This is a genomic window from Tepidibacillus infernus (genome assembly GCF_048898065.1).
In the GTDB taxonomy this organism is placed as follows: Bacteria; Bacillota; Bacilli; order Tepidibacillales; family Tepidibacillaceae; genus Tepidibacillus_B; species Tepidibacillus_B infernus.
Map to the genome: position 1 here is coordinate 224597 of NZ_JBLWFI010000001.1, position 57671 is coordinate 282267.

The following is a 57671-nucleotide window of genomic DNA, read 5'->3' on the forward strand; positions in this document are numbered from 1 at the left end:
GTATTGTTGTCCATTTATGGCCGGAGCATCCGGGAGATCGGCATGTTTTGAAATAAAATTAATGACATCCATTCTGAAGCCGTCAATCCCTTTATCCAGCCACCATTTCATCATCTTATATATTTCATCGCGTACTTTGGGATTTTCCCAGTTCAAGTCAGGCTGTTTTTTGCTAAATAAATGGAGATAATATTCCTCTGTGTTTTCATCATACTCCCAAGTTGAACCGCTGAAAAAGGATTCCCAGTTGTTTGGTTCCTTTCCGTCTTTCCCTTTTCTCCAAATGTAATAGTCCCTATAGGGGTTATCTTTGGATTGGCGGGATTGAAGAAACCACGGATGCTGATCAGAAGTATGATTGACAACAAGATCCATGATCAGTCTGATTCCTCTTTTATGCATTTCGGCAAGAAGCTCTTCCCAATCCTCTAAAGTTCCAAATTCGTCCATGATCTCATAATATTCGCTTATATCGTAGCCGTTGTCATCATTGGGCGACTTATAAACGGGAGAAAGCCAGATCACATCCACTCCGAGTTCCTTCAGATAATCCAGTTTTGCTTGAATCCCTTTTAAATCACCGACGCCGTCTCCGTTAGAGTCCATGAAACTTCTCAGATAAATTTGGTAAACAACACTTTTCTTCCACCATTGGTTTTCCATCAGATCATACCCCTCAATCCGTAAATTAACGTTAAGAAAAAACTGGTTATAATACAAAACCAGTTTTTTCTTTAATCTATTCAATAATTTTTATCCCATTTATTATTTCTTTAAATTATCCCAAGCTGTTTGCAAGTCGTTTAAGAATTGATCCTTCGACTTTTGCCCGCCGACATAAGCTTGCATAATTGAACCAAATTCATTGATGACTCCGTCAGGGTATTTAAACCAGTTCCAAGAAAGAGTCTTGTTTTCATTGGAATATTTAATAATATCATCGGCAAGAGCTCCTAAACCGGTAGCTTCTATGTTATCAAAGGCAGGGATAAATTTAAACTTCTGAACGATGTAGGATTTTCCGACATCGGAGCTTACCATCCAATTTAAGAATTTCTTCGCTTCTTCCTTGTTAGGTGAATTTTTATTAACTACCCAGTTGTTTGGAACACCTACCGGAAGTTTATCCATCGCTTCAGCATCATTATTGATTGGAATTGGCAAGAAACCCATATTAATATTCGGATTAATTTCCAATATCATATTGGTTGTCCAGTTACCTTGTTGCATCATCGCTGTTTGACCGCTGGCGAATTGAGTAACCTGAGTATTGTAATCGGTTGTTAACGGATTTTTATTGCCGTATTTTATTGTTAAATCAAAAAGGTTCATAAATTCTTCGAATTTTTCATTGCCCGGGATTTTGGCTGTTCCGCTGTTCAGGCCTTGAATAAATTCATCAGGATTCGGTTGTTGTGCAAACGGAATATTCAGCAAATGAATACCCAATACCCACCATTCGCCATAGCCGACGGAAAAAGGTGTAATACCTGCATCGTTTAGTTTTTTTGCAGCTGCTTCTAACTCATCCAACGTTTTAGGTAAGTTTGTAATGCCTGCTTTGGCAAATAAATCTTTATTGTAGATAAATCCGTATCCCTCTAGATTCAAAGGCTGACCATAAATCTTTCCGTCAATAGTCATAGGAACTTTTGCAGATGGATAAACATGGCTGACCCAAGGTTGATCAGATAAATCTTCTAATTTATTTAACCATGTTTGAGCCTCGGCAAATCCGCCGTTATTAAATATATCAGGCTCATTTCCTGATGCAAACTGTGCTTTTAATGCAGCACCGTAATCAGCGCCGCCGCCTACAGTCTGAACATTGACCTTAACATTGGGGTTTTCTTTTTCATATTCCTTTGCTAATTGTTCCAGATCCTCCGCAATTTCAACCTTGAATTGGAAGATGCTTAAGGTAATGTTTTCCTTTTCAGCTGGTTGTGCCGGTGTTGTGCTGCTGTTGGCTTGATCGGCTTCGGTTTTTGCCGGTGCTTCAGTGGTTGTCGAACAAGCAGATAAAGATAATAGCATGATGATAGAAATAATAAGAGTGACTACAGTAAGCCTTTTCATTTTTATATCCATTCCTTTCGCTTCGCTCAAGGCACAAAACGTAATGAAATAGTTGTGCTTTGGGCGAAATTTTTATTATTCTAAACTCATAGGGATACCAGTGAACTACAAATCACGTGGAGGTGAGTGGGTTGCTCCAATTATGGAGTGACCGCATTTTTATATGTGTAGATTGCCTTTCCAAGCACAAATAAGTGTGACTTCGAGCACGCAGACTTATCTTTGTATAAACATTACTCGTTTATTGCTGGGCAATCAGTCAATGCTGGCTATCCCTATACACCTCAGAAAGGAGTTTTTCCTATGGCTTTAAAAATTGTTTATCCAATTTGTTGTGGAATTGATGTCCACAAAACCTTTGTTGTTGCCTGTATTGCTTCAACAGATAAAGGGGTTACCACTTACAAACGCCATCGCTTTTCGACTTTCACCAAAGGTTTGAAAGAGCTGTCAAAATGGCTTTGTCAAAATAACTGTAAGGATGTCTGTATGGAATCTACCGGGAAATACTGGATTCCCGTGTTTAATGTACTTGAAGATTCCTGCAATATCACTCTGGCACATCCTAAATACGTCAAGGCGATACGCGGCAAAAAGACGGACAAAAAGGATGCCAAATGGATTGCCGATTTATTTAAGCATGACCTTGTAGCTGGAAGCTTTATGCCTCCACTTGCGATCAGACAGCTTCGTGACCTTATGCGTTATCGTTTTAAACTGACTAACTTTATGTCCAGTGAGAAGAACCGTCTTCAAAACAGTTTAACCGTGTCTAACATTCAGCTTGGAAATGTTGTTTCGGATACCTTCGGCAAAAGCTCCATGAACATCATTGACAAGCTCCTTAAAAATCCTCTGGATACCTCTTTTGATTTAGAACCTTTAATCCATGGCTCCATGAAGGACAAACTTCCTGAACTGGAACTCGCCATTGACGGATTTATTACTCCAGAACAAGCAGAAAAATTAAAGGTGATTAAACAGCACTATGAAGACCTTGAATCCCGTAAAGCTGACCTTGAAACCATAATTCTTGCTCTTGCCGAGTCCTACTCAGAAGAAATTAACTTAATCTTAACTGTTCCGTCCTTTAAAAATATCTTTTCCGCCATTGCCGTGGTTTCGGAAATCGGTGCAAACATGGACGTGTTCCCAACAGCTAAGCATTTATGTTCCTGGGCAGGACTGACTCCCACCAATAATGAGAGTGCCGGCAAGGAAAAGTCAGTAAGAATTTCGAGAGCTGGCTGCTACATAAAGCCTCTTTTGGTACAGTGTGCGACTGCGGTAGTCAAAAGTGAAAAACATCCCGAAATTCGAAACCGCTATTTAAGGCTTAAAAAACGTCGTGGTCACAAACGAGCGATTATTGCGATAGCACGAATGCTTTTAACAGCGATATACCATATTCTCAAAAAGAAAGAACCCTATAATCCTGAATTGTACAAAAAATCCGATGTACTTCCAGTAAACCGTGAGATCACAGTAGAACAAGCAATTCTACTAGCTAAAAGTCAAGGTTTTCGAGTGATGGCAGTTACAACTACTTAAAGTTTTATTAACCAAATATTTCTAATAAAGTCATCGATCGATGGCTTGTTTGCTATGCCTTTTTTTATAGAATACTACTTCAAGTAATCATTTCAGACTTGACCCCCTAAAATAATCAATTTTTTTCAACCTCATTATATAAAGCATGCATCACTTCTAACACGTAAGATATTGTTCAAATAAGTGGAAAATATTGATGATTCTTTATTTGATTGACCCTGCCGTTATCCCTTTAATAATATGACGTTGCAAAAAGAAGAAAAAGATAAGAAGGGGAATAATCCCTAAAATTAAGGCTGCCAATGCCAAGTCCCACTGCTTCGTATATTGGCCGAAGAAGAAAAACGTAGCTAACGGGATAGTTCTTAAGTTTTGCTCTTGAAGCACTAATAAAGGCAACAGAAAGTCATTCCAAATCCATAAACTGTTTAAAATCACGATTGTAACGGTAATCGGTTTTAAAAGCGGAAATACGATTCGCCAAAACACACAAAACGAAGAACATCCGTCAACAATGGCGGCCTCTTCAATTTCACGGGGGATTGCTTTAATAAATCCGTGATAAAGAAAAATAGAGAACCCTGCTCCAAGTCCAAGATACATGATCACAATACCCGGGATACTGTTTAACAACCCTAACTGACTGGTCACCCGAACCAACGGAATCATGATGGACTGAAAGGGAATCACCATAGCCGAAATAAATAAAATAAAGATGATTTTGCTGATTTTATTTGGGGATCTGACCAAACGATAAGCAGCCATTGAATTAAAAATTACGATTACCAGGTTACTAAACACCGTAATTAAAAGAGAGTTTAGAAATACCTTTGGATATTGAAGACGTTTCCATGCTTCCGCATAATTATTCCATTGAAATTCTTTAGGCCATGCAGCCGTGTTTAACAGAATCTCTGAAAAACTTTTTAATGAATTAATAATAATAAAATAAAAGGGGATTAAAAAGATTAACCCTAATAAAATCGTTAAAATCTCCAGAAGAAAAGTTCGCTTTGTATATCTCTGTTCCATTAAGCTTCAATCTCCTTCTTCTTGGTATATAGAACTTGTATAGTTGTGATTGTAGCCACAATGATAAAAAACAGGAACGCTTTGGCGGCACCTAATCCATAACGATTGTTGACAAAGGCTTCCGTATAGATATTGATTGCCAGAGATTCTGTCGATTTAAACGGTCCCCCGTTTGTTAACGAGAAATTGAGATCAAAGATTTTAAATGACCAGGCAATTGTTAAAAATAAACAAATGGTAATCGCCGGCCTGATTAAAGGTAAAATAATATATCTTAATAAGTTCCAACCGCTTGCTCCGTCAATTCGAGCCGCTTCGATCACTTCATTAGGTATATTCAATAAGGATGCAATATAGATCACCATGATGTATCCGGCACCTTGCCATACGCTTACGATCACAATCCCCCAAAAAGCGGTTTTTGCATCACCTAACCAGGGTAATTGAAAAAAAGATAAACCTGTGATCTGTCCTATTGATGCAAAACCTTTAACAAAAATAAATTGCCAGATAAATCCTAATAGAAGACCGGAAATTAAATTGGGTACGAAGAAGACCGTTCGCAAGATATTTTTTGTTTTAAGCATCTGAGTTAATGCCAATGCTAACAAGAACCCTAACAGGTTGGTTAAAAATACGGATGCCAATGTCAATTTGAGCGTAAATAAGAAAGAATTTCTAACTTGCAAATCATTTTTAAAGATTTGGATAAAATTATCCAGTCCCACCCATTCAATTGTGCCTGACACCCCGTTCCAATTCGTAAAGGAATAGTACATCCCTAAAACAAATGGAATTAATACGATAACGCTAAATACCAAAAATGCTGGACCTACAAAAGAAATATAGGTTAAGGCTTGTTTAAATTTTATTTTGTTAAACACAAGGGTACACCTCCTTACTTTATTTTAGAAATTAAAATTTTAAAGAAACACAGAATAAATTGTTCACTAAGGTGGAAAATATTGATCGCAAATTTTTCCACCTATTTGTTCAATATTGTCTGTGTTTATAAACCTCAATATTGTCTGTGTTTATAAACCATGGAAAAAATTATAATTACGCTAAACTATTTATAGATTTGTATATTACATTTTGGCTCCGTCGTTCGTTGCCTTCTATGATTAAAAGAATATGAGAGAAGACAACTCTCGAAAGTCGCTTTCATGCAATATACAAATCCCTATCGTTTCATGAAATCTTCCTTAATTCTAGAGTATGGAGGGATGTAAATGTCAGTTTGTAGAGTAAAGAAAATTGCTGGTCGAACAGTTACTCTTATGTTAGCTTTATTGCTTTTGTTTTCTGTAGTCATTGAAACTGCTTACGCCAGAGATAGTGCAGTTACACGGGAGGGTTCAGGTCCGATGTATTGGATTGGTTATGAGTATCCGTTTACTACGGATACGGCATTAACAGAATCGCGCTGGCAAGCAAACATTGACTGGATCGCTGACAATTTTAAATCTTACGGCTACGAAATGGTCAGCACGGACGGCTGGATTGAAGGGTCAACGTTAACTAATGAAAATGGCTATATACTTAGTTATAATGACTCGTGGACACATGACTGGCAATATTAGGTAAATTATGTTGAGCAAAAAGGTTTGAAAATGGGAGTTTATTATAACCCGTTATGGGTAACTCAAGCTGCTGTAAATGATTCTACAAAAAAAGTGATTGGAACAGATATACCTATTAGTAGTATAGTAACTTCCGGAGATTTTTTTAATGGAAATCCGGATCCAGCAAAACAGCTTTACTGGGTAGATGTAACAAAACCAGGAACTAAAGAATTTGTACAAGGATACGTGAATTATTTTAAAAATATGGGGGTTATATTTTTACGTGTTGATTTTTTATCTTGGTATGAGTCAGGTACTGAGGTAGGTGCCCCTGACGGGGCGATTGCTCATGGTTCCGTGAATTACGAAACGGCATTAAGCTGGATTGAAGAAGCTGCCGGTACGGATATGACCATTAGTCTTGTAATGCCAAATCTCTATAATCATGCAGAAGTAGAAATGAAATATGGAGATATGATTCGAATCGATAATGACACGGCTACAGGCGGATGGACACATATCAGTCAAGGCAGCTTTGGGGATTTGAGGCAAACTTGGCAGGATCATTGGTCACAGTGGGCCAATCCATTTCAAGGGTTTACCGGTTTTTCAGACATAGCCGGCAGAAGGTCTATGATTCTAGATGGAGATTTTTTGAGAATGAATACATTTTCCGGCTCTTATGCAGATAATGAAAGAAAATCTGCTGTATCTTTATTTACCATGGCAGGCTCCCCTATTGCGATTGCTGATCAATATGACACTATAGGAGATAATGCAAAATATTATCAAAACACGGAATTAATTGCGTTACATCAGGATGGATTTGTAGGAAAACCAATATATTATAATGGAAATCCCTATGAACCAGAAACATCAGGTTATCCAGATACAGGAAGCCGTGACAGTGAACGATGGATAGGACAGACTTCTGACAGAAACTGGGTGGCTGCAATATTTAACCGATCTGATTACGAGAAAACTCAGTCGATAGATTTTGCTTCCATATTAGGACTTACAAATGGAGCTTCTGTAAGAGATTTATGGTTGCATACTGATCTTGGATTTAAAACCAACCAAACTGTAACCCTTAATCTGCATGATGTAAGTATAGTAAAAATTATTCCGAACCATCCTGATCCGACGATAAATCGATATGAAGCAGAGGTAGCAGCTTTCCAAAATGGGGCTCACTTTAACAATAATCATACCGGATATTCAGGGGAAGGATTTATTGACAAACTGGAATCAGGATCAGAAGGTGCAAATGTTGTCTTTTCTGTAAATGCAGCTAGTTCAGGCAATTATAATTTAAATGTCAGGTATGGAAACGCAATGGGTTATACCAGTACAGCTTCCTATACTGTAAATGATGCTTCCGGCAATATACTTGATACCGGAAAAATTTCATTACCCAATCTTAGTAACTGGGATACTTGGGGAAATGCAAGTATCACCATTCCTCTTTCCCAAGGATTAAATTTAATCACTATTGCTCGTAATTCAGATGATACAGGCGCATTTAATTTAGATTATATTGAATTAAATAACCGTACTCCTCAACCAGTCAATCGTGTTGTCAATCCCGGATTTGAAACAGGAGATATAACAGGTTGGACAGAATGGCACCCATCAGCTTCCTACGGAGTTGACTCGTATGATGTTCATAGCGGGAATTATAAACTCTATTTCTGGAATACTTCACCCTATCAACAAAGCGTTCATCAAATAATTAATAACTTACCAAATGGCAGCTACAATATAAGTACATGGGTAAAACTACAAGCCTATTCAGGTGTTGATCCTACTTATGCAAGAATGTAATTAAGTAATTACGGCGATAGCCAAATCAATATTAACTTTTCGCCAAATTCCAATTGGCAGCAGATAAATACAACGGTAAATATTACAAGCGGACAGCTTGATTTAGGTTTCTATCTTAATGCAGACGGCTACACTTCCCTGCAAATTGATGATGTGATTATTTCCAAACAATAAAGCAAGACTAATTCAGATGGAGTTTTAATAAACAAAGTGTAGAAGGAGGAAAAAGAATATATCTTTTTTTTAAAAACAAGTACATGATTTTCATACTATCAGTAATCCTTATTACTTCCATCTTGTTTGCTCCATTGCAAATTACTCAAGCATCAACAGATACATTACCCACTGATCAGTCAGTAACAAGCATTTACTTGAATAACTGGAAGGATGCAGTAAATATATGGATGGCGAGCGAATTAGCTCAAACGGATACAGGAAATTATGGTCCAAGAATTGGAGAAATGAGAATTGATGACGACTATACCGTGAATCAGATTCATGATTACTCTGCTTTTTTTCGTGATGAAACCAATGCAGTGAAATATACAGAACCGCACAATTTTGCCTCAGAAGCTTATTATGATGAAGGTGGAATTCTTCATACGAAATATTTGGACTACAGCGGTAATTCGTTGCCTATTATTATCGAAAAGGATTATGCGATGGTCCCTAATGAAGACTTTATGGTTGCTAAATATACCTTTATCAATCATAATGCAACCTCCATTGATTTTAACCTATTGGAGCAGATTCACGTCAATAATATTACCAAAGGCGGAAGCAACCAAGTTCATCATGGTTGGTATGATAGCAACAGAAATAGCCTATTTGTAGATATGACCAGTTCTGGTCAATATTACGTTGCTTTAGGGGCTTTTCAAACTGCTGACGGTTATCAGGTGGCTGATGATACCCAATCAGATTTGGGAGCAAACGATGTGAGTGCTTGGTATACCTTCGATAATAATGGAACAGTAAAAAATAATTCCGATGAATATGCGGTAGATATCAGCGTTGCTTTTCAGGATGAAATAACCATCCCGGCCTCAGATTCTGTATCGATTTCCTTTGTATCTACCGTGCAAAATAATTTGACGAATGTGCAAAGTGCAATAGACAGAGCTTTATCCCAAACGGCTGACTACTGGTTTCAGCAAACGACTACGGCCTACAGTAATTGGCTTAGCCAAGGAAAAACAATCAATTTTGCCGATGATGGAATTAATAAGACCTATACTCGAGGCTTAGTAACGATAAAAAATGCAACGAATCCGACATATGGAGCTACTCCGGCAACAACCAATCCAATAGCCTATGGCTACAAGGTATGGTTACGTGATTCTGCTGTAACCGCAATGATCTTGGATCAAGCGGGCTTCCACGACGAAGCAAAAAAATATTGGTATTGGCTGCAGGATCGTCAAGAGTCGGATGGCACGTTTAAAACAACCTCTGATTACTGGACGAACAATATGTACCTTTTGTAGAACCAAAGCATGATTCCATTGGTATTTTTTTAGTAGGTGCTTATCAGCATTATAAATTGACAGGTGATACCACTTTCTTAAATAATATCTGGGATAAGTACAGAAAGTCGGCAGATTTTATCTGGTCCAATGTAGGCTCTGATCCTTACGGATTTGGTGAAGAGGATGCAAGTATAATGCCTTTACTCAGGCATTGTATGTAGCAGGATTAGATGCTGCACAGCATATGGCTAGAGCTAAGGGGTTATTTACCTTGGCAGATGATTATAACGGTGCAGCCAGTGAAATTCGTTCTAACATTCAAAAAGATGTTACATGGAATCCTCCTGGACTTTGGAACGTAAATAATGGCTACTACAATTGTGCAGTTAATTTGGATGGAACGCCGAGAACTTTAGTAGACGGTTCATCCAATGCCTTGATTGTTTACGGCGTGGTAGATGCGAATTCCTCAAGGGCAAACAGTCATGTAAACAAAATAAAAACCAATCTGCAACACGATAATTTTGGAATTGCACGTTATGATGGGGATACCTTCTATTACACAGCACCATTTAGCCCTGCTGGAAATGAAGCGTTAAGTGACGAACCTACCTGGCCGCAAATGAGCGCTTATGCTGCACTGCACCATTTATATCGAGGAGAAAAACAAACGGCTTTAAATTATCTAAAGTGGATCGTTTCTCGGACGGCTGTGGGATATATGGCTCAGGGAGAGGCCGTATCACGAGTTACATTAAAACCTCTTCCCAGTACAATGGTAGAACCTGTGACAGCCGCTTGGTTTATTATTACGGCTTTAACCTATGAAGATCAGGCAGATTTACGTATTATTCCTCCGCAGTTTAACGCAGGAGCGTATAAGACAATTAATGTAACGACTACGGTGGCTAATGATTTACCTCAATGGAGCAATGTTCCATATTATCATGACCAACTAAATGACAGCGAATCATCTTCAGGGGATACAGATATTGCAAAAGTATATAATACCAATGACGCCAACAATCTATATGTACGGATTAAAAATGACAGCAATCATTTGTCCGGCTACAATACTGCTCCCCGTTTTGCCATGACGGTCTATGCTGAAGATTTTAAACATAGTACGATGGAATCAAAAAATACAGGGTTATATGGCGGAAGCTTGGATCGCCCGATGCAATATATGGTTAGCAGATGGAGTGATTCCAATGATTTTGCTAAATTCTATGTGAATAATGGAAGCTGGACATTTGATAAACATCTTACCGGAGTTACGATTCCGCAATGGGATGTAAATACAGGGGACATTGAAATGGTTATTCCCCTTTCTGAATTATCCAGCACCGGGTCAGTAAGTATCGGAGATTGGTCCAATCTGAATATTGTGTTGGTAAGACAGGATTCGAATACACTTAATTGGTCGGAAGATGATGTCATGGCTATTCATTACCGTGTAATGTCATCAGGTGAGCAATGGTACTATGGTAATGTAGAGTAGAAGTGTAAGAAAAAAATCATTTTGCAGATAGAAAAGAATTTTCCCTGTTAAGATAGTATTGTGTCTTAACAGTTTTTTTTTGATTATAGATAAAAAAACTAGTTTAAATTTTTAATAAATTTAGAAAAAAGATATTGACTAATTAATTCTTCAGAGGTTATCATTAAGCTGTAGTTAAACGTTTACGTAGGAAGAGTGAAATCACTGATGAATCCAACTATAAAAGATGTAGCAAAAAAAGCGAATGTATCTACAGCAACAGTATCTCGCATACTAAATGGACTTCCGGGTTACTCTGAAGAAACAAAGAAAAGAGTACTAAAAGTAATTGAAGAATTAGGATATCAACCAAACGCAGTAGCAAGGGGATTAGTGAGTAGAAAGACAAAAACCTTAGGTGTGTTACTTCCTAATGTATCAAGTTTGTTTGCCGCAGAAATACTCAATGGAATTGAAGATACTGCTCATGAATCTGACCATAGTGTCATAGTATGTAATACAGACTCTAATGGAATACGCACAATAAAATATCTGCAAGTTTTAAACGAAAAAAGGGTTGACGGTATTATTTTTACCAGTGAAGTATTAAAAAAAGAATACTATGATGCGATGATAGAAATGGATATTCCAATCGTTCTTATTTCAACGGCTTCCTATCGTTATCCGTTGCCTTACGTGAAAGTAGATGATAAGCATGCTGCATACAGTGCTACTGAATTTTTAATTATGAATGGACATGAAAGAATTGCAATGATCAGCGGAACAAAAGATGATCCAATCGCAGGAGTTCCCAGGGTGGAAGGATATAAGCAGGCTTTACGAGATTATGGGCTTATGGTTGATGAACAAAGAATTACCTACGGAATCGATTTTGGTTATAAAACAGGTATGATGGGTATGGAACAAATCATAAATGAAATGCATGATATTACTGCCGTATTTGCTGCAAGTGATGAAATTGCAATCGGTGCCCTATCTGTTGCTAATAAACATGGATGGAAGGTTCCTGACGATATATCCATCATCGGTTATGATAATTTAAAAGTAGCAGAAATGTCTATTCCTCCACTGACCACAGTGGCTCAGCCGTTATATGAAATGGGGGAAATCGCGACGAAAATGCTTTTTAAAATGATCAATACAGGACAAACCGTGGAAAGTCGTATTATTCCACATAAAATTATCGAAAGGCAATCCGTTAAAAGAATAGAACAATAGAAGAGATTTTGTTTTTTATCTTTTTATTTTTAAACAACGTAAACGCTTACGTTCTATTATTTTTTTCTTTAGTAAACGTTTACGTTTAAAAGATTAGCCTGTAAAAAAAGATGAGAGGTGAAAGGATATTGAATTTAAAACAAATAAGCCTGCATGTAATTAAGCAAAATCAACATCCATCCGGAGCATATATCGCAAGTCCTAACTTTGATAATTATCAATATAGTTGGCTTAGAGACGGCTCTTTTATTGCCTATGCGATGGATATGGTTTCTGAACATGATTCAGCAAGACGGTTTTATCAGTGGGTACATCATACGATCATAAGAAATCAACCAAAACTGAAAAAACTTTATTTAAAATATCAAGCAGGTGAAAAACTGGAAGCTAAAGATTTTTTGCCTTGTCGTTATACTTTAGAAGGTTTAGAAGCCAAGGATGAGTGGCCTAATTTTCAATTGGATGGATATGGAACTTGGCTGTGGGGATTAAGTGAACATATCAAGTTGACAGGTAATAATCATTTGTTAGAGCAATTTAAACAAAGTGTCGAAGATACCATCCATTATTTAATCACGTTTTGGCATTTTCCGAACAGTGATTGTTGGGAAGAAAATGAAGATAAAATCCATCCTTCTACATTGGCGGCAATTTACGGGGGATTAAGTTCCATTAATGAATTTCTGCAAAGAGAAGATATTGCTCAAACCGCTGCTCATATTAAAGATTTTCTATTAAAACATGCCATTTATGAAAATCGTTTTGTGAAGTACATCGGTTCAACCAGCGTAGATGCAAGTTTGCTTTGGTTAAGTATTCCTTTTCAAGTGTTTTCTCTTGATGAGGAATACATGGTAAATACAGTAAAAGTGATAGAAGAAAAATTATTACATAAGGGAGGTGTTCATCGATTTCCTGAAGATACCTATTATGGTGGTGGAGAATGGTTACTGTTGTCCAGTTGGTTAGGGTGGTATTACGCATCAGTAGGCAGAATCGATGAAGCACAGAAGCAACTGCAGTGGGTAGAAAGCCAAGCTGATGAACAAGGTTTAATGACTGAACAGGTATTACATCATGTGAACGATGAAGCTTATATTGATCAATGGGTCAATTTATGGGGACCGGTTGCAAAGCCGTTACTATGGTCCCACGCCATGTATCTGATTCTATTCGAGCATGTAAAAAAAAATGAAAGTATTAGAAAAGAGGGGAAATAATGAAAAGGTTTTTTCAATTTATGTTGATCACCTTACTTATTGTCAGTATGGCAGCCATTTCATTTGGTTGTGCCAAGTCGGAAGAAACAACAGAAGGAAATAACACCGGGAATGAACAGACGAATGCATCTAATCAGGAAGAAACGATAAAAGAACCGGTTACGATTGAATTCTGGCATACCTACAGTGATACAGAAGAAGTTATTTTTAACGAACAGGTACTTCCATTGTTTGAAGAAAAATATCCAAATATAAAAGTAACATCTACGAGAATGCCTTATGAAGGGCTAAAACAGCAAGTTATTGCAGGGGTTGCCGGTGATGCAGCACCGGATTTGATGAGAATGGATATCATTTGGGTACCAGAATTTGCTAAGTTAGGCGCTTTAATGTCTTTAGATGATATGGATGGTTTTGGAGATGTATCCGGGCAATTATTTCCCGGACCATTAGCAACCAATTATTATAATGGTAAATATTATGGTTTGCCGCTTAACACGAACACAAAAGTCGCTATATACAATAAAGAGTTATTGGCTGAAGCAGGTTTAACCGAAGCCCCTAAAACTTTTGATCAATTGATTGAAGCATCAAAAGCTTTAAAAGCAAAGGGTAAATTTGGAATTGGTATTGGAGGAACGGGACCTTGGGGCTCATTACCATACTTCTGGTCTCTAGGCGGTAAAATAACGGATGAGAATTTTACAAAAGCATCGGGATATTTAAACAGTCCTGAGAGTATTGCAGCTTTAGAAAAAATAGTAGAGCTAAATAACGAAGGATTGATCGCACCTACACTACTTGGCGGAGAACCGGGAACTTGGGATGGTGTGAAAGAACAATATTTAATGATCGATGACGGTCCTTGGTTTTACAGCATATTAGGTGATGAAGCATTAGAAATTACTACTCCTGCATTGATGCCTGAAGGAGATGGCGGAAGTGTATCTGTCGTTGGCGGGGAAGATTTAGTTATGTTTAATACGACAAAACATCCGGAGGATGCTTGGACTTTCATGAAATTCTTGATGACGGAAGAACCGCAGAAGATCATGGCACAAACAGGATTAATTCCTACCAATCAACAAGCTGCCGGATCGACAGAAGTGCTTTCCGTTCCATTCATTAAACCATATATCGAACAGTTAAAAACCGCCCAACCAAGAACACCACATCCAAATTGGGTAAAAATAGAAGAGTCTTTGGATCTTGCCTTTGGGAAAGCGGTACGTGGAGAGATGGGAGCAAAAGAAGCATTAGATCAAGCGGCAAAAGAAATTGATGAATTTTTAAAATAAGCATGGACAGTGGTTGTTAGCAGTGATCTACTGTTGACAACCACTGTAACATACAAGTACAAAGGGGGGAAAACCTTGACAAAAACACCGTTTCCTATTGATTCGCAAAAAAAACCCAAAAAAATCAAATTATCCTTTCAAAAAATTAAATCATTGTTGCAATCCCTTTTTTCAACGCTGGTCTTATCGCTTAAACAATGGTGGAATGTCTTTCCCTTTCTTTTTTTAGGGTTGTTAGGTGTTGCCGTTTTTGTTGTTTTTCCTTTAATTAAAGGGATTTATATGAGCTTTTTTGAATATAATGTCCTTTTGCCGAAAGAAAGTACTTTTGTCGGTTTAGATAATTATATACGTGCCATCCATGATGAAAAGGTATTTTTGGCATTAAGAAATACCCTTTTGTACAGTATTATCACCGTTCCGGGACAATGGGTTTTTGGGATTTTTATTGCCACGTTAATCAATGCCAAATTTATCAAACATAAAGTGTTTTTTCGAACGGTCTATTATATTCCCGTTATTACGTCCTGGGTCGTTGTTTCGTTCTTGTTTAAATATTTATTTGCTGATGGTAAATATGGTCTTATTAATTTTCTTTTATATGAAAAGCTGCATTTATTATCTCATCCGATCAGCTGGCTGCAAAATGAATGGACAGCGATGATCGTGATATGGACACTGGGGATATGGAAAGGTATAGGTTGGGTAATGGTTATTTATCTGGCAGCACTCCAATCCATTCCAAGACACTTTTATGAAGCTGCTGAAATTGATGGTGCAAAGGCAGGAGAAGTATTTCGATATATTACCTTACCATTATTAAAACCAACGACGATTTTTGTCATCATTAATTTAATCATTGGTTCGTTTAACGTTTTTATTCAGGTATTGCTTATAACAAACGGAGGACCTTTAGGCAGAACAGAAGTATTATTAAGCTATATGTATAAGCAGGCCTTTAGCTTTTTTGATTTTGGCTATGCTTCAGCAATCAGTGTGTTGATGGGAATTATGATTTTTCTAATTACGTGGGGACAACAAAAAACCATAGGAAAAGAAAAAATTGAGTTTTAGGTGGGATGAGGTATGGCATTGTTTTGGAAAATTGTCGTTTATCTGCTTTTGATCATTGGGTTATTTGTGGTTTTAACCCCTTTTGTTTACATGGTTTTAACCTCTTTTACACAAGATACTTTTTCACTCCCTCACCCTGATGAACTGTTGAAGGAAGAAAAATCTTTTCACAATTATACCGAAGCTTGGAATAAAAATAACTTTCAACGTTATTTTCTAAACAGTTTATTTGTTGCTTCCACGACTACCGTATTTGCTCTTTTCTTTTCTTCAATGACCGCCTATGCTTTTGCTCGGTTTCAATTTCCTTTAAAAGAATTCTTGTTTCGATTGTTTTTGTTTACGATGATGGTGCCGGGTGTATTGAACATCGTTCCGCAATTTACGGTAATTAAAGGCTTGGGGCTCGTCGACACCTATCGGGGGTTATTATTGCTCTATGTTGGAACTGGAATTGCTGGAAACACCTTTTTTCTCAGAGGTTTTTTTGAAAGGATCCCAAAGGAACTGGAAGAATCGGTGATTATTGATGGAGGCGGAAAGTGGACGATCTACAGACATATTTATCTCCCATTATCTAAACCATCCTTGGCCACACTAGGCATTTTTGCCTTTTCAGGAGCATGGGATGAATTTTTTGTTGCTTTAACCATTTTAAAAAGTGAGGCTAAGCGAACGCTGCCGATTGCGCTGCAGCTGTTCCAAGGGCAGCATGCGACAAAATGGGGGCTAGTTTTTGCAGCATCCCTCATTGCCATCATACCGATTATTTTGATTTTTATCGTTTTCCAGAAAAAATTTGTTCAAAGCACGACAGGTGAAGGTGCGGTGAAAGGATAATAATGGCTATGAAGAAACATCTAGGTCTTTTGTTTCGCATTATTTTTTTATTCCTATTTTTCTTTTTCGGTCTATATGTTGTTTTTCATCAAGATGTGTCCCTGGAAGTCAACCGTCTATTAGAAAAAGGAAGATGGATTGATGATGTTTATGTAGAACAGGCAAGGTATGGACCGGGAGAAACAGCAGTTATTTATACCCGACTAACTAATCGCTCTGAATTGGATGTAGAAGGGAAAATCATCATTACGATTAAACATTTGGGAGAAGAAGCAGCCAGACTGGAATCCGATCGATTTACAATTATAAATGGAGAGCAGAAGACTTTATCGGTGGAATGGAATTCTCCAAAAGAAGATTATAAGGGGTATTTAGTAGAAGCTTGGTTTATTTCTGATGGTGAACTTAAAGACAAAGGTAATACCGCCATTGATATTTCATCCGACTGGGCAAAGTTTCCCAGGTACGGCTATATTACAAACTTTGGGGAATTATCGAAGGAGGAAATAAGGAATAACATTGAACGATTAAATCGGTTTCATATCAATGGTCTGCAGTTTTATGACTGGCAGTATAAACACCATCAACCTTTAGCAGGAACCGTTCAGAACCCTTTAAATAAATGGAAAGATATTGCAAATCGAGATATCAATGTTGAAACGGTTATGGAATATCTTCATCAAGCCCATAAAAAAAACATGATGGCGATGAACTATAACTTGTTATTTGGTGCTTATCAATTCAGCGAACAGGACGGAGTTCAACCGGAATGGGGATTATATAAGGATGCAATGCATCAACTACAGGATGGGCATCCTTTGCCGAATACTTGGGCAACCAGTAAACTTATTCTTCAGAATCCAGCAAATGAAGGATGGCAGCATTATATCCTGCAGAAGGAAGAAGAAGTATTTCAGGTCTTCCCCTTTGACGGCTGGCATGTGGATCAGCTTGGAGATCGTGGACGCCTTTATGATTACCAAGGACATATCATCGAGTTAGATCAAACCTACGAGGTTTTTTTAAAGAAAGCAAAAGAAACACTTCATGTTCCTCTTGTGATGAATGCAGTGAACGATTACGGTCAAATCCGGATTGCACAATCCCCTGTTGATTTTTTATATACAGAAGTATGGAATCCGATCAACACCTACGGACAATTAAAACAAGTAATTGAACGAAATATCCGATTAACAAAGGGAAATAAAGCGATTGTCCTTGCGGCTTATATGAATTATAGAAAAGCAGATCAACCTGGACAGTTTAATAAAGCTTCTGTCCTATTAGCAGATGCAGTGATATTTGCCTCTGGAGGAGCACATTTTGAATTGGGAGATACCGGAATGCTTAGTAAGGAATATTTTCCAAATAACCATTTAGTCATGACTGAGGAACTTGAGAAAGCCCTCTATGACTATTATGATTTTTTAGTAGCTTATCAAAATCTGTTAAGAGATCAGGTGGTATCTGTTGAAAGAGATGTAATCATAGAAGCGAATGAAGCATCCAAATATCCAGAAAAGGGTGCAATTTGGTATTTCACTAAAGCCAAAAAAGGATATGAAATACTTCATTTAATTAACTTTACCAATCAACAATCACTTCAATGGCGGGATGATTTTGGTCAATACAAAGAACCGATAGAAATGAAAAACCTTAACGTCAAATATTATACAGATCAACCTGTCGAAAAAGTGTTTATTGCCACACCAGACGAAGATCATGGAAGTGCCCGATCGTTGGTTTTTACAGCAGCAAAGGATGGCAAGGGGAAATTTATTACATTTACCATACCTTCTTTGAAGTATTGGGATATGGTTTATCTAAAGGAAAGAACTACGAAAGAATAGGTGGTGTAAACGGTGGGACAAGTCAAAATCCATCATTTGGATGTATATCCGGATAAGGCACAATATCATCCGAGAGAGCAAGGCAGCATAATCGTGGAAATAGCGGGTAATCAAGAGGCTATGATTCAGATCAAAGTTTCTTTTAAAAGACTCCATCAATTGGAATGGGAAGAAAAGATGGAGATATATTTAGAAAAAGCAATTTTTAAACAGATTTCGATTCCATTTGAAGTGCCAAATGAAATTTGGGAAGGGTTTGGTGTGAATATTCAGCTGTTTGCAAATGGAAAATATCTTGCCCAAAAATCGACCGCATGGGACGTGGTTGATCATTGGCGGAGGGCACCTCGATATGGATTTTTAAGTGATTTTCATCAAGATGAAAAAGGGCAGCTAAACGATGTTGATTCCCTAAACAAATTTCATTTGAATATCATACAATTTTATGATTGGATGTACAGACACGATAACATGATTCCACCTGCTGAAAACTTCGTTGATCCCATGGGTCGCACATTATCTTATCCTGTGGTTCGAGAAAAGATCAATGCCCTGCATGAAAAAGGAATGGCTGCCCTCGCCTATGGAGCAGTGTATGCTTCATTAAAGGATTTTCATGAACAGCATAAGGAATGGGGATTGTACAAAAATAACGGAGATCCCTATCATTTAATCGATATTTTTTACATCATGGACATATCTCCGGATTCCCCATGGAATAAACATATGATTTCTGAATTTCGCAAAGTGATGGAAGAAGGCTTTGACGGAATTCATATGGATCAATATGGATTTCCTAAAAAAGCGTTCCGTCATGTCAATGGTAGAAAAGAATTGGTTGATTTAGCAAATTGTTATCCAGCATTAATCAATCAAACAAAAAAACATTTAAAAGAGGTAAATGCTGAAGTCGGACTGATATTTAACAATGTGAGTAATTACCCTGTACATACCACTGCAAAAGCTGACCAAGACGCCATCTATATTGAAGTATGGCCCCCTGTCATTCACTTGCGGGAATTAAAAGCTTTAATCGATCGCGGACGTGAGTTAAGCGACGATAAGCACGTTATTCTTTCTGCCTATCTTCCATCCTTTAAACAAACGGAAGGATATGACCAATATGACCAAACCGCTGCTGAAAATGGAGCTCTGCTGACCATGGCAACCATTTTTGCCAGCGGGGGTTATCATCTTCTCATTGGTGAAGAAAATAAAGTGCTTACGGAAGCCTATTATCCCAGTTATGGCACCATGAGTAATATCTTTATTGAAGAAGTAAGGAAATATTATGACTTTATCGTCCGATATGGAAAACTATTATACGATCATCAATTAGTTGATCTTTCTTTTGTATATACCGGAGGAATTAACACGGAGATTTCCTTTCAAGGGGAAGCTGCTTATACTCCTAATGGGGATGTAAATACGGTTTGGACGATGGTGAAACAACTTCCAGACTATCAAATCATTCACCTTATTAATTTAGTAGGATTAGAGGATGATTATTGGGAGCATGGAAAAAAACAACGTCCAAAAAAACAGAAGGAGATAACCTGTACGGTATTAATTGAAAAAGAGGTGAACGGAGTATATTTAGCAAGCCCTGATTTTGAAAATACCGAACCGATTAAACTAAATGATCAAATCGTTTCTCATGAACATGGAAAAGCGATTCAATTTACGATTCCAACCCTATCTATTTGGGACATGGTTTATATCGAATTTGTTCAATAGCGTTGTCCAAATTGATTTGAAAGGAGGTGGTAACTAGAGTTGTTCATGGATGTTTATTAAAAGATTACTTTCATATGGAGGTGTAAAATACCATTATGAAAAAAAGTTTACATTCATTTATTTCTTTGTTTTTAATTCTTGTATTATTGTTTTCGATCGCGTTAACATCAGAAATGATTCAAAAAGCACATGCCGCAACTGATGGAATCATTGATAGAGTTTACACGAACCAGTCTAGATACAGTCCTGGTGAAATAGTCACGATAAATGTAGAAATGACAAACGATTCAGGAACAGCTTTTAATGATAATGTTTACCTCACGATATATCATTTAGAAAATCAAGTGTATACCTCTAGTCAGCTGATCTCTTTACCTCAAGAAAGCTCGACGACAGTGACCTTCCAATGGACATCTCCATTAAACGATTTTCAAGGGTATTTTGTTTATGTAACCGCAGGATCCTCAAGTGGAGCAACTGCAATCGATGTATCCAGTGATTGGACGAAATATCCTCGCTATGGTTATATTTCTGAATTCAGTCCGAATGAAACTCTGCATCAGAGTCAGGAAAAGATTAATACTTTAGCTCAAGATTATCATATTAATGCATGGCAATTCTATGATTGGATGTATCGTCATGATAAATTTATCAAACGGACAAATGGTCAAATAGAACCCACGTGGTTAGATCTTTTTGATCGTGAAATTTCATGGGATACCATTCAGAATCAAATTGGTGCCGTTCATGATGTAAACGGAAAAGCAATGGCCTATGCTATGGGATATGCTTCTCGAGAGGATTATACCCAATATGGAATTGATCCTGCATGGGGAATCTATGAAGATAGCAGTGCAACCAACCAATATGATGTTGATTTCAATAGCGGAAAATATCTATATTTATTTGATCCCCAAAATGCAAACTGGCAGAATTATATCATTCCGGAGTATTTAGATGCTGTAAATACAGCAGGATTTGACGGGATTCATGTGGATCAAATGGGACAAAGAGATAATGTCTATGATTATTATGGTAATCTTATTGATTTATCCACGCGTTTCTCCCCATTTTTGGATGAAGCAAAGGCCAGTTTAACTTCCAATAATAGCAACAAAGATCAGATCACATTTAATATCGTTGATGGTACAGTAGACGGATGGGCAGCAAATGATATCGCCCAACATGCAGACGTAGACTTTTTATACAGTGAAATATGGTTTAAATCGAATAACTATATCGATTTGAAAAACTACATTGAACAAATTCGTTTATTAAGCGGCAATAAGGCCGTTGTTTTGGCAGCATATATGAACTACGAGGAAAATATTGGTCCTCGGTACGAAGCGGAGGATGCGGTTCTGACCAATGTAGCAGTTGACACGGATCATACAGGTTATACAGGGTCAGGATTTGTTGATCAATTTGCAGAAAACGGAGATAAAGTTAAGTTTACGATCGATGCCGTAGAAGATGGGGAATATGCACTGGTATTTCGCTTTGGCAACAGCACGGGAGGTACGAGCACAAGAAGCATATACATTGATGGGGTAAAACAAGATACGTTATATTTTGCCAATCAAGCGAATTGGGATACTTGGGCTCATGATACCTATTATACTGCAAATTTAACGCAAGGTACACATACAGTGACTTTAGCATACGATTCCTCTGATACTGGTGCTATTAACTTAGACAGTTTAACCTTAGGTACATTTGATAAACATTCTGTCCTATTAGCTGATGCTGCGTTTGCAGCAAGTGGTGCTACTCATATTGAGCTAGGTGAGAATAATCGCATGCTTGCTCACGAATATTATCCTAACACCAGTAAAGCAATTAGAAACGATTTAAAGCAAGGTTTAAAAAATCACTATAATTTTATTACTGCTTATGAAAATTTACTCTTTGATCAAGATGTTATAGCAAATGATTCGGGTAATCAGTTTATTCAAATACAAGGAGAAACAGTAAGTGGAGATGGAAGCGGTAATACCCTCTGGGCGATTCAAAAAAGAAATAATGATTATAACATTTTTCATTTAATTAACCTTACGCAAAATGATTCTGAATGGCGAAACAGCGGATCTGCACCAGTGGAAAAAAGTAATTTAACAACCAAGGTTTATATTGGAACTGATGAAACCATATCCAATGTTTATGTTGCATCACCGGATATTAATTTTGGAAAAACCCAAGAATTAGCTTTTACTACTGGATCAGACAGTAATGGGAAATATGTTTCTTTTACTGTACCTTCTTTGAAATACTGGGATATGATTTACATGAAGCGTTCCTTTCATGTTCCAGCCAATGATACCTATGAAGCTGAAACAGCCATATTGAGCAATGTTGCTGTTGATACAGACCATACGGGTTATACGGGCTCGGGGTTTGTTGATCAATTTGCTGAAGTGAATGATGGGATTTCTTTTGTCGTCAAAGCGACAGCCGATGATGATTACGTATTAAGCTTCCGTTATGGAAATGGAGGAAGTGATGCAGCAAGAGATGTATTTGTAGATGGCCATTATGCCGGTACGGTTCAATTTAATCATACAGGAAGTTGGGATGATTGGGGGATCGGTGAATTAACGGTAAATCTCAGCAAGGGATACCATACCATAGTACTTTGGTATTCTGCTACAAATGTTGGAGCCATTAATCTGGATTCTTTAGATTTAGATAAAACCTATATCTGGCAATTTGATCGTCAAATCACTTCTGCTCCTGCAGGTTATCGCATTACTTATCGTGTTGGGCTTCCCGGATGGGTTCATTGGGGAGTAAATAACTGGCAAAATGTCCAAGATACCGCATTTGTTACGAATGGAAGCACCAATGATAATTTAGATTATGAAATCTCAATTGGTCCGTTTACTTCTGGAACAACGGTTGATTTTACCTTCCTTTGGGATGACAATAACAACGGAATTCCGGAATATGATGTGGATCGATGGGAAGGAGAAGATTTTCATCTTAACATTCAATAATAGTATGAAAAGAATAGGAGGACGATAAAAATGGATCGAATCATGAAAAATAAGTATTGGATCTTTATGCTTACAGTAATCCTTATTACTTCCATCTTGTTTGCTCCATTGCAAATTACTCAAGCATCAACAGATACATTACCCACTGATCAGTCAGTAACAAGCATCTACTTGAATAACTGGAAGGATGCAGTAAATATATGGATGGCGAGCGAATTAGCTCAAACGGATACAGGAAATTATGGTCCAAGAATTGGAGAAATGAGAATTGATGACGACTATACCGTGAATCAGATTCATGATTACTCTGCTTTTTTTCGTGATGAAACCAATGCAGTGAAATATACAGAACCGCACAATTTTGCCTCAGAAGCTTATTATGATGACGGCGGGATTCTTCAAACCAAATATTTGGATTATAACGGAAGCAATCTGCCCATTGTGGTTGAAAAAGATTTTGCCATGGTGCCTAATGAGGACTTTATGATTGCTAAGTATACTTTTACAAATAACAATGCAACCTCTATTAACTTTAATCTTTTGGAACAGATCCATGTCAATAATGTGACAAAGGGCAGTACGAATCAAACTCATCATGGATGGTATGACAACACAAGAAATACCCTGTTTGTCGATATGACCAGTTCAGGTCAATATTATGTCGCCTTAGGTGCTTTCCAGAGTGCAGACGGTTACCAAGTGGCGGATGATACAGAGTCCAACTTGGGAGCAAACGATGTGAGTGCTTGGTATACCTTCGATAACAATGGAACAGTAAAAAATAATTCCGATGAATATGCGGTAGATATCAGCGTTGCTTTTCAGGATCAGGTAACCATTCCTGCATCAGGTTCTGTGTCCGTCTCCTTTGTTGCAACGGTTCAGGATAGCTTAACCAATGCTCAGAATTCGGTTGATCGTGCTTTATCCCAGAAAGCAGATTATTGGTTTACTCAGACGAGTAATACTTACAGCAGTTGGCTCAGTCAGGGAAAAACCGTTAATTTTGCTGACGGCGGCATCAATAAAACCTATACACGGGCTTTAATCACAATTAAGAATGCAACAAACCCGACTTATGGGGCAACTCCTGCTACGACTAATCCGATTGCTTACGGTTATAAAGTATGGGCACGGGATTCGGCCGTAACTGCGATGGTTCTCGATCAGGCAGGTTTTTACGATGAGGCGGAGAAATACTGGTACTGGCTGCAAGATCGGCAACAGTCAGACGGCACTTTCAAAACGACCTTTGATTATTGGACTAACAATTACGTATCCTTTGTTGAGCCTGAACACGATTCAATCGGAATTTTTCTTGTCGGTGCTTATCAGCATTATAAATTAACCGGAGATACCACCTTCTTAAATAGTATCTGGACGAAGTACAAAAAATCTGCAGATTTTATCTGGTCTAATTTAGGGTCTGACCCTTATGGTTTTGGTGAGGAAGATGCAAGCATCTGGGAAGAGCAAATTGAATATAACGCATTTACTCAAGCCTTGTATGTGGCAGGATTGGATGCTGCCCAGCATATGGCTAGAGCAAAGGGGTTAAATAGTCTGGCAGATGATTATAACGGTGCTGCGAGTGAGATTCGTTCCAATATTCAAAAGGATGATACATGGAGTCCGTCAGGGCTTTGGAATGTAAACAATGGTTATTATAATCGTGCAGTCAATACTAATGGAACAGCACGAACCTTGGTAGACGGGTCATCTAACGCTTTAATTGTTTACGGCGTAATAGATGCCAATTCTTCAAGGGCAAACAGTCACGTAAATAAAATAAAAACCAATCTGCAACATGATAATTACGGAATTGCCCGTTATGACGGGGATGATTTCTATTACACCTCTCCATACAGTCCCGGAGGGAATGAGGCGTTAAGCGATGAACCTTCCTGGCCACAAATGAGTGCTTATGCAGCTTTGCATCATTTATATCGGGGAGAAAAGCAAACAGCATTAAATTATCTGAAATGGATTGTCTCCCGTACAGCGGTTGGTTATATGGCCCAGGGAGAGGCCGTATCACGAATTTCATTGAAACCTCTTCCCAGTACAATGGTAGAGCCTGTAACAGGAGCATGGTTTGTGATTACCGCATTGGTTTACGAGGATCAAGCGGATATACGAGTCATTCCTCCGCAATTTAACGCAGGAGCCTATAAATCTATTAACGTTACGACAACGGTGGCTAATGATTTGGCTCAATGGAACAATGTCCCGTATTACCATGATCGTTTAAGTGACTCTGATTCAGGTTCCGATGACACAGATATTGCCAAGGTCTATGTCTCTAATGATGCCAATAATCTATATGTACGGATTAAAAATGCCAGTCATCACTTGTCAGGCTACAATACGGCTCCCCGTTTTGCCATGACGGTTTATGCCGAAGATTTCAAACACAGTACAGCCGAATCATTAACTACTGGATTATATGGCGGCAATCTGGATCGGTCGATGCAATATATGGTTAGCAGATGGAGCGATTCCGGAGATTTTGCTAAATTCCATGTCAGTAACGGAAGCTGGACATTTGAAAAACATCTTTCCGGAATGACAATCCCGCAGTGGGATGTCAATACGGGTGATATTGAAATGGTCGTTCCTCTCTCCGAACTGTCCAGTACAGGTTCCGTCAATACCGGTGATTGGTCAAACCTGAACATTGTCTTGGTCAGACAGGACCCGACCACCCTTAATTGGAATGAAGATGATCTGATTGTGATTCATTATCGGGTAATGACTTCAGGAGAGCAATGGTATTATGGTAATGTAGAGTAATAAGCAGCCAATTTAAACGCTTCGAGCTCTTCCATTAATGGCTTCTTGTTAAGTGATCATATTCGGATGCTATAAAACCGCTTAAATACGCGGGACTGACATGTCCGATGATTTGCGTGAATGGAGCAAAAAATTAAAAGGATTATGCCACATTTCGATGTGGCTATTCTTTTATCTATGTGTGGTCTGGGGATAAGGCCTGAAGATATACATGATGAACCAATTTTTTTAGAAGCTTCACCTAATCATCCGTTTAATTCAACTGTTGAAGCTTTGGTCTTACCTGGTATATTTATTTTGATAATGGCTTAAAGTAAGTAGCGGCCAAATATATCTTTAGCTGTGATAATTAGTATAAAACACGTCTGCTAAACCGGCGCCCGTAGGATATGAGCTTCGCCAATCATTTTCAGATCCAAAATCGATCAAACGCTGTAGACCCTGATCAATAGCAGGTGTTGGCTTATCATAAACAGTAATTAAAGCATCTAATGCCCAGGCTGTTTGTGATGGTGTACTTGCATTAAGCGGAACATATTGTTTTACTATGTCACTTTTGCAGGATTCTCTCCAGCCGCCATCATCATTTTGTATTTCTAACAGCCATTTAGCGGCTTTTTTAATTGTCGGATGATTTGAACTAAGCCCCACTGCTTTTAGACCTGTTAATGCAGCCCAGGTTCCATAAATATAACTTATTCCCCACCTGCCAAACCAGGAACCATTCTTTTCTTGATTGCGAATCAACCATTTTACTGCCCTGATAATATTAGGGTAATTCAAATTAAACCTTGCATAATTGCCAAGAAACTCTAATGTTCTGCCTGTTAAATCTGCAATTGAAGGGTCAATTGTAATTGATTCAGTACCCTTTTGAACAAAGAATGTTAATATTTCTTTATTGGTATTCTTCTCAAAAGCAGGCCAGCCGCCATCAAGCCGAAAAAAGCAGCCACCCCCCTAAGTGGAGAAGTGGCAGACAAAATCTTATAGCAAGCATATAGAAGGGACACATACCCTTCACTAGTTAATAGTGAAAGGGGGTGAACCGAATGGAGAAAGTCTATATTACTTTAGCGATGATTGAAGTCGTCATTGGATTTCTTGAAAGAAGTCTGATCTTATTATTATATGCATACAAGTTTTATAAACATTTTTATTCTAGTCACACTTCGTTAAAATAGGTTAGTATTAAAATAAACTTGTCGAACTTGAAGGGAGAACTTAATTCATATTTGGTAGGTGAAAAAGATTGGATCACATCAAGGAAAAATTAACATTGCTTCCTGATAAACCAGGTTGTTATTTAATGAAGAATAATCATGGACAAGTTATCTATGTTGGAAAAGCAAAAGTATTAAAAAATCGTGTGCGTTCTTATTTTACTGGGAGTCATGATGCAAAAACCCAAAGGCTGGTTAATGATATTGTAGACTTTGAATATATTATCACTGATTCAGCGATTGAGGCATTAATCTTAGAGAACCATTTAATCAAAAAATATCGCCCTAAATACAATATCATGTTAAAGGACGACAAAACTTATCCCTATATTAAATTAACGAATGACGAACATCCGCGTTTAGAAGTGACACGCAAAGTATTAAATGATAAAGCAAAATATTTTGGCCCTTATCCTAATGCCGGTGCTGCACAGCAGGTTAAGAGGCTTTTAGATAAAATATACCCGTTAAGAAAATGTAAAACACTAAAAGATCGGGTTTGTCTATATTATCATTTAGGTCAATGTGTGGCTCCGTGTGAATTTAAGGTGGAGCATTCTACTTATGAAGAAATGACCCGAAAAATTATCCGTTTCTTGCAAGGGGATTATAAAGAACTAAAAAAAGAACTTCAGCAAAAAATGGAGAAAGCGGCTGAAAATTTAGAGTTCGAACGCGCAAAAGAATATAGAGATCAAATTAATGATATTGAAGCAATTATGTCCAAACAAGTGATTAGTTTAAATGATCGTGTCAATCGAGACATTTTTGGTTTTTATATAGATAAAGGTTGGATGTGTGTTCAAGTTTTCTTTATGAGGCAAGGAAATCTGATTGAACGGGATGTTTCTATTTTCCCTTATTATGGAGTACCAGAAGAAGATTTTATGTCCTTTGTTACACAGTTTTACTTTGAAAATCCTGTATTGCCTAAAGAAATTTTGTTGCCAGAATCATTAGACAAAGAATTGTTAGAAGAATGGTTACAAATTAAGATCCAACAGCCAAAACGAGGTCAAAAAAGAAAATTAGTAGAAATGGCGATTGAAAATGCGAGAATTGCTTTAGAAGAGAAGTTTAAAATGGAAGAAAAAAATATATCTAAAACAAGTCTAGCCATTGAACTTTTAGGTAAAAGTTTAGGGATTGCAACTCCACATCGTATTGAGGCTTTTGATAATTCCAATATTCAAGGTGTCGACCCTGTATCCGCTATGGTTGTATTTATTGATGGTAAGCCTGATAAATCGAGTTATCGAAAATTTAAGATAAAAACGGTTGAAGGACCAGATGATTACCATACGATGCAAGAGGTGATAAGGCGGCGTTACACAAGAGTGTTAAAAGAAGGTTTAAATCTACCAGACTTGGTCATCGTTGATGGCGGAAAATTGCAAATTAATGCTGCAGTTGATGTACTAGAAAATGAGCTTGGTTTATTTATTCCAGTAGCTGGGCTTAAAAAAGATGAACGACATAAAACAGCAGTATTGTTAATGGGTGATCCACCTGTTCCAGTATCTATGGAAAGAAATAGTCCGGAATTTTATTTATTACAACGAATTCAAGATGAAGTTCATCGATTTGCGATTACGTTCCACCGTCAAACCCATAAAAAAACGGTGTTTGCTTCGCAATTAGATCAGGTTCCAGGTGTTGGTGAAAAGCGGAAAAAATTATTATTAAAACACTTTAGCTCAATAAAGAATATGAAAGAAGCTCCTGTTGAGGAATTTCGCAAAATTGGAATTGGCGATAAATTAGCTAAAACGATTTTGGAAGCAATAAATACTGAAGAATAAGGGTTTACATTTCTTTACCGTATGATATAATAACTTCAAAATTTAATAGTATACCTCACTATAATCATATTTAGTTAAAGTGAGGTAGGGGCGCGAAATTCATGAGTCATCTTTTAGAGGAAGCGAATCTGATGAAAAAAGATAAAAGGGACTTTCGCCGAAGCCTATTTCTTCGCAGGAAGTAGAGCTGGGTCTACATTGAATAAGTGTAGGACTGTCATAGTTAAATGATCCCAAATTTAACTATGGAGAACTATCTTGACTATTTGGGGGTGGGGAAACTTTTATGTTGTGATTCACAACAGGAGTCTATTTCCTGTTGTTTTTTTATATTAAATTGTACAAAGTACAATTCTGCGAAACTAGAAGAACATCGCAATATGTTGGAAAGGGTGGAGAAAATGGGGATCGTGGTTCAAAAGTTTGGTGGCACATCAGTAGGTACAATTGACCGAATCAAAAACGTTGCAAAGATTGTTACGAAAACGAAAGAACAGGGAAATCAGGTAGTTGTGGTTGTTTCAGCGATGGGAGATTCCACTGATGACCTTCTAGACATGGCTCACCAAATCACGTCTACGCCGTCTTCAAGAGAACTTGATATGTTATTGACAACTGGAGAACAAGTCTCAATATCCTTGTTAGCAATGGCTTTGCAAGAAATAGGTTTTTCAGCAATTTCCTTTACAGGCTGGCAAGCAGGAGTAAAGACAGAATCAGTTCACAGTAAGGCAAGGATTACAGATATATCATCCGAGAGAATAGTACAAGAGCTAAAAAATGATAAGATTGTTATCGTTGCGGGTTTCCAAGGGGTAAGTGAGGAAGGGGAAATTACGACCTTAGGTAGAGGTGGATCTGACACAAGTGCTGTTGCATTAGCAGCTGCATTGAAGGCTGATCTATGTGAAATCTATACAGATGTAGATGGGGTTTATACAACAGATCCCAGAATAGAACCTAAGGCTAAAAAGCTAAAAGAAGTTAGTTTCGATGAAATGCTTGAATTAGCAAATCTAGGTGCAGTGGTTTTACATCCTAGAGCAGTAGAAAACGCGAAAAAGTTTGGTGTTCATTTGGTTGTAAGGTCCAGCTTGGTTCAGGTTGAAGGAACTGTAATAAAGGAGGAACATGGTATGGAACATGTAAAGGTAGTAACAGGTGTAGCCTATGATATGGATGTTGCCCGTGTACAGGTTATTGGCTTAGAAAACAAAATCAATGCTTTGTCTGATCTATTCTCTACATTGGCAAAAGAAAAAGTCAATGTAGATATGATTGTTACAAGTGATTATGGGGAAGACAAAATCAATGTTTCTTTTTCTATCACAAGCAGTGATTTACAACATACGTTAGCTATTCTGGAACGTTATGTGGGAGCCTGTACAATGATTAGTCATGAGGATCATTTAGCAAAGGTTTCGATCGTGGGGGCTGGGATGATATCTAACCCTGGAGTTGCAGCTAAAATGTTTGAGGTCTTAAGCAATGCAGATATCCCGATCAAAATGGTAACCACATCTGAGATTAAGGTTTCCTGCCTTGTTCCTAAGGAGTATGCTATTTCTGGAGTACAAGAATTACATCGTTCTTTTGAATTAGATCATGAATAGAACATACCAATTCTTTATCCCTCTTTTTACAAGAGGGATTTTCATTTGTTCCATTTTTTTCATAGAAAGGCATGGATGACGGAGCTCGATGTAATATACATTTCTACTATTTTCTGAATAATAAAATATTTTTTTATATTGAAGGAATTATCATATTTCTAAAGAATAAATATTAAGAAGACTAAAACTTGTACATGATTGAACAAAGACTTTATATAACTTTTCTCAAATTTTCTAAAAAAGCGAATAAAAGCCGATATAACCAGTTTTTTGTGGGAAATAAACAATTAATCTAACTCTACTTATTCTTGACGCTTTTAAAAATGAAGGCGTACAATGAAAATGTCAAAAAATTTTCATTTTTTTGGTTTCACCATTGAAACTAAAGAGGGAATAGATTGTTAAATGAAAAAAAGGGGGTAAGGTTATAGGTTAAGGTAAGGTCTAGGGTGTTTTAAATGTCTTCTTTCATTTTAAAAGGGGGGAAAGTGATATTATGGCAACAACGCATTTTTTTAATCGCAAATTGCACTCTTTATTAGGAATCATTCCTGTAGGTGTATTTTTGTTGATTCATTTAACGGTGAATTATCAAGCAACCAAGGGTCCTGAAGCCTTCAATAGTGCAGCTGGTTTTATGGAAAGTTTGCCCTACTTGGCAGTACTAGAATGGGTATTGATCTTTTTACCACTTTTATACCATGCGATTTATGGACTTTATGTGGCTTTCCAAGCAAAACATAATGTAAACAATTATGGATATTTCCGAAATGTAATGTTCTTCTTACAAAGAATGACAGGGATTGTCACCCTTATCTTTGTTGGCTGGCATGTATGGGAAACCCGTGTTCAAATGGCACTTGGCACAGAATTAAATTATGAATTAATGGCTAACATTCTTAAAAATAATTGGGCTTTTGTCTTTTATTTGGTTGGAGTGATTTCAGCAGTATTCCATTTTGCCAATGGTATGTGGTCATTCTTGGTAAGCTGGGGTATTACGATTGGACCACGTGCTCAAAGAATTTCTACATATGTTTGGATGGTTGTTTTCGTAGCAGTATCGATTATCGCTGTTTCCGCATTATTTGCTTTTGTCAATCCAGTATACGTCGAACAAGTAAATTTAGGGTAAAGGGGGAGCGAGAACATGAGTAGTAGTCAAAGGATCATTGTAGTTGGTGGAGGATTAGCAGGCTTGATGGCTACCGTCAAAGCTGCTGAAGCAGGTGTGCACGTTGATTTATTTTCATTAGTACCAGTTAAGCGCTCTCATTCTGTTTGTGCGCAGGGTGGTATCAATGGTGCAGTAAATACAAAAGGTGAAGGAGACTCACCTTGGGTTCACTTTGATGATACGGTTTATGGTGGGGACTTTTTAGCAAACCAACCCCCAGTTAAAGCGATGGCTGAGGCAGCTCCTGGAATCATTCATTTATTTGATCGCATGGGAGTTATGTTTAACAGAACACCTGAAGGTTTACTTGATTTCCGTCGTTTTGGTGGAACACAACACCATCGTACTGCATTTGCTGGTGCAACAACAGGTCAACAGCTTCTCTATGCAACAGATGAACAGGTTCGCCGTTGGGAAGTTGCAGGCTTAGTTACTAAATATGAACATTGGGAATTCCTCTCTGTTGTTTTAGATGATGAAGGAAGAGCAAGAGGAATTGTAGCACAAGATTTAAGAAGCATGGAAATCCATACCTTTGCTGCTGATGCCGTCCTTCTAGCTACTGGCGGTCTTGGGATGATCTTTGGAAAATCGACAAACTCTGTTATTAACACTGGTTACGCAACTAGTGCAGTATATAGACAGGGAGCGATTTATGGAAACCCAGAATTTATTCAAATTCACCCTACAGCGATACCAGGGGATGATAAAAATCGACTCATGTCCGAGTCAGCTCGTGGTGAAGGCGGACGTGTTTGGACATATAAAGATGGAAAGCCATGGTATTTCCTAGAGGAAAAATATCCTGCATATGGCAACCTTGTACCACGTGATATTGCAACACGTGAAATTTTCCATGTTGTTGTCGACTTAGGTTTAGGTGTGGATGGAGAAAATAAAGTTTACCTTGATTTATCTCATAAAGATCCTAAAGAATTAGATATTAAACTAGGTGGTATTCTAGAAATCTATGAAAAATTTGTTGGGGATGATCCAAGAAAAGTACCAATGAAGATTTTCCCAGCCGTTCATTATTCAATGGGTGGTTTATGGGTAGATTACGATCATATGACTAATATTCCTGGATTATTTGCAGCAGGTGAAGTAGATTACCAATATCATGGAGCAAACCGTTTAGGAGCTAACTCATTATTATCTGCCATCTATAGTGGTATGATTACAGGTCCAAAAATGGTTCAATATATTAAAGGGTTGAAAAAATCTGCTGCCGATGTTTCCAAACAATACTTTGAAGACCAAAAGAAACTAGAAGAGCAGAAATATAACGATATCTTAAATCTAAAAGGAAATGAAAATCCATATAAGCTTCATGAAGAGTTAGGAAAATGGATGACTGATAATGTAACCGTTGTACGTTATAATGACCGCTTACTCAAAACAAATGAGAAACTATTAGAATTGATGGAACGTTACAAGAAAATCAATATTGATGATGCTGCAAAATGGAGTAACCAAGCAACAGCATTTACACGTCAGTTAGAAGGTATGCTTGTATTAGCTCAAGCGATTACGATGGGAGCTTATAACCGTAATGAAAGTCGTGGAGCACATTATAAGCCAGATTTCCCAGATCGTAATGATGAAGATTGGCTAAAAACAACCAAGGCCAAGTATACTCCTGATGGTCCTGTTTTTGATTATGAACCAGTAGATGTCTCTTTGATCAAGCCTAGATTAAGAAACTACGCTGTATCGAAGGAGGAGACAGTAAAATGAGTGAAAAAACAATTCATCTAATTATCACTCGTCAGGATGGGCCAGATAAACCATCCTATACAGAAGAATTTAGAGTTCCTTATCGACCTAACATGAACGTGATTAGTGCTTTAATGGAAATACAAAAGAACCCAGTGAATGCTAAGGGGGAAAAAACGACCCCAGTTGTTTGGGAAATGAACTGCTTAGAAGAGGTATGTGGAGCTTGTTCAATGGTGATTAATGGTAAGCCAAGACAATCTTGTAGTGCCTTAATCGATCAATTAGAACAACCAATTCGCTTACAGCCGATGAGCACTTTCCCAATCATTCGCGACCTAATGATTGACAGAAGTCGGATGTTTGATGCGTTAAAACGAGTAAAAGCATGGATTCCGATTGATGGTACCTATGATTTAGGGCCAGGACCCAGGATGCCAGAAAAAACAAGACAATGGGCATATGAATTATCTAAGTGCATGACTTGTGGGGTTTGTTTAGAGGCATGTCCAAACGTAAATAGTCATTCACCATTTATTGGTCCAGCCCCGATCAATCAAGTTCGACTATTTAATGCCCATCCAACTGGAGCAATGAATGCAGAGGAACGTTTAGAGGCTATTATGGGAGAAGGAGGAATTACCGATTGTGGTAACTCACAAAACTGTGTTCAGTCATGTCCAAAGGGTATTCCTTTAACCACATCCATTGCTGATCTAAACCGTCAAACAACCATTTATTCATTTAAACGTTTCTTAACAAATTAAACTAATTACATCTTTATTATAAGAACCTATGAGGTTTTTACCTCGTAGGTTCTTCTTTTTAAAAAAATAAGAAAATATAACTTTCTTCCACTTGTCATTTAGGGGTTTGTATATTCCATAAGCTGCGACATAGCGTGACTAGCAGCTTTAGCTGTGTAGCACGACTTGTACACTTTGTGTGCCTTCAGAAGTGCCCTTCTCTCCGTAATCTTTATTTATAGAAGGGCACGGATGACGGAGCGCGATGGAATATACAAACATTTTCTTATAGGTTCTCTAAAAGAGGATTTTGTAAAAATATGTAGAATTTAATATTTTTAAAGATAATTTTGGAAATAGAAATAGAGATGAAGACATAAGGGAGGACAGGGCGTGAGAAAAAAATTATTTAGTCTACCAAACTTAAAGCTAAAAGAAAGATTTAACAAGCTAATGTCAAGTAAACCATTAAACAAAAACGGGTCTAAAAAAAATAGCGAGACTAAAAGTAAGAAAACTAATTTTATCTCAGTCAAAGCAAAAATACTAGTTAGCTTCTTAACGGTAGTCATACTGATGGCTTTTGTGAGTCTTTTTGCATTATATCAAATGATACAGATCCAAAAAAGCTATGAAGATATTGTTCAAAATGACATGAACACAATGATAGAAGCCCAAGAATTAGAATCAAATATTATAAGGGAATTATCTTACATTCAAAAACTAGGACTGACAAAAGATGAAAGATTAATTGATCAAATTGAAAAATTAAAAACAGAGAACCACAAAAAGTTGAATGAATTAGTAACAAAGCTAAGGACAGAAGCCGACCAAAGAGAATTTAAAAAACTACAGATCATTTATACAAATTATAATGAAATTGAAAAACTAATGATTGAGGCTGCTCAACAAGATGATATTAGAGAATTTGTCTCATTAATGGACAAAAAAATGGCAGAAACCTTAGCAGACAAAATGATGAATAATGTGGAGATTATTAAACAGGGAATCTTTGAACAGCAACAAATAGATAACGATAAAGTCAATCACATTAGACAATTGGTATTAATTACAACCTTAATCACCATTTTATTAGCGGTTGCCATTGCAATTGTTTTTGCCAGAATGATATCTACTCCAGTTAAATTATTAGATAAACATGCAAGCCTGATGGCAGATGGAGATCTAACTCAACAAATACCCAATATTAAAAATAATGATGAGATCGGCCATTTAGTTCGTACATTTGAATATTTACAAGAACAATTAAAACAAATGGTAGCAAAAATTCAAGTTCATGCCGAACAAGTAGCATCTACCTCTGTAGAATTAGCAGCAAGCACAGAACAAACCACACAATCGACTGAGCAAATCTCACTCACCATGCAAGAGATGGCCGCCAATTCAGATACTCAGGTGGTCAATGTTCAAGAAACCGCTGAATTTATTGATCAATTCCAACAAGGAATTGTACATATTACTGAAAACGCGAATGATGCAAGCACAGGTGCAGCAAAAACATCTACATTAGCAAATAACGGAATGAATATGCTAAGAGAAACAATTAAGCAAATGAATGGAATTGGAAAAACAGTAGATCAATCAGTGAACGTGGTAACAAGATTAAATGAACGCTCACAAAAGATTAACGAAATCGTCGATCTCATTACCAATATCGCAGATCAAACAAACCTATTAGCATTAAATGCTGCCATTGAAGCAGCAAGAGCAGGGGAGCATGGAAGAGGGTTTGCCGTTGTGGCAGATGAAGTAAGAAAGCTTGCCGAACAATCCGGAAATGCAGCAAAAAATATTGCAGGGATGATTATAGAGATCAAAGAAGATACGACCAAAGTAGTTCAATCGATGACAAAAGGAAATGATGAAGTAAAAGAAGGAATTCTTGCTGTCGAGAAAGTAAATATTGCTTTTGAAGAAATCTTAACATCGATTCAGCATGTTGCGTTGACAAGTGATAGCACATTGAATGCGGCAAAGGCAATGGAACAATATGTAACTAAGGTGATTTCAGCAATAGAAGAAATGAAAAAAGGAATTGAAGGAAATGCAAGTTTTACCCAAACCGTAGCAGCAGCATCTGAAGAACAAAATGCTTCAATGGAAGAGGTACGTTCATCAATTGAGTCACTTTCTTATATGGCAGAAGAATTGCGGGAATTGATCAACCAATTTAAAATTGCTTAAAAAAACAAGTGCTATATCTTAAAAAGATATAGCACTTTGTCGTTGTGCGCCATGCATGGCGATTAACTTGGTGGTGAAAGTCCACTATGGGAGTTACGTAGTTACCAACCATTAGACTAATGCAAGGGTGTCCATCGTGAGGTGGAATTTGATTATGCTGTGGTTTGGTTCTGCTTTAAACACATTAGGAAGATGGGCTTCTCGTATTTTTTTACTTTTTATTATCAATTTTTTAATTATCTGGAGAGTTTGTGACTTAAGATAATACCTATTTGAAATGAAAGTATTCTTTGAACTTTATTCTGAGGTTTTGGATAAGAAGGAAGGATCAAGGACAGTTGAAAAGTTGGATAGAGTGTTCCAAGTCCATTCAAACCTTTTTATGATGAAGGCCATTCTGAAGATGTGGGATGAAATATTTTTTACGGGTTAACAATTTATAAATGTCCAGAGATACAGAAATACCGATTTAAATTGTTTAGTTAAATATTTAAAAATTCTGTAAATTTATATATACTAAAGATAGTGGGTATTTGGAGGTGATTTTTTTGCGTGATAAAGAGCAGTTGAAGAAAATTTGGGAAGAATTTGTATATGAGGGAAAGCAGGCCCCTGCTCTCAATGAAATAGTAAGAGAGTCGTGGCTTCGGTCCCTCTCTCTAGGGGTGGATCCATTTCAGGAAAAAGGAAAAGATGTGCTTCCAAAACATGAACTTCAGCGCCTCCAGAAATATAACCATTCACTTATAGAGACATCCCTCCCATTAATGGACAGCTTATATTCTATTGTAAAAGGTTCAGATTTTCTTGTCATTCTTTGTGATAAGGACGGGCGTCTCATTAAGGTAATAGGAGATGCGGAGACATTGGATAAGGCAGAAAAAATTAATTTTGTAGAAGGGGCAGACTGGAGTGAAAAAAATGTAGGAACAAATGCGATAGGAACGGCTATTGCTATCGATAAACCAATCCAGATTTTTGCTTCTGAACACTATTCAAAATCATGTCATCCTTGGACATGCTCCGCAAGCCCAATTCATGACACCTCTGGGAACATATTAGGTGTTCTGAATATGTCAGGTTCATTTGAAAAGGTGCATTCCCATACGCTGGGGATGGTTGTTTCAACAGTGAAGGCTATAGAGAATCAGCTGGAAATTCAAGAAAAAACACAAAAGAATAAAATGATGAAAAGTCTTCTTGAAGCAACAACCGACACTCTTTCAGATGGGATGCTGATCATAGATAGGAACGGAGTTATTATCAAAACAAATCGAAAGCTTCATGAGATTGTCGGGTTACGAGAAGAATATTTGCTCGGAAAGCCAGTTAATCATGTATTTGCAAATAAAACCTTCAGCAAAATTGTGGAAACCAGTTTAGAAGTGCAGGATAAGGAATTGAAATTAAAGATGATCAATCCAAATGGAAATTCAATCCACGTTCTGATTAATTCAAAACCGATTTTTCAACAAAACCGGATGATCGGGAATCTAGTCACTGTAAAGGAATTTCATAAAGTCCGTCAGTTTATTAACCATTTGTCAGGAAACCAGGCAAAGGTTACCTTCGAGGATATTATTGGAAACAGTACTGCTCTTCTACGTACAAAAGAGGAGGCTATGCTAGCTGCTAAGTCTGAATCAAACGTTCTTCTTATAGGTGAAAGCGGCACAGGTAAGGATATTTTTGCGCAGGCCATTCACAATGAGAGTCGTAGAAGTAAGAAGCCGTTTATTGCGATAAACTGTGGCGGAATTCCGAGAGATCTGCTGGGAAGCGAGCTCTTTGGTTACGAGGAGGGTGCGTTTACCGGTGCTAGAAAAGGGGGGAGCGCTGGTAAGTTTGAACTGGCTGACGGAGGAACGCTTTTTCTTGATGAAATTGGTGAAATGTCTTTGGAAATGCAGGTTCTATTGTTAAGGGTGTTGCAGGAAAAAGTAGTGGTCCGCATTGGCGGACACAGAGTGATACCAGCTGATGTAAGGATTATTGCTGCAACAAACAAAAATCTTCAAGAAGAGGTAAAAAAGGGTAGCTTCCGAGAGGATCTCTTTTTCAGACTGAACGTGATCCCACTTATGCTGCCGCCATTAAGGGAAAGAAAGGAAGATATACCCTTGCTGGTAAAATATTTTTTAAGCAAATTGTCGTCCAGATTGGATAAAACAATAGACCATATTTCGTCACAGTTTATTCAACAGCTGATGGCGTACCAATGGCCGGGAAATGTAAGGGAGCTTCAAAACATTCTCGAGCGCTCAATTGTCAGAACGAAGCGAAATATTCTTGAAAAAGATACTTTGCCGGAAGAATTGCAAATAAGTGGAATGAATACCAGTGAAATTCGCATTTTTCACAAACAGCTTCCAAAAAAAGATGAGATTAAGAGAGAAGCCCTTATTCATTCAATCCGCCTCTGTGAAGGAAACTACAGCCGTGCAGCGAAATATCTTGGTATTTCACGGAGTACTCTTTACAGGCAAATGGATAAGTTTGGCATACGTTAAAAGTTATACTGTCCTATTTCGGTACAATGTGTCATTACATATGATACAAACTGTTTCAAAATGGGACAGTTTATTTTTTTTTTCTTGATTCTAGCGGCTTAGTTAATTGGCATTGTTCTTGCAATATACATTTATGAAATTTATCTAAGGAGGAGATGAAAGTGGCACTTTCTGAAGGAAAAAAGAAAACGGTTCCAACGGAGAAGTTGAAATGGATGTATGAAATGATGGTTAAGATTCGCTATTACGAAGATAAAATGGCGGAAGCGTATGCGGAAGGAAAAACACCTGTCTTTAATATTGGTACAGGAACAGTTCCTGGAGAGATGCATCTGGCAACTGGACAAGAACCGGCTGCAGTTGGTATTTGCGCGCATTTAGGCAAGGAAGATACTGTGGTATCACCTCACCGTCCGCATCATCATGCAATTGCAAAAGGTGTCGATCTGAAAAAAATGACAGCTGAAATTTTCGGTAAAGAAACTGGATTAGGAAAGGGAAAGGGTGGGCATATGCATTTGTTTGACCCAAAAGTAAAATTTTCATGTAGTGGTATCGTGGGAGCTGGTATTCCTCAAGCGGCTGGTGCGGCACTTGCAGCGAAAATGAAAAAGAAAAACTGGGTTGCGGTTGCTTTTATCGGCGAAGGAGCAGCGAATTCAGGGGCATTCCATGAATCTCTTAATCTAGCAGCCCTTTGGAAGCTTCCGTTGATTGTGGTTGTGGAAGATAATTCTTACGGCATATCAGTGCCGAAAATAAAATCAACGGCAATTCAGTCAAATGAGCAGCGTGCTTCAGCATACGGGATTACAGGAGCACATGTTAAATTCAACGATCCGCTGCAGATGTACCTAGTATCCGAAAAAGCGGTTGAAAGAGCAAGAAGCGGCGGAGGGCCAACGATTATTGAAATTGAGACTTACCGTTATCTTGGACATTTCCAAGGTGACCCTGAATTGTACCGTGATAAAGGGGAAGTACCGGCGTTGCGTGAACAAGATCCGATCAAGAAGGTACGTGAGTTGTTGCTCGACCACAATATTGTTTCCGAACATGAAATAAAGGAAATGGAAGACAGAGCAGTAAAAGAAGTGGATGAAGCCTATCAGTTCGCTAGAGACAGTAAATTTCCAAATCCTGAAGCGGCACTTGAAGATGTATTTACATCTTGAACAAAAAAAGGAAGGAGATGTTAATCATGGAAAAGGTGAAGAAAAGACTGTTAACCGGAAATAAAGCGATGGTGGAGGCGATTGCCCAAGAAATGGAACGAGACCCAAATGTTTTTGTGCTTGGGGAAGATGTCGGAAAATACGGCGGGATCTTTGGATCTGCGCAGGGATTGTACGATAAATTTGGAGCGGAGCGGGTGATGGACACGCCAATTTCCGAGACCGCTTTCATAGGCGCAGCGATCGGAGCAGCTGCAGAAGGCATGCGTCCCATTGCAGAGCTGATGTTTGTCGATTTCTTCGGCGTATGTATGGATCAGATCTATAACCATATGGCAAAGATCCAATATATGTCGGGAGGGAATGTAAAGCTGCCAATGGTACTGATGACGGCTGTCGGCGGAGGGTACAATGACGCAGCGCAACATTCTCAGACCTTGTATGCTACTTTTGCTCACATGCCAGGTATGAAAGTGGTTGCACCATCAACTCCGTATGACCTCAAAGGAATGATGATTTCGGCCATCAGGGATGACAATCCTGTGGTGTTTATGTTCCATAAAACCTTGCAAGGACTTGGTTGGATGGACCAGTTTGATTTTTCTATAGGACATGTTCCGGAAGAAGCATATACGGTCCCACTTGATAAGGCAAAGGTGGTGCGCGAAGGAAGTGATGTTACCATAGTAGGCATACAGATAATGACTCATTACGCGGTTGAAGCTGCTGAAAAATTGTCTAGAGAAGGAATCGAGGCGGAAGTCATTGATCTGCGTTCGCTTGCACCTATTGACAAAGATACAATTATTAACTCTGTGAAAAAGACGCATAGACTTGTTGTGGTGGATGAAGATTACCGTTCATATGGCATGACAGCCGAGATTTCAGCTATTGTTGCAGAGGAAGCCCTGTATGAATTAGAAGTACCTGTCCGTCGCTTAGCTGTCCCGGATGTGCCGATCCCATACAGCGATCCGCTTGAAGACTTTGTTATCCCGGGTCCAAATAGTATTTACAGGGAAGTTAAAAAGTTATTGAGTGAGTAATAAATAATGGACAGGAGGAGTAACAATGATCGAGGTTAAATTACCGCAAACATCAGAAGAAATTGAGGAAAGTCTGGTCGTCTTCTGGCATGTCCAAGAAGGCGATCAGGTTGAAGAGGGGGATACGCTCGTAGATATACAGACTGAAAAGGCCGTCTTTGAAATAGCAGCAGAAAGCGGAGGAACAATTAAAGAAATCAAGGTAAAAAGAGGCGACAGCGCAAAGGTTGGCGATATTCTGGCGGTCATTGAACCGGCAGGAACCATAGGAGCGAATGATAATTTGAAAAGTGTTCTATCGCTCGGGCAAGCAAAGGAAGAAACGGCAGAAGAAAAGCAGAGCACCTTCGTACGGACTAGCCCAAGGTTAAGGCACCTTGCTAAAGAACTTGGTGTGGATCTGGCAACAGTCCGTGGAACAGGCTTAAGAGGAGCCTTAACAGAAGAGGATATCCGCAAGGCCGCCGCATTAGAATCGAGCTCTGTGGTGGAGGGATCCAGGGAAATAAAAATGTCAGGGATCCGCCGTGCGATTGCGAAAAGAATGATGGAAAGCATACATCACTCCGCTCAGCTTACGGAAACAGCCTGGGCGGATGTCACGGAACTTTCGGTTCTTAGAAAAAAAACGGATATAGAGATAAGCTGGAATGATCTCATCCTATTTGCTGTCGTTAAGGCACTTCAGAAACATCCTGCACTTAATGCCCATATTAAGGATGAAAGTATCATTCAATTTGATCATGTTCATCTCGGCATAGCTGTAGATACAGATAAAGGACTCCTTGTTCCGGTAGTGCGCAATGCCAATCAACTTGACGTTTTCGAACTGCACACACATGTTGTTCAGCTAGCGAAACAGGCAAAACTAGGTAAACTGTCCCATGAGGAATTATCAGGGAGCACGTTTACAGTAACGAATCTCGGCGCATTTGGTATCCAATTTTTTACTCCGATCATCAACCCGCCGGAGTCAGCCATTCTCGGAATAGGGAAGATTGAACACTATCTTGTGTTTGAAGAAGAAAAAGTAGTCGAAAAGGTGCGGTTGCCATTAAGTCTGACGTTCGATCATCGGGTAATTGACGGGGCTCCGGCTGCAAGATTTCTACAAACGCTGTCAGAAATTCTTGCTGATTCCGGGCAAGTTTTGAAAGGGATTAAGGGCAATTGATTTTGTTAACGAATAAAAAGTAAGTTTCAATTACAGCACCTTTTAAAACTTTTGTTAGGAACAATGGTATGAATAATAAAAGAGGAATAGGAGGAATAGTATGAATAATAAAAAAGGATTAGAAACAGTCTTTGTTAATACATTTACAAACGGTGTACTCGATCCAAATAAACCGATGCTTGGCCCAGTAAAAGATGGAGGGCATATTGTTGCAAATACAGCACCTGGATGCTGGGGGCCGATGATTACCCCCGCTCTTCTTGGTGGGCATGAAGTTACCCAACCAGTTTACGTGGAAGGAGCTGAAGTTGGCGACGCAATCGCAATCCGGATAAAATCGATTAGGCCAACGTCCATCGTCACTGCTTCTGGCAATGAAAAAGCGATAGAAGGCCGCTTTCTAGGCGATCCTTTTGTGGCCGCACAATGTCCTGAATGCGGAACATATCACCCGGAAACAAAAATTGAAGGAATTGGACCTAAGGCTATTCGTTGCGTAAATTGCGGAGCCGACGTTACCCCATTTATTTTTACAAATGGGTACACGCTGGCAATCGATACAAACAGAGGACTTGGAATCACACTGCACAAAGAAGCTGCTGAACGGATAGCAGGTGATGGGAACCACTATATGGCGATCCCTGGAAATTCCATCCAAAACCCGATTGTTACTTTTGCTCCTAGTGACATTGTCGGTGCTGTTACTAGATTAAGACCGTTTCTCGGTCAGCTTGGTACTACACCAGCACGGCCGTTTCCAGATTCTCACAACGCAGGAGATTTCGGTTCTTTTCTTTTGGGAGCTCCACATGAATATGCTATGACACCAGATCAATTAGAAGACAGGACGGACGGGCATATGGATGTTAACAGGGTAAGAGAGAACGCCATTTTAATCTGTCCGGTTAAGGTACCAGGAGGTGGTGTTTATCTTGGAGATATGCACGCTATGCAGGGCAATGGCGAAATAGCTGGCCATACAGCGGATATTGCCGGAATTGTTACACTTCAGGTTCAAGTCTTGAAAGGTTTATCTATTCAAGGACCGATCCTGTTGCCGGTGGAGGAAGATTTGCCTTACCTAGCGAAACCATTCACTGCTGAAGAAAAAGAAAAGGCAAAGCAGATGGCGGACTTCTGGGGATTAGAGTCCATTGAAGAAACGGCTCCGATTTCCTTTATTGGAACAGGTTCAAATCTGAATGAAGCAACGGATAACGGATTGAACCGAGCCGCTAAATTGCTTCAGATGACCGTTCCGGAAGTGTTGAACAGGGCAACAATCACCGGTTCTATTGATATTGGTAGGCATCCAGGTGTAGTAACGGTCACATTCCTTGCACCTATTGATAAATTGGAAAAGATAGGGCTCGTTGAACTTATTAAAACACACTATTCTTTGCGATAGTTTGCCGATTGTTTTTCAGGAAAATTAAGTATCAGTGAGAATTGTAAAAACCGGGCGGTTTGCCCGGTTTTTCTTAAAGATAAGAAAGTGTAACTTTCTTCCACTTGTCATTTAGGGGTTTGTATATTCCATAAGCTGCGACCTTCAGAAGTGCCCTTCTCTCCTTAATCTTTATTTATAGAAGGGCACGGATGACGGAGCGCGATGGAATATACAAACCTTTTCTTAAAAATAAATCTGAATAAGTCAACTTTACTGAGCAGCTTTCACTGCTTCAATCGCTTTTTCATAATTTGGATGATCAGTAACCTCTTTTACATATTCAACATAAGTAACTTCATTTTTAGAATTGACGACAAAAATTGCGCGAGCTTCCAAACGTAAATCTTTAAGATAAGTACCGTATGCAGAACCGAAAGACATGGTTTGGTAATCAGACAAGGTCACAACTTTATCGATTCCTGCTGCCCCACACCAACGTTTTTGAGCAAATGGTAGGTCTGCACTAATCGTTAAAACAGTCGCATTTAATTTGGCGGCCTCTTCATTGAAGCGTCTTGTTTGTGCATCGCAGACAGGTGTATCTAATGAAGGAACAACGCTAATCAATTTAACTCCCTCAAAGTCCTTTAATGTTTTAGCATTCAATCCATTATCCACCACAGTAAAATCAGGTGCTTGATCTCCAACCTTTATTTCTGGTCCTAATAAAGTCGCTGGTTTACCAGCAAAAGTAACAACTCCATTACGTTCTTCCATTTTAAAATCCTCCTTAAACAACATTTACATACTAATAAGTTTAATATATTTAAATAATAACAATAAATGAAAAAGATGTAAAGTTTTTTTTGTTATTTCAACATTTTGTTAAGACACCCATAGTCCCAGCAAAAAGATTATGAAGCATTGGTACAATAACCCAATCTGTTATATTGCCGATCAATGTAAAGAAAGAAAAAGCCCAAGGGGTTACTTGGGCGTGATTCAATGTGAAAAATTGTACCTTTAAACATGTGTACGTTCTCTAAATAATAATGAAATAGAATAGATACCAGCAATTCCAATGAGTGTATAAATCACTCTACTAAGCCATGCATCTTGGCCACCAAATAAGCTAGCAACAAGATCAAATTGAAATAGTCCAACCAGTAGCCAATTTAATGCACCAATGATTACTAGAATCAATGAAAGTCTAGTCATTTTAAATTCCCTCCTTCCTTAGCTTTTATTATTGCCAAGGAAAAGAGAAATATTACTCTCTTTTATCTTTTTTACTAGATTTTTGCAGATGTCTATCTAAAATATGTATTGTAATTTAAAAAAAATAAGAACCCTTGGGAGAATGTTAGGGTTCTTAAATGGTGTTATTCTTTTTCTTCAGTACGGGTTCTTGGTCTTTCTAAACGTTCAACTCTACGTTCTAATCTCTCAACCCTACGTTCTAGTCTTTCTACTCTTCTAATTAAATCTCTTGGTTGTGGTGGATATGGAGTTGGTGTTGGGGTGGAAACAGGAATGATTAATCTTTGACCAACATAAAGTAAATTAGGGTCAGTTAACCCATTTGCTTGCATAATGGCTTGGGGTGTCGTACCAAAACGAGCTGCAATTGCCCATAAAGTATCACCAGGTTGAACAATGTAAGTCATTAACAAACCTCCTTTTCATTTGTTCATCACAGCATATGGGAAATAAAAAGGAAGTGTGCTATTTTATCATGCCCAAAATTTAGTTTATCGCCCTGAAAATAAGAGTTTGCATATCTGTTGGTAATTCCGCCTGAAAGGTTAAATATTCACGAGTGATTGGATGATAGAACGATAACTTAGAGGCGTGCAAGGCTTGATGATTTAACCAATGTTCACCTGTCTTCCCGCCATACAATTCATCACCAACTAAGGGATGATTGATCCAGCTCATATGAACACGTATCTGATGGGTTCTTCCTGTTGCTAATAGTAACTCTAATAATGAAAAATCTGTAAAACTTTCGATGGTTTTATAATAAGTAATAGCCGATTTGGCTTCCGGTTGTTGGTCTGTTACTACAATTCTTTTTATAGCATGATTAGGATCTTTCATAATGGGTGCATCGATTACCCCTTTTTCTTTCGTTACATATCCATGAACCAACGCTAAATAAGTTCGTTTCAAACTTCGATCATGTAATTGTAATGCTAATTGATGGTGAGCATATTGGTTTTTAGCGACGACAAAAAGGCCGGTTGTATCTTTATCTAATCGATGAACAGGGCGAAAACGACATTGGTCCCCTTTTTCATTCCAATAATGCATCAGCCCATTAGCAATCGTGCCAAGATAATGATTTCTTGTTGGATGTACTACAATTCCTGCAGGTTTATTGATTACAATCACATCCTGATCCTCATAGCGAATATCTAAAGGGATAGGTTGTGGGAGGATATCAAAAGAAGTTTCAATAGGAATCAAAAGCCGTAATTGATCTCCTTGTTTTACACGGGTTGATACATAGACTGCTTTCCCATTTAGGTAAATTCCATTGTTAGTTTTAATTTTACTTAACGATTTTCTAGAAAAATGGTAATGATCAAATAAAATTTCTTTGATCATCATTCCTTCCCATTCAATAGGAATCGTTACATTCATTAATTCTTTCATCTTTTTCCACCCTTACAGAAATAGGTATCCTTCATTTGAACATACTAGAGATAGGAAATAAATGCTATACTATTTACAATGATAGACAAATTGTACACTTAATTAACAACTATATCAATCAAGGGAATTAAAGGAGAGAGCGAATTGGATAAACATCAGATCTATAAATTTGACAAATGGAATCAAATGCATGTAGAAGTACAAGGAAGGCAAATCATCGTTAGAAAAATATCGACAGAATGGGGAGAAGAAACCTTTACATTCACAGGGAGGAACGAATTGCTAAAATGGGCAGAGCAATATTTTAAGTTTACCCCTTTAGAACAAACAGATAAAGAATACAATTATTGGCTGGATTTATTTAAATCCATTTAATAAATGATGTACTTTCATGGCATTGATTACGAGTATTTACTTTATCAATATCCTGTTTTATCTCCGAGGTTAACGATTTTAAGACAAAACAAAACACAACAACAAGATAGACAACATTTATTAGAACGGTTTGGTTTTGAACCGGTGCATTTTTTAGAATCAAGTGCTTCTTATTCGATTCAACAAGCTATACAAGCTTGTTCAGCATTTGGTAATGTTATTTTCGTATACCATGTCTTACCATTTCCTATGTTGCAACTTTCAGAGCATGAAGTAGGGGTTCCTGCTATTGACACAAGAGAAGCGAATTGGATTTTTGTCAACCATTATCAACTTATTGATAAAATTCGACCTCTTTACCCGAATCTACCTATTCTATTTTGTAAAAAGCAACAATATTCCAACAAAATTAGGACTATCTACCGATGGAGAAAATACTCGAATTCTGTCAAAATAAAATTTAACTATAAAAATGGAGTGGTAAATTGAATTGGCGATCAAAAGAAACCTCAAAATCGAGGTTTTTTCTTTTTTAAGTTTAAGGTACAATAGAGATGCATATTGTTCAGAAAATTATGAAAAATATAAAGTAGGTGATTGAATGAATTATCAAGTTGTTCCTAAACAGGAACTAAAAGAGAGAGTTGCAAAACTACAACAACTACTTGAGCATCTGCAATATGACGGAGCATTGCTTACTCAGCATGTAGACCTCTTTTATTATTCAGGTACGATGCAAAACTCAATAATGTTTATCCCTAAGACCGGCGAACCTCTCTTGTTCGTCAAAAAGAGTATGGTTAGAGCAAAAGAGGAAACACCTTTTAATATCGAAGCATTAGGCTCGTTAAAAAATTTGCCTGAGCAACTTTTAAAAAAAGGATACCTTTTTAGAAAAGTAGGAATTGAATTAGATGTGTTGCCTTATAATCAATTTGTACGAATCAAAAAAGTATTTTCAGATACGCAATTCTATGACCTTTCTCCAACGATTCGTTTACAACGAAGCATCAAATCTGCCTACGAAATTGAGATGATTCGTCAATCTGCTCAAGTGGCGTATGATGCCATGCAAGCTGTTCCAAATCTTTTAAGATTAGGTATGACAGAAGTTGAATTTATTGCAGAATTAGAAAGATTTATAAGAGTGAGAGGACATATTGGTCAAGTTAGAATGAGAGCATATAACCAAGAAATCGTATTAGGGATGGTTGTTTCTGGAGATTCAGCAACAGTACCCTCATCTTTTGATGGCCCTGCCGGTGGAGAAGGTTTAACTCCAGCCATGCCACAAGGGGCCGGTTGGAAAAAGATTGAGAAAAATGAACCTATTTTAATAGATATGGCGATTGCAGTGAATGGTTATATTGTTGACCAAACTCGTATGGCAATCATTGGTGAACTGGAAAAGGAATTAGAAGAAGCTTATCAGGTTTCATTGCATATCTTAAAGGATACGGAGAAACAAGCAAAACCTGGCACATTATGGTCACAACATTATTTAAATGCTTTAAAAATGGCAAAAGAAGCTGGTTTAGAAGATTATTTTATGGGATTTAAGGAGGATCAAGTTAAGTTCTTAGGTCATGGGGTTGGACTTGAGTTAGATGAATGGCCAGTGTTAGCAAAAGGGTTAGACCAGCCTTTAGAAGTTGGAATGGTCATTGCAATTGAACCTAAATTCACCTTTCCAGGTAAAGGGGTGATAGGTATCGAAAATACCTATGTTGTTACAGAAAAAGGTTTAGAATCTTTATCTTTTGCAGCTGAAGAAATTATTAAAATTCCATGATCGCCTAGTTTACCCATGCACTTTCTTCATGCATTTCACATAATATAATTTGAAATCTCCCTTGTGAATTGATGAGCCCGAGCAAGGAGGGATGGAACTTTTGAAGGGTAATGACCAGCATGCAAAACCACTGTTGACGAATCGAGAAAGAGAAGTATTTGAATTATTGGTTCAGGATAAGACAACAAAAGAAATCGCAAAACAACTGTTTATTAGCGAAAAAACTGTTAGAAACCATATCAGCAATGTAATACAGAAACTTGGTGTCAAAGGAAGATCTCAAGCAGTTGTTGAATTGGTTCGGCTCGGGGAACTTAAAATTTAGACCGCTGCTAACCCCCTAAAAGACTCTACTATTTAGTAGGGTCTTTTAATCTAATGGGTTATCTTAATCATTTTCTGATATAATACATAAGTAAATGTAAAAGTATTTGGAGGTTTCTTAGATATGGAACACCCTCGTCAACAAATTGAAAAAATTGAATACGTACTCAGAAAAATTAGTGGAATCATTAAGAGAAAAGGAAGAGAAATCTTAAATGATTTTCCGATTACCCCACCACAATTTGTTGCTTTACAGTGGCTAAATGAGGAAGGGGACATGACGATCGGTGAATTAAGCAATAAAATGTTTTTAGCTTTTAGTACAACAACTGACTTAATTGATCGTATGGAGAAAAACCATTTAGTAGAAAGAGTTCGGAATCAAAAAGACCGCCGTGTTGTACAGATTCACTTATTAGAAAAAGGGAAGCAAATTATTTCTGATGTGTTAGAAGCAAGAAGGGATTATTTATCAAGTATTTTGCTAGATATGGAACCAGAAGAAGTAGAAAAAATTCAGTTAGCGCTTCAACAGTTATTTGAAAAAATGGATAAGGATATTTAACTTTGAATGAAGACTTCTTAGGGGGAACCGAAGATAATGGAAGAACAACCAATAGGGATATTAGATTCTGGAGTAGGGGGGTTAACGGTAGTTAAAGAGATCTTTAGACAACTACCAAAAGAGAAAGTCATTTACTTTGGAGACACAGCAAGGTGTCCATATGGTCCTAGACCTGCTAAGGAAGTAAAAGAATTTACCTTAGAAATTGTTAATTTTTTAGTGAAGCAAAAAGTGAAAATGATTGTAATTGCTTGTAATACCGCTACAGCTGCTGCTTTAGATACAGTGAAAGAGAAAGTGAATATTCCGGTTGTTGGCGTCATAGGACCTGGTAGCTTAGCTGCGATTAAACACACAAAAACAGGTAAAATCGGTGTGATTGGCACAGAGGGAACGATTTTTAGTGGGGCATACGAACAAACATTAAAAAAGATTAATCCTAAACTATCTATTGTTAGTCAAGCATGTCCTTCTTTGGTTCCACTCGTAGAAAGTGGTATTCAAGAAAAAGAGGAAATCAAAAAAATTGTAAATGAAGCATTAAAACCTATAGCCAAAAAAGAAATAGATTCATTGATTTTAGGCTGTACCCATTACCCGATTCTTAGTGAGTACATCCAAGAGGTGGTAGGAAGTCATGTAAAACTGTTAAGTTCGGCTGAAGAAACAGCGAGAGAAGTAAGTACGATTCTTCATTACCAAAACATTGCTGCTCATCATTTGAATTCATCTGCTCATCGTTTTTATACAACTGGAGATCCAATACATTTCAAACAAATTGCTGAACAATGGTTGGGTCAAAAAATAGAAGTAGAGTCGGTTAATTTGTAATTTTTTTGGACAATGTTGGTCTATTTCTCCTCAGGGCTCGTATAAATAATTATAGATATTGCCTTGAGGAGGGAAAAGATGATGATAAGAAACGGTATGAAATGGATCATCATGTTCAGTATGGTGGCTATCCTTTTAACAGGATGTGGATTATATGGACCAGAAGAAAAAACAGAGATTGATCCACCACCAGCAACCTTAGAAAGTCAAGATACGACAGGTAGTACACTTGAGGTAACGAATGTAAATCCAGATCAAACATCTTCAAGTGCTGAAAACGGCCAAGATATGAAGACAGTGAAATTTACGATTTATTTTTTAGATGAAAAAGGGGATGTCGTGCCATTAACCATGGATATTCCTAAAGTTGTTGGAATTGGTCAAGAAGTATTAAATTATATGATCGTAGATGGACCAGCAGCTGCAATGTTACCAGCTGGATTTAAACCAGTCATTCCTGCAGGAACAAAACTATCCATGAAAGTAGTAGCTGATCAAAAATTGGCAAAAGTAGACTTTTCAAGAGAATTTTTAAATTATGAAGCAGAAAGTGCAGCCGATGAGAAGAAGATTTTAGATGCGATTACATGGACATTAACTGAATTTCCAACAGTTGAACAAGTGGAAATTACTGTAAATGGTTATCCTTTAACAGAGATGCCAAAGTGGAAAACTCCAATATTAGGGCCTTTAAGTCGATTAGATGGAATTAATCTTGAATTAGCAAACAACATTCAAATGGGTCATACGACACCTGTGACAATCTATTTTCAAAGAACAACAGCTGATCATGAATATTTAGTTCCCGTGACAAGATTGATCCCGGCAACTGAAGATATTGCAAAAGCAACGATTGAACAATTAATTCTTGGTCCAAAGTCAGGAACTGATCTAACCAGTTCCTTGCTTCCATCGACCAAAGTATTAGATGTAAAAGTAAGTAACAATCTTGTCGTTGCCGATTTTAGCGATGATTTATTAGGCTTTAATCAAGAATTATCTCAAAAAGTGATAGATATGATCGTATGGTCACTTACTGAGAATACTCCAGCCAAATCAGTGCAAATTAAAGTTCAAGGAAAAACCGAAACCTTAAAAGAGAATCAATCGAAGCCAATTGTAAGACCAATTGCAATCAATGCAAGTTTATTGTAATAAAACCCACAATAAAAATGTTGAGAAATAAGTTAAGGGGAGGTTGGTTGAGAAACTCCCCTTTATTACCGTATTGGAAAGTTTAATTTTATTAAAGTAATTAAGTAAAGTTAAACTTGAACAATCGGCATCAAAAACTTCCTCTAAAGAAGGAGTTGACTACCTCTTCGAGAAAACTTTGATAGAGGTTTTTGTTAATGGTAAAACTCTTGCAAAGATCAAACGATATTGGTCATAATATATAATGAAAGAACAAAAATTGGAGGATTTGATGATGAGACCAGATGAGAGAAAGAATAATGAATTAAGAAAAGTAAAGATCACAAGAAATTACATAAAACATGCAGAAGGTTCAGTATTAATTGAAGTCGGAGATACAAAAGTCATCTGTACTGCGACGGTTGAAGAACGCGTTCCACCTTTTATGCGTGGGGAAGGAAAAGGTTGGGTCACCGCTGAATATTCGATGCTTCCAAGAGCTACCCATACAAGAAATCAAAGAGAATCGATAAAGGGTAAAGTAAGTGGAAGAACAATGGAGATTTCAAGGTTAATTGGTAGGGCATTACGATCAGTCATTAATTTTGAAGCCTTAGGTGAGAGAACAATTCTAATTGATTGTGACGTCATTCAGGCAGATGGTGGAACTAGAACAGCTTCCATTACTGGTGCTTTTGTTGCTATGGTCGATGCATGTCATCATATAATAACAAACGGTAAATTAGCTAGCATGCCCATTCAGACCTTTATTGCTGCAACAAGTGTTGGAATTATTGACGGTGAACCTCGTTTAGATTTAATGTATGAAGAGGATTCACAAGCAAAAGTAGATATGAATATTGTGATGACAGGTGAAGGCAAATATATTGAAATACAAGGAACTGGTGAGGAATCTCCATTTACAGAAGAAGAACTAGGACAATTATTATCTTTAGGGAAACAGGGAATATTGCAATTAATTGAGTACCAAAAAGAAGCTCTAGCAGAGGTAGCAAATTTAGTAGGGGTGAAATCAGTTGAAGATCAAGGAAGTAGTAATAGCCTCAACAAATAAAGGTAAAATTAAAGAATTTCAAGAGATGTTTCAGTCATTTGGAATCCGTGTTCAATCTTTAGAAGAATTTGGTGAGATTCCAGATATTGAAGAAGATGGAGAAAGCTTTGAGGAAAATGCGAAGAAAAAAGCAGAAACCATATGTGATCAACTACAGTTACCAACAATTGCTGATGATTCAGGCTTAATGGTTGATGCCTTAGGTGGGCAACCGGGTATCTATTCCGCTCGTTTTGCTGGAGAAGAAAAGAATGATCAAAAAAATATACATAAATTATTAAATATGATGACTAGCATTGAAATGGAAAAGAGAACTGCACAGTTTGTCAGTGTAATTGCTTTTGCCATTCCAGGAGAAGAAACTATCATTGTAAGAGGAACGTGTAAGGGTATGATTGGTTATGAACCAAAGGGAGAACATGGTTTTGGTTATGACCCGATCTTTTATCTACCACAATATAAAATGACTATGGCAGAAATCGATCCGACACTAAAAAACCAGATTAGTCATCGTGCTCATGCAATAAGAAAACTAAAAAATAAAATAGAGTATGTTGACCTTAAATCCTAAAATTGCTATAATAACATTTGTCGTTTAGAGATATTTTATTTAGGCGGATGTAGTTCAATGGTAGAACACCGGCTTCCCAAGCCGATAACGCGGGTTCGATTCCCGTCATCCGCTCCATCATCTTGTTTGTATTAAGACAAGTCTCAGTAGCTCAGCAGGATAGAGCAACGGCCTTCTAAGCCGTGTGTCGGGGGTTCGAATCCCTCCTGGGACGCCAGCTTTATAATATACATAACTGTTTTCTATATTTATCCCACAAAAGTAATCGGAGCAGCTTCTAAAGAAGTTGTTACTTTTGTGGGTTTTCTTATGATGATAAAACCTTCAACTTAGATGGTTTATTCAGTTATTGAAAAGAAACAGGTTTATGTTATAATGTAATGGTTATACTGTCATGTAGATCAAATTTGACCTAATAGAAGTAAACCATGTAATGGGTTTAAATAGGTGGAAGAGTTTTAGGAGGGGAATTTATAAGATGAAAGCAAGTGTCGAAAAAAAAGAGAAGAATCAAGTGGTTCTTCAGGTAGAAGTAGAGGTTGAAAAAGTAACAAAGGCCTTAGACCAAGCATTTAAAAAGGTAGTTAAGCAAGTAAATGTACCTGGATTTCGTAAAGGAAAAGTACCACGTAATATCTTCGAAAAACGTTTTGGAGTAGAAGTGCTTTACAATGATGCATTGGATATTTTGTTACCTGAAGCTTATTCCCAAGCAATTGAAGAAACCAAAATCGAACCAGTGGATCGTCCAGAAATTGATGTAGAACAAATTGAACAAGGTCAACCTTTTATCTTTAAGGCAACAGTTACAGTTAAACCTGAAGTTCAATTGGGCGAATATAAAGGGTTAGAAATCCTAGCTAAAGATTTCTCTGTAAAAGAAGAAGATATTGAAGACGAATTAAAACAATTGCAAAATCGTCATGCTGAATTAATTGTAGTAGAAGAAGGCTCTGTTGAAAATGGCGATATTGCAGTGATCGATTTTGAAGGTTTTGTAGATGGTGTTGCTTTCCCAGGTGGCAAAGGGAATAATTATTCATTAGAGATTGGATCTGGGACGTTTATTCCAGGGTTTGAGGACCAAATCATCGGTATGAAAAAAGGTGACGAAAAAGACGTTGTCGTTACTTTCCCAGAAAACTATCATAGTGAAGATTTAGCTGGTAAAGAAGCAATATTTAAAGTCGTACTCCATGATATTAAACGAAAACAATTACCAGAATTAAATGATGATTTTGCAAAAGATGTGGATTTTGAAACATTAGATGAATTAAAAGCGGATATTAAGAAAAAATTAGAAGAGAAAGCCGCACATGAGGAAGAACACTATCGTAAAGATACTGTAGTAGAAAAAGCAGCGGAAAATGCGACTGTAGATATTCCTGAAGTGATGATTAACAACGAAGTAGATCGAATGATTAAGGATTTTGAACAACAGCTTGCTTATCAAGGTATGAATTTAGATCTTTACTATCAATTCTCTGGGACAGATGAAAATGGATTAAAAGAACAGTTCAAAAAAGACGCAGAAAATCATGTTAAAACCAATTTAGTCTTAGATGCGATTGCAAAAGCAGAGAATATCGAAGTATCGGATGAAGAACTAGAGCATGAATTACAACATTTAGCAGAACAATACCAACGTGATGTAGAAGAAATTCGTCAAATCTTCTCCGCACGTGATGGTTTGGAAGGCTTAAAAGCAGATCTGCAAATTCGCAAAACCATTGATTTCTTATTAGAGCAAAGTAAGTAAAAGATTTGACAAAAAATAAAAAAGGCACGGAGTTCCGTGCCTTGTTTTTAACATTCATGACACAATTTGTGATACAATAGGTAAAAAAGTGCATAGAACTTTGATCGTAGCAAGATCCTCACTTTATACCTTAGTTAGGGGTGAATTTTTAGAATGTTTAAATTTAGCGATGAAAAGGGAACACTAAAATGTTCTTTTTGTGGTAAGTCCCAGGAACAAGTTCGAAAACTTGTTGCAGGACCTGGCGTATATATTTGTGATGAGTGTATTGAACTATGTAATGAGATTATTGAAGAAGAAATTGGCCATGAAGAGGAAGTAAACCTTCAAGATGTACCAAAACCACAAGAAATTAGGGAGATATTGGATCAGTATGTGATTGGTCAGGAATCTGCGAAGAAAACGCTTTCTGTTGCCGTATATAATCATTATAAAAGAATTAACATCACCAATAAATTTGATGATGTTGAATTACAGAAAAGCAATATCTTATTGTTAGGACCTACAGGCAGTGGAAAAACTTTATTAGCACAAACATTGGCTAAAATTCTAAATGTTCCTTTTGCGATTGCTGATGCCACTTCACTAACAGAAGCTGGTTATGTTGGGGAAGATGTAGAGAACATTCTACTTAAATTGATCCAAGCGGCTGATTATGATATAGAACGTGCTGAGCGGGGAATTATTTATATTGATGAAATCGACAAAATTGCTAGAAAATCTGAGAACCCATCGATTACCCGCGATGTTTCTGGAGAAGGAGTTCAACAAGCACTACTTAAAATCTTGGAAGGAACCACTGCCAGTGTACCACCACAAGGAGGTCGTAAACACCCCCATCAAGAGTTTATTCAAATTGATACGACCAATATTTTATTCATAGTAGGTGGAGCATTTGATGGTATTGAAAATATCATAAAACGTCGTATTGGTAAAAAAGTGATTGGGTTTGGCTCAACTGCTGGAACAGAACCCACAAAAGGAGAAATTCTTTCTAAGGTATTACCTGAAGACCTTTTGAAATTTGGTTTGATCCCAGAGTTTGTTGGTCGTATTCCCGTGATTTCTACCTTGGATCAGTTGGATGAAGAGGCGCTTATTCAAATTCTAACAACACCTAAAAACGCATTAGTGAAACAATATCAAAAGATACTTGAGATGGATAATGTAAAATTGGAGTTTGAACAAGATGCATTGGTTGCAATTGCTAAGGAAGCAATGAAACGAAATACCGGTGCAAGGGGGCTTCGTTCCATCATAGAAGGAGTTCTACTAAATGTAATGTATGAATTACCTTCTAGAAATGATGTATCTAAATGTGTCATTACCGAAGATTCCATCGTAAAAAAACTACCACCTACGCTTTATAATCATGAAGGAGAAATCCTTCCTGTGACCCGCAAAGAGGAAAGTGCATAAGATCAATGAATAAACAGTAATCACATTTTAGAAATGGCTGAAACATGCCATTTCTTTTTTACTCTTTGTGATTACCATTTCCCTCCTAAGGCAATACTATATGTTAGTTTCTAAATATTAAAAAAGGAAAACCTTGGGGGGATATCTATGAACTTTACAGCGATAATTATAAGTATACAAGTGTTTTTTGGGATCATCATAGGCCTCTATTTTTGGAATTTGCTAAGGAACCAACATCAAAATCGAACAGCAGTCGATCGAGAATCAAAGAAAGAATTAGAAAAGTTGCAGAAACTAAGACAAATTTCCTTAACCGAACCATTGGCAGAGAAAACAAGACCGAGTACGTTTCAAGAAATCATTGGACAACAAGAAGGATTAAAGGCTTTACGAGCAGCTCTTTGCAGTCCCAATCCTCAACATGTGATCATTTATGGACCACCAGGAATAGGTAAAACTGCAGCCGCTCGATTAGTCTTAAATGAAGCAAGGCAACTTCCTTATTCACCATTTAATATGGATTCAAAGTTTGTTGAAATCGATGCAACAACTGCTAGATTTGACGAACGTGGGATTGCAGATCCATTGATAGGATCTGTTCATGATCCTATTTATCAAGGAGCAGGGGCGATGGGAGCAGCAGGAATTCCTCAACCCAAACCTGGAGCAGCAACAAAAGCCCATGGTGGCATCTTATTTATTGATGAAATTGGTGAATTACATCCGATTCAAATCAATAAATTATTAAAAGTATTGGAAGACAGAAAAGTGATCCTAGAAAGTGCTTATTATAATTCGGAAGATCCGAATATACCAAAGCATATCCATGATATCTTTCAAAATGGTCTTCCAGCAGACTTTCGCTTGGTTGGTGCAACCACTAGACAACCCCATGAGATACCTCCAGCGATTCGATCAAGATGTGTAGAAATCTTTTTTAAACCATTAACTTCTAATGATATAGCGATCATTATTAAAAACGCTTTAGATAAAATTGAACTACAGTATGAACAAGATGTGATTGAAATTGGTAAAAAGTATGCAAATAATGGCCGTGAGGCTGTTAATTTGGTTCAAATTGCTGCAGGAATTGCGCTATCAGAGCACCGAAAAATGATTTTAGCTAAAGATTTTGAATGGGTTATTCAAAGTAGTCAATTATCGCCAAGACCTGATCACCAAATTTCTGGGAAAGCAGAAATTGGTGTAGTGAATGGTTTAGCTGTCTATGGGCCAAATATGGGAACCTTATTAGAAATTGAAGTCACTGCTAAAAAAGCTAGCCTTGGGCAAGGAAAGGTGAAAATCACTGGAGTGGTAGAAGAAGAACAGATAGGCGGTTCCCAA

The 57671-nt window shown here is 37.6% G+C and carries 46 protein-coding genes, 2 tRNA genes, 2 pseudogenes and 1 riboswitch (2 of these 51 running past the window's edge); of the genes and pseudogenes, 41 read left to right on the top strand and 9 right to left on the bottom strand.

Features of this window, described 5'->3' with window-relative positions:
- Positions 1–663 (bottom strand): annotated as a pseudogene (locus TEPIDINF_RS01165) (glycoside hydrolase family 13 protein) (it extends 1024 nt beyond the left edge of the window).
- Between the two features lie 102 nt (positions 664–765).
- Entirely contained in the window at positions 766–2079 is a 1314-nt protein-coding gene (locus TEPIDINF_RS01170) for an ABC transporter substrate-binding protein (protein WP_421692125.1), read from the bottom strand.
- 303 nt (positions 2080–2382) lie between these two features.
- On the opposite strand from TEPIDINF_RS01170, the gene TEPIDINF_RS01175 reads away from it, so the two are divergent.
- A complete protein-coding gene (locus TEPIDINF_RS01175; protein WP_421691201.1) occupies positions 2383–3630 on the top strand; it encodes an IS110 family RNA-guided transposase in 1248 nt (415 codons plus the stop codon).
- 204 nt (positions 3631–3834) lie between these two features.
- Here the strand turns inward: TEPIDINF_RS01175 and TEPIDINF_RS01180 are convergent, their stop codons facing one another.
- Both TEPIDINF_RS01180 and TEPIDINF_RS01185 read right to left on the bottom strand, forming a co-directional pair.
- Positions 3835–4662, bottom strand: a complete 828-nt coding sequence (locus tag TEPIDINF_RS01180; protein ID WP_068722935.1) for a carbohydrate ABC transporter permease — start codon at positions 4660–4662, stop codon at positions 3835–3837.
- A complete protein-coding gene (locus TEPIDINF_RS01185; RefSeq protein WP_068722937.1) occupies positions 4662–5546 on the bottom strand; it encodes a carbohydrate ABC transporter permease in 885 nt (294 codons plus the stop codon). The genes TEPIDINF_RS01180 and TEPIDINF_RS01185 overlap by 1 nt, the downstream gene beginning before the upstream one ends.
- A gap of 348 nt (positions 5547–5894) precedes the next feature.
- Between TEPIDINF_RS01185 and TEPIDINF_RS01190 the strand changes: the two genes are divergently transcribed.
- The 14 genes from TEPIDINF_RS01190 (at position 5895) to TEPIDINF_RS01255 (ending at position 26356) form a co-directional block, all read left to right on the top strand.
- A complete protein-coding gene (locus TEPIDINF_RS01190) occupies positions 5895–6245 on the top strand; it encodes a hypothetical protein (RefSeq protein ID WP_068722939.1) in 351 nt (116 codons plus the stop codon).
- A gap of 30 nt (positions 6246–6275) precedes the next feature.
- Complete coding sequence (locus TEPIDINF_RS01195; protein ID WP_068722944.1) at positions 6276–8051, top strand: CBM35 domain-containing protein; 1776 nt, start codon at positions 6276–6278, stop codon at positions 8049–8051.
- Positions 8052–8308: 257 nt separating this feature from the next.
- Complete coding sequence (locus TEPIDINF_RS01200; protein WP_068722946.1) at positions 8309–9538, top strand: glycoside hydrolase family 15 protein; 1230 nt, start codon at positions 8309–8311, stop codon at positions 9536–9538.
- Positions 9539–9791: 253 nt separating this feature from the next.
- Positions 9792–11021, top strand: coding sequence for a hypothetical protein (locus tag TEPIDINF_RS01205; RefSeq protein WP_421691202.1), 1230 nt, complete (start codon positions 9792–9794; stop codon positions 11019–11021).
- A 207-nt stretch (positions 11022–11228) separates the two neighbouring features.
- On the top strand, positions 11229–12239 hold the full coding sequence (locus TEPIDINF_RS01210) for a LacI family DNA-binding transcriptional regulator (protein WP_068722950.1): 1011 nt from the start codon (positions 11229–11231) through the stop codon (positions 12237–12239).
- Positions 12240–12367: 128 nt separating this feature from the next.
- The gene (locus TEPIDINF_RS01215) at positions 12368–13459 is read left to right on the top strand and encodes a glycoside hydrolase family 15 protein (protein ID WP_421691203.1); all 1092 of its coding nucleotides are present in this window, start codon (positions 12368–12370) and stop codon (positions 13457–13459) included.
- Positions 13459–14757, top strand: a complete 1299-nt coding sequence (locus TEPIDINF_RS01220; RefSeq protein WP_421691204.1) for an extracellular solute-binding protein — start codon at positions 13459–13461, stop codon at positions 14755–14757. The genes TEPIDINF_RS01215 and TEPIDINF_RS01220 overlap by 1 nt, the downstream gene beginning before the upstream one ends.
- Before the next feature lie 75 nt (positions 14758–14832).
- On the top strand, positions 14833–15831 hold the full coding sequence (locus TEPIDINF_RS01225; RefSeq protein WP_421691205.1) for a carbohydrate ABC transporter permease: 999 nt from the start codon (positions 14833–14835) through the stop codon (positions 15829–15831).
- A 12-nt stretch (positions 15832–15843) separates the two neighbouring features.
- Positions 15844–16671, top strand: a complete 828-nt coding sequence (locus tag TEPIDINF_RS01230; protein WP_421691206.1) for a carbohydrate ABC transporter permease — start codon at positions 15844–15846, stop codon at positions 16669–16671.
- An 8-nt stretch (positions 16672–16679) separates the two neighbouring features.
- Positions 16680–18521, top strand: coding sequence for a glycoside hydrolase family 66 protein (locus TEPIDINF_RS01235; RefSeq protein ID WP_161937268.1), 1842 nt, complete (start codon positions 16680–16682; stop codon positions 18519–18521).
- A gap of 12 nt (positions 18522–18533) precedes the next feature.
- Positions 18534–20258, top strand: a complete 1725-nt coding sequence (locus TEPIDINF_RS01240) for a glycoside hydrolase family 66 protein (protein ID WP_421691207.1) — start codon at positions 18534–18536, stop codon at positions 20256–20258.
- Between the two features lie 95 nt (positions 20259–20353).
- A complete protein-coding gene (locus TEPIDINF_RS01245) occupies positions 20354–23251 on the top strand; it encodes a glycoside hydrolase family 66 protein (RefSeq protein ID WP_068722958.1) in 2898 nt (965 codons plus the stop codon).
- A gap of 30 nt (positions 23252–23281) precedes the next feature.
- Positions 23282–26044 carry a glycoside hydrolase family 15 protein gene (locus tag TEPIDINF_RS01250; RefSeq protein WP_068722961.1) on the top strand — a complete coding sequence of 921 codons (2763 nt, stop codon included), beginning with the start codon at positions 23282–23284 and terminating at the stop codon, positions 26042–26044.
- Between the two features lie 120 nt (positions 26045–26164).
- Positions 26165–26356, top strand: a complete 192-nt coding sequence (locus TEPIDINF_RS01255) for a hypothetical protein (RefSeq protein WP_068722962.1) — start codon at positions 26165–26167, stop codon at positions 26354–26356.
- A gap of 24 nt (positions 26357–26380) precedes the next feature.
- Here TEPIDINF_RS01255 and TEPIDINF_RS01260 read toward each other — a convergent pair.
- Positions 26381–26980 (bottom strand): annotated as a pseudogene (locus TEPIDINF_RS01260) (squalene--hopene cyclase); the annotation flags it as partial.
- Between the two features lie 116 nt (positions 26981–27096).
- On the opposite strand from TEPIDINF_RS01260, the gene TEPIDINF_RS01265 reads away from it, so the two are divergent.
- From TEPIDINF_RS01265 to TEPIDINF_RS01320, 12 genes are all read left to right on the top strand, one after another.
- Positions 27097–27228: a hypothetical protein gene (locus TEPIDINF_RS01265; RefSeq protein ID WP_421691208.1), complete on the top strand. Its 132-nt coding sequence runs from the start codon at positions 27097–27099 to the stop codon at positions 27226–27228.
- A 68-nt stretch (positions 27229–27296) separates the two neighbouring features.
- Positions 27297–29069 carry an excinuclease ABC subunit UvrC gene (uvrC, locus tag TEPIDINF_RS01270; protein ID WP_082732328.1) on the top strand — a complete coding sequence of 591 codons (1773 nt, stop codon included), beginning with the start codon at positions 27297–27299 and terminating at the stop codon, positions 29067–29069.
- 77 nt (positions 29070–29146) lie between these two features.
- Positions 29147–29333: riboswitch (Lysine riboswitch) on the top strand.
- Between the two features lie 137 nt (positions 29334–29470).
- A complete protein-coding gene (locus TEPIDINF_RS01275; RefSeq protein ID WP_421691209.1) occupies positions 29471–30682 on the top strand; it encodes an aspartate kinase in 1212 nt (403 codons plus the stop codon).
- A gap of 493 nt (positions 30683–31175) precedes the next feature.
- On the top strand, positions 31176–31817 hold the full coding sequence (locus TEPIDINF_RS01280) for a succinate dehydrogenase cytochrome b558 subunit (RefSeq protein WP_407701940.1): 642 nt from the start codon (positions 31176–31178) through the stop codon (positions 31815–31817).
- A 15-nt stretch (positions 31818–31832) separates the two neighbouring features.
- Positions 31833–33596: a succinate dehydrogenase flavoprotein subunit gene (gene sdhA / locus TEPIDINF_RS01285; protein WP_421691210.1), complete on the top strand. Its 1764-nt coding sequence runs from the start codon at positions 31833–31835 to the stop codon at positions 33594–33596.
- Positions 33593–34342 (top strand): succinate dehydrogenase iron-sulfur subunit, encoded by a 750-nt coding sequence (gene sdhB, locus TEPIDINF_RS01290; RefSeq protein WP_068722970.1) that lies wholly within the window; start codon positions 33593–33595, stop codon positions 34340–34342. The genes sdhA and sdhB overlap by 4 nt, the downstream gene beginning before the upstream one ends.
- Before the next feature lie 372 nt (positions 34343–34714).
- A complete protein-coding gene (locus TEPIDINF_RS01295) occupies positions 34715–36526 on the top strand; it encodes a methyl-accepting chemotaxis protein (protein WP_421691211.1) in 1812 nt (603 codons plus the stop codon).
- 548 nt (positions 36527–37074) lie between these two features.
- Positions 37075–39036, top strand: coding sequence for a sigma-54-dependent Fis family transcriptional regulator (locus tag TEPIDINF_RS01300; protein ID WP_068722974.1), 1962 nt, complete (start codon positions 37075–37077; stop codon positions 39034–39036).
- A 155-nt stretch (positions 39037–39191) separates the two neighbouring features.
- On the top strand, positions 39192–40211 hold the full coding sequence (locus TEPIDINF_RS01305; RefSeq protein ID WP_068722976.1) for a thiamine pyrophosphate-dependent dehydrogenase E1 component subunit alpha: 1020 nt from the start codon (positions 39192–39194) through the stop codon (positions 40209–40211).
- A 26-nt stretch (positions 40212–40237) separates the two neighbouring features.
- Positions 40238–41257: an alpha-ketoacid dehydrogenase subunit beta gene (locus TEPIDINF_RS01310; RefSeq protein WP_068722978.1), complete on the top strand. Its 1020-nt coding sequence runs from the start codon at positions 40238–40240 to the stop codon at positions 41255–41257.
- Between the two features lie 25 nt (positions 41258–41282).
- Positions 41283–42431 carry a dihydrolipoamide acetyltransferase family protein gene (locus TEPIDINF_RS01315; RefSeq protein WP_068722980.1) on the top strand — a complete coding sequence of 383 codons (1149 nt, stop codon included), beginning with the start codon at positions 41283–41285 and terminating at the stop codon, positions 42429–42431.
- Between the two features lie 100 nt (positions 42432–42531).
- Entirely contained in the window at positions 42532–43839 is a 1308-nt protein-coding gene (locus tag TEPIDINF_RS01320; protein WP_068722982.1) for an acetamidase/formamidase family protein, read from the top strand.
- A gap of 252 nt (positions 43840–44091) precedes the next feature.
- On the opposite strand, the gene tpx is transcribed toward TEPIDINF_RS01320, so the two are convergent.
- The 4 genes from tpx to TEPIDINF_RS01340 form a co-directional block, all read right to left on the bottom strand.
- Entirely contained in the window at positions 44092–44598 is a 507-nt protein-coding gene (tpx, locus tag TEPIDINF_RS01325; protein ID WP_068722984.1) for a thiol peroxidase, read from the bottom strand.
- A 246-nt stretch (positions 44599–44844) separates the two neighbouring features.
- The gene (locus TEPIDINF_RS01330; protein WP_068722986.1) at positions 44845–45039 is read right to left on the bottom strand and encodes a DUF378 domain-containing protein; all 195 of its coding nucleotides are present in this window, start codon (positions 45037–45039) and stop codon (positions 44845–44847) included.
- A gap of 164 nt (positions 45040–45203) precedes the next feature.
- Positions 45204–45488, bottom strand: a complete 285-nt coding sequence (locus tag TEPIDINF_RS01335) for a LysM peptidoglycan-binding domain-containing protein (RefSeq protein WP_068722988.1) — start codon at positions 45486–45488, stop codon at positions 45204–45206.
- A 79-nt stretch (positions 45489–45567) separates the two neighbouring features.
- Entirely contained in the window at positions 45568–46479 is a 912-nt protein-coding gene (locus TEPIDINF_RS01340) for an RluA family pseudouridine synthase (protein ID WP_082732329.1), read from the bottom strand.
- A 144-nt stretch (positions 46480–46623) separates the two neighbouring features.
- On the opposite strand from TEPIDINF_RS01340, the gene TEPIDINF_RS01345 reads away from it, so the two are divergent.
- The 14 genes from TEPIDINF_RS01345 to lonB form a co-directional block, all read left to right on the top strand.
- Entirely contained in the window at positions 46624–46854 is a 231-nt protein-coding gene (locus TEPIDINF_RS01345; RefSeq protein WP_082732330.1) for a hypothetical protein, read from the top strand.
- A 3-nt stretch (positions 46855–46857) separates the two neighbouring features.
- The gene (locus tag TEPIDINF_RS01350) at positions 46858–47343 is read left to right on the top strand and encodes a hypothetical protein (protein WP_068722990.1); all 486 of its coding nucleotides are present in this window, start codon (positions 46858–46860) and stop codon (positions 47341–47343) included.
- Positions 47344–47455: 112 nt separating this feature from the next.
- Positions 47456–48646 carry a M24 family metallopeptidase gene (locus TEPIDINF_RS01355; protein ID WP_068722993.1) on the top strand — a complete coding sequence of 397 codons (1191 nt, stop codon included), beginning with the start codon at positions 47456–47458 and terminating at the stop codon, positions 48644–48646.
- Positions 48647–48737: 91 nt separating this feature from the next.
- Positions 48738–48971: a helix-turn-helix domain-containing protein gene (locus TEPIDINF_RS01360; protein ID WP_153011981.1), complete on the top strand. Its 234-nt coding sequence runs from the start codon at positions 48738–48740 to the stop codon at positions 48969–48971.
- Between the two features lie 123 nt (positions 48972–49094).
- Complete coding sequence (locus tag TEPIDINF_RS01365; protein ID WP_421691212.1) at positions 49095–49535, top strand: MarR family winged helix-turn-helix transcriptional regulator; 441 nt, start codon at positions 49095–49097, stop codon at positions 49533–49535.
- A gap of 36 nt (positions 49536–49571) precedes the next feature.
- Positions 49572–50366: a glutamate racemase gene (gene racE / locus TEPIDINF_RS01370; protein ID WP_421691213.1), complete on the top strand. Its 795-nt coding sequence runs from the start codon at positions 49572–49574 to the stop codon at positions 50364–50366.
- A 78-nt stretch (positions 50367–50444) separates the two neighbouring features.
- Positions 50445–51521: a GerMN domain-containing protein gene (locus tag TEPIDINF_RS01375; protein WP_421691214.1), complete on the top strand. Its 1077-nt coding sequence runs from the start codon at positions 50445–50447 to the stop codon at positions 51519–51521.
- 274 nt (positions 51522–51795) lie between these two features.
- A complete protein-coding gene (gene rph, locus TEPIDINF_RS01380; RefSeq protein WP_069797360.1) occupies positions 51796–52575 on the top strand; it encodes a ribonuclease PH in 780 nt (259 codons plus the stop codon).
- A complete protein-coding gene (locus TEPIDINF_RS01385) occupies positions 52544–53146 on the top strand; it encodes an XTP/dITP diphosphatase (protein ID WP_421692126.1) in 603 nt (200 codons plus the stop codon). The genes rph and TEPIDINF_RS01385 overlap by 32 nt, the downstream gene beginning before the upstream one ends.
- Positions 53147–53189: 43 nt before the next feature.
- Positions 53190–53263 (top strand) — tRNA-Gly (locus tag TEPIDINF_RS01390).
- Between the two features lie 23 nt (positions 53264–53286).
- Positions 53287–53363, top strand: a tRNA-Arg gene (locus TEPIDINF_RS01395).
- A gap of 261 nt (positions 53364–53624) precedes the next feature.
- The gene (gene tig / locus TEPIDINF_RS01400; protein WP_421691215.1) at positions 53625–54905 is read left to right on the top strand and encodes a trigger factor; all 1281 of its coding nucleotides are present in this window, start codon (positions 53625–53627) and stop codon (positions 54903–54905) included.
- Positions 54906–55058: 153 nt separating this feature from the next.
- Entirely contained in the window at positions 55059–56324 is a 1266-nt protein-coding gene (gene clpX / locus TEPIDINF_RS01405) for an ATP-dependent protease ATP-binding subunit ClpX (protein WP_421691216.1), read from the top strand.
- Positions 56325–56471: 147 nt separating this feature from the next.
- Positions 56472–57671, top strand: the 5' portion of a protein-coding gene (gene lonB / locus TEPIDINF_RS01410) for an ATP-dependent protease LonB (protein WP_421691217.1). Its footprint extends 492 nt past the window's final position; 1200 of the gene's 1692 nt are visible here — the first part of the coding sequence; it begins with the start codon at positions 56472–56474; its stop codon lies beyond the right edge, outside the window.

Excerpts from the sequence above, each read along its gene's own strand:
- clpX (WP_421691216.1), top strand. The coding sequence starts at position 55,059 with ATGTTTAAATTTAGCGATGAAAAGGGAACACTAAAATGTTCTTTTTGT.
- TEPIDINF_RS01190 (WP_068722939.1), top strand. The coding sequence starts at position 5,895 with ATGTCAGTTTGTAGAGTAAAGAAAATTGCTGGTCGAACAGTTACTCTT.
- TEPIDINF_RS01170 (WP_421692125.1), bottom strand. The coding sequence starts at position 2,079 with ATGAAAAGGCTTACTGTAGTCACTCTTATTATTTCTATCATCATGCTA.
- TEPIDINF_RS01355 (WP_068722993.1), top strand. The coding sequence starts at position 47,456 with ATGAATTATCAAGTTGTTCCTAAACAGGAACTAAAAGAGAGAGTTGCA.
- TEPIDINF_RS01330 (WP_068722986.1), bottom strand. The coding sequence starts at position 45,039 with ATGACTAGACTTTCATTGATTCTAGTAATCATTGGTGCATTAAATTGG.
- TEPIDINF_RS01250 (WP_068722961.1), top strand. The coding sequence starts at position 23,282 with ATGGATCGAATCATGAAAAATAAGTATTGGATCTTTATGCTTACAGTA.
- TEPIDINF_RS01265 (WP_421691208.1), top strand. The coding sequence starts at position 27,097 with ATGGAGAAAGTCTATATTACTTTAGCGATGATTGAAGTCGTCATTGGA.
- TEPIDINF_RS01320 (WP_068722982.1), top strand. The coding sequence starts at position 42,532 with ATGAATAATAAAAAAGGATTAGAAACAGTCTTTGTTAATACATTTACA.
- TEPIDINF_RS01365 (WP_421691212.1), top strand. The coding sequence starts at position 49,095 with ATGGAACACCCTCGTCAACAAATTGAAAAAATTGAATACGTACTCAGA.
- TEPIDINF_RS01200 (WP_068722946.1), top strand. The coding sequence starts at position 8,309 with ATGATTTTCATACTATCAGTAATCCTTATTACTTCCATCTTGTTTGCT.
- TEPIDINF_RS01175 (WP_421691201.1), top strand. The coding sequence starts at position 2,383 with ATGGCTTTAAAAATTGTTTATCCAATTTGTTGTGGAATTGATGTCCAC.
- TEPIDINF_RS01310 (WP_068722978.1), top strand. The coding sequence starts at position 40,238 with ATGGAAAAGGTGAAGAAAAGACTGTTAACCGGAAATAAAGCGATGGTG.
- racE (WP_421691213.1), top strand. The coding sequence starts at position 49,572 with ATGGAAGAACAACCAATAGGGATATTAGATTCTGGAGTAGGGGGGTTA.
- sdhB (WP_068722970.1), top strand. The coding sequence starts at position 33,593 with ATGAGTGAAAAAACAATTCATCTAATTATCACTCGTCAGGATGGGCCA.
- tig (WP_421691215.1), top strand. The coding sequence starts at position 53,625 with ATGAAAGCAAGTGTCGAAAAAAAAGAGAAGAATCAAGTGGTTCTTCAG.
- TEPIDINF_RS01315 (WP_068722980.1), top strand. The coding sequence starts at position 41,283 with ATGATCGAGGTTAAATTACCGCAAACATCAGAAGAAATTGAGGAAAGT.
- rph (WP_069797360.1), top strand. The coding sequence starts at position 51,796 with ATGAGACCAGATGAGAGAAAGAATAATGAATTAAGAAAAGTAAAGATC.
- TEPIDINF_RS01230 (WP_421691206.1), top strand. The coding sequence starts at position 15,844 with ATGGCATTGTTTTGGAAAATTGTCGTTTATCTGCTTTTGATCATTGGG.
- TEPIDINF_RS01275 (WP_421691209.1), top strand. The coding sequence starts at position 29,471 with ATGGGGATCGTGGTTCAAAAGTTTGGTGGCACATCAGTAGGTACAATT.
- TEPIDINF_RS01195 (WP_068722944.1), top strand. The coding sequence starts at position 6,276 with ATGGGAGTTTATTATAACCCGTTATGGGTAACTCAAGCTGCTGTAAAT.
- TEPIDINF_RS01335 (WP_068722988.1), bottom strand. The coding sequence starts at position 45,488 with ATGACTTACATTGTTCAACCTGGTGATACTTTATGGGCAATTGCAGCT.
- TEPIDINF_RS01305 (WP_068722976.1), top strand. The coding sequence starts at position 39,192 with ATGAAAGTGGCACTTTCTGAAGGAAAAAAGAAAACGGTTCCAACGGAG.
- TEPIDINF_RS01235 (WP_161937268.1), top strand. The coding sequence starts at position 16,680 with ATGAAGAAACATCTAGGTCTTTTGTTTCGCATTATTTTTTTATTCCTA.
- TEPIDINF_RS01350 (WP_068722990.1), top strand. The coding sequence starts at position 46,858 with ATGATGTACTTTCATGGCATTGATTACGAGTATTTACTTTATCAATAT.
- TEPIDINF_RS01180 (WP_068722935.1), bottom strand. The coding sequence starts at position 4,662 with ATGGAACAGAGATATACAAAGCGAACTTTTCTTCTGGAGATTTTAACG.
- TEPIDINF_RS01360 (WP_153011981.1), top strand. The coding sequence starts at position 48,738 with ATGGAACTTTTGAAGGGTAATGACCAGCATGCAAAACCACTGTTGACG.
- tpx (WP_068722984.1), bottom strand. The coding sequence starts at position 44,598 with ATGGAAGAACGTAATGGAGTTGTTACTTTTGCTGGTAAACCAGCGACT.
- TEPIDINF_RS01375 (WP_421691214.1), top strand. The coding sequence starts at position 50,445 with ATGATGATAAGAAACGGTATGAAATGGATCATCATGTTCAGTATGGTG.
- TEPIDINF_RS01245 (WP_068722958.1), top strand. The coding sequence starts at position 20,354 with ATGAAAAAAAGTTTACATTCATTTATTTCTTTGTTTTTAATTCTTGTA.
- TEPIDINF_RS01340 (WP_082732329.1), bottom strand. The coding sequence starts at position 46,479 with ATGAAAGAATTAATGAATGTAACGATTCCTATTGAATGGGAAGGAATG.
- TEPIDINF_RS01255 (WP_068722962.1), top strand. The coding sequence starts at position 26,165 with ATGGAGCAAAAAATTAAAAGGATTATGCCACATTTCGATGTGGCTATT.
- sdhA (WP_421691210.1), top strand. The coding sequence starts at position 31,833 with ATGAGTAGTAGTCAAAGGATCATTGTAGTTGGTGGAGGATTAGCAGGC.
- TEPIDINF_RS01220 (WP_421691204.1), top strand. The coding sequence starts at position 13,459 with ATGAAAAGGTTTTTTCAATTTATGTTGATCACCTTACTTATTGTCAGT.
- TEPIDINF_RS01210 (WP_068722950.1), top strand. The coding sequence starts at position 11,229 with ATGAATCCAACTATAAAAGATGTAGCAAAAAAAGCGAATGTATCTACA.